The organism is Streptomyces sp. S.PNR 29, from assembly GCF_030386795.1.
In the GTDB taxonomy this organism is placed as follows: domain Bacteria; phylum Actinomycetota; class Actinomycetes; order Streptomycetales; family Streptomycetaceae; genus Streptomyces.
In genome coordinates this window covers 684,273-741,943 of sequence record NZ_JANUQM010000001.1, presented here as the reverse complement: position 1 = coordinate 741,943, position 57,671 = coordinate 684,273, and the positions used below count along the sequence as shown (strand labels likewise).

The following is a 57,671-nucleotide window of genomic DNA, read 5'->3' as shown; positions in this document are numbered from 1 at the left end:
TCCGCCGCCGACGGGGACGAGGGGTTCACGATCAGCGACCCGCGCATCACCGAGTCCAGCGGTCTCGCCGCCTCGCGCCTGCACCCCGGCATCTACTGGACCCACAACGACAGCGACGACGGCCCGTACCTGTACGCCGTGGACAGCTCCACCGGCAAGACCGTCGCCCGGATCACCCTCAGCGGCATCGGTTCCCCGCGCGATGTCGAGGCCATCTCGATCGGGCCGGGCAACCGCATCTTCGTCGGCGACATCGGCGACAACCTCGGCGGCACCTGGCCGTACGTGTGGATCTACGAGCTGCCGGAGCCCAAGCGGCTGACGGACCGGACGATCCGGGCCACGCAGTACGTCGTGAAGTACGCGGACGGCGCCCGGGACGCCGAGTCGCTGGTCGTGCACCCCAAGACCGGGCGCGTCTACATCATCGACAAGAAGGAGGACGGCGGGCATCTGTACGAGGGGCCGGCGACCCTCTCCCCCTCCGGCACGAACGTTTTCAAGCCCATCGCCCCCGTCGACCTCTGGGCCACCGACGCCGCCCTCTCCCCCGACGGTGAACGACTCGCCGTACGCGGCTACTTCGGCGGCATCTGGTACGACTGGAACGGCGGGAAGATCAAGCGGCAAGGGCGGCTCGACGTGCCCCTGCAGGGGCAGGGGGAGTCCGTCAGCTACTCCGCCGACGGGACGAAGCTGATGTACGGCAGCGAGGGCGCGGACAGTTCGGTCGAGGCGGAGGACGCGCCCGGTGCGGATGACGCCAAGTCACCCCCGGCCAGGGGGAGTTCGCAGCAAACGAGCAACGGCGACGGTGGTGACGGCATGAGTGGCCGTGTCAAGGCCGGCGCACTGGCTCTGGCTGCGGGTGCCGCACTGGTCTGGGCGCTGAAACGGCTGCGGCGCCGACCGTCCTAGGTCGTTCCGGGCCCTCTCTGAGTGGTCGGCACCATTTGCTTCCGTGACGGATATCACGGCCCTGTATGACGGGCCTGATGTCCGTCTTTTGCGAGCTTGCCAACATTCCTGCTCTTTAAGTCCCGCTTATCTTCACTTCTACGTCACACAAGTGACGAAGTGAAAGATGAGAAAGACCGAGGGATCATGACGGATCACAGACCCGCTTCCGGCGGGCGCGGGGGTCCTTGGTCTGGGGGAAGCCTTCGCTGGATAGCAGGCAGCCTTGCCCTGGCCATGGCAGTCACACTGATCGACACGGCAAGCGCCGCGGCGGTCCAGCCGGCCCAGACGGTCAACGCACCGAAAGAGAAGAAGACGGCGGCCCAGCAGGCCGCCGACATCCCGTCAGCCCGGGTCGCGGCGCGGCTCTACGGCCACCGCGTGGAGGCGCTCAGCGAGCGCACCGAGACATCGACCACCTGGGTGAACAAGGACGGCAGCCTGACCACGGAGCTGACGGCCGGTCCGGTCCGCTTCAAGCGTGACGGCCAGTGGGTCGACGTCGACGTGGAGCTGCGTGACTCCGGTAGCGGAGTGGAGCCCGTGGCGCACCCGCAGGGCCTGCGCCTGGCGGGCAGGACGGGGAAGCCGGCCACGTCGCTGCGAGCGGCGCAGCGGCAGAAGGCCGTCGACCTGGTCACCCTGGGCGAGGGTGACGAGCAGATCACGCTGCAGTGGAAGGGCGGTCTGCCCGAGCCGAAGCTGGACGGCACACGGGCGGAGTACGTCGACGCCGTGCCCGGTGCCGACGTGGTGGTCGAGGCGACGCGTACCGGCTTCGAGCAGTACGTCGAGATCAAGAAGCAGCCGGCGACGGGCGGCTACTCGTACACGCTGCCGCTGAAGGCCAAGGGCCTGAAGGTCAAGCAGCTGGCCGACGGCAGCGTGCAGTTCACGGACAAGAAGAACAAGAAGCAGGCCGTGATGCCCGCGCCGGTGATGTGGGACGCCACCGTCGACAAACGCTCCGGTGAGCACACCCACAAGGCCAAGGTGGGCCTGAAGGTCGTGCGCAAGGGGTCCTCGGTCGACCTGGTGATCACCCCGGACGCCGAGTTCCTCGCGGACGCGGACACCCGGTACCCGGTGACGGTCGACCCGTCGACCTCGTCGCTGTCCAGCGTCTTCGACACCTACGTGCAGCAGGGCGAGACCGTCGACTGGTCCACCGACGTCGAGCTGGACCTCGGCAACCCGGGCACCAAGAACGCCGACGGCACGCCGCGCATCGCGCGCTCCTTCATCTCCTGGAACACCACCGCGATCCAGGACGCGCTGGTGCTGGACGCCCGCCTGAGCCTGTGGAACTTCCACTCCGGCAACAGCACCGACTGCAAGGCCTACCCGTGGGAGGTCTGGTCGGCCGGCGCGGCCTCCACCTCCTCGCGCTGGACGGCGCAGCCGACCTGGACGGCGAAGAAGGCCACGTCCACCGAGACCCGCGGCAACAGCACGTGCACCTCGGCCCCGGACGGCTGGATCAACGCCGATGTGACGGCACTGACGCAGGAATGGGCGTCGGCCAAGGCCACCCGTGGCCACATGGGCCTGCGCGCCTCGGACGAGAACGCGACCGCTCAGTGGAAGCGGGTCAACTCCGCCAACGCCGCGGCCTACCCGCCGAAGCTCGTGGTGAACTACAACTACCGGCCGCGCACCGGCACCAAGCAGGAGGCCGGCCCGCCGTACTTCTCCTACGGCGGCGCCTACGTCGTCAACACCACCACCCCGACGCTGCGCGACACCTTCGTCGACGCCGACGGTGACAAGGTCGACGGCACCTTCCAGATCTTCGACAGCGCCACCAACACCCAGGTCGGCGACGTCATCGTGTCCAAGTACGTGCCCTCCGGACAGGTCGCCTCGGTGACCGTGCCGTCCGGGGTGCTGACGAACGGCAAGACGTACAAGTTCCGCACCTCGCCGTACGACGGGACGCACTACAACAGCGGCTGGTCGGCGTGGAAGACCTTCACCGTCGACACCAGCGCCCCGTCCGCGCCGGCGAAGATCACGTCCACCGACTATCCCTCGAACGCCTGGGTCAAGGGCGCGGGCCAGGCCGGCACCTTCACCGTCACCCCGCCCGCCACCGACCACAACTGGCTGGAGTGGTCGCTGGACGGTGTGACCTGGACGAAGGTGGGCACCGGCGGCTCCTCCGCCGACAAGGCCATCTCCGTCGTGCCGCCTCGGGACGGCAACCACACCCTGCGGGTCCGGGCCGCCGACAAGGCCGACAACAAGTCCGAGGCGGTCGAGTACGACTTCCACGCCGGTCCTGGCGGGTTCGTGCAGCCCTCCGACGGTGAGCGCACCGCACGCCGTCTTCCGCTGGTCGCGGAGGCCGACGCCGCCAAGTACGACTCCGTGTCCTTCTCCTGGCGCCGCTCCACGGCCGACGCATGGACCAGGATCCCGGCCTCGGACGTGACCAGGGACGGGACCGCGCTGTCGGCCTGGCCGGTCGCGCTGACCAGCGGCAAGAGCCCCGCGCTGACGTGGAACGCCACGGACACGGTCGACCCCGACGGCAGCATCGAGATCAAGGCCGACTTCACCGGACCGAACGGCGCCTCGGGCAGCACCGACCCGCTGGCGGCCGTGGTGGACCGCAACGCCGACGGCGCCGCCACCGAGGCGGTCGGCCCCGGTTCGGTCAACCTCCTCACCGGCGACTTCGCGGTCTCCGAGACCGACGTCTCCCACTTCGGCCTGTCGGTGGAGCGTTCCGCGTCCTCCCGTACGCCCCGTGCCGCGCAGGACGGCCAGGTGCCGATCTTCGGCCAGGAGTGGGCCAGCGGAACCGTCGCGGAGGTCACCGACTCCGACTACCGCTACCTGCGGAGGATCTCCGACACCGCGGTGGACGTGGTGACCGTGGACGACACCTCCCTCCACTTCACCGCCAACGCCGACAAGACCGGCTGGACCCCGGAGCGGGGTTCGGAGGACCTGACGCTCAAGGGCAGCACCGCCGGAAGCTTCACGCTGTCGGACACCGAGGGCACGGTCACGGACTTCACCAAGCCCGCCGGCGCCACGACCTGGCAGGTCACCAGCAGCCGGAACGACGGTCAGACGGAGTCGACCACCACCATCGAGTCCCGGACGGTGACGGTCGACGGCAAGGAACTCGCCCGCCCGGAGCGGGTCTTCGCCCCGACCTCGGCCACCACGGTCGCGGCCTGCAAGGCGGAACCGTCCACGAAGGGCTGCCGGCTCCTGGAGTTCGTCTACGCCACGTCCACCACGGCCACCGACAGCGCCTACGGCGACTACGACGGCCAGGTGAAGGAGATCCGTCTCTGGTCCACCGCCTCCGGGGCCGCCGCGGCCACCGCGAAGACCGTGCAGAGCTACGCGTACGACACCGCGGGCCGGCTGCGGCAGACCTGGGACACCCAGACCTCCCCGGCGCTGAAGACGGAGTACGACTACGACAGCGAGGGCCGGGTCACCAAGGTCACCCCGCCCGGTGAGCTGCCGTGGACCTTCACCTACGGCAAGGTCGGTTCGAGCAGTGCGGCCGGTGACGGCATGCTGCTCAAGGCCACGCGCCCCGCGCTGAAGCAGGGCACGACGGCCACCGTGGAAGGCGAGGCCGTCACGTCCCTGGTGTACGACGTGCCTCTGACCGGGGCCTCCGCCCCGCACCAGATGGGCGCGGCCGACGTGAAGGCCTGGGGCCAGACCGACGCTCCGGCGGACGCGACCGCCGTCTTCCCCGCCGACTCGATTCCCGCCCTCCACACGGGAACGTCGCTCGGCTCGGCGGACTACAAGCGGGCCACGATCCACTACCTGGGCACCTCCGGCCGTACCGTCGACAAGGCGAGCCCCGGCGGTCACATCGCCACCACCGAGTACGACCGGTTCGGCAACGTGGTGCGCGAACTGACGGCGGCCAACAGGCAGGCCGCCATCGGCACCTCCGCCGCGGACGCCGCCACCCGCAACGATCTCGGTATCGCGCAACTGCCCACGGCCGAGCGCGCGGAGCTGCTGTCCAGCCGGACGGTCTTCGACGCCCGGGGCACCCGTGAGCTGGAGGAGTTCGGCCCGCTGCGCCGCGTCGACCTGACCGCGGACCTGAAGTCGGGCACCACGACCCTGGCCGGTGCCGGCACATCGGTGACCGCCCGGTCCTGGACCGTGAACTCCTACGACGAGGGCCGTCCCACCGACGGCACCGCCGTGATCAAGGACCAGATCACCAAGGTCACGACCGGTGCGCAGGTGCGCGAGCACCCGCAGGTCCAGGGCGAGACCCGGGTCGTGCAGACGGTCTACGACTGGGCCAAGGGGCTCCCGGTGAAGACCGTGGAGGACCCCGGGGGCCTGGCCATCACCCGGACCACCGAATACGACGGCCAGGGACGGGAGACCAAGGTCGTCCAGCCGGGCGGCAGCGGAACCGACGCCACCACCCGGATCACCACCTACTGGTCGGCGACCGGCACCGGCGCCTGCTCGGGACGCCCCGAATGGGCCGACATGGTGTGCTCCACCGGCCCGGCCGGGACGATCACCTCAGGCGGCTCCAACCCGTCGCAACTGCCGGTCAAGACGCTCGAGTACGACTGGTGGGGCCTGACCGCCAAGACCACCGAGACCGCGAACGGGTCGACCCGCACCACGACGGTCGGCACCGACGAGGCGGGGCGCGTCAAGTCGGTGAAGATCACCGGCGGTGTCGGTCCGGCCGCGCCGGAGAGCACCACCGAGTACGACGCGGAGTCCGGCCGTGCGACCAAGACCGTGTCGCCCACCGGCGGAACGCTGACCACGGTGTTCGACAAGCTCGGACGCCCCGTCTCCTACACCGACGCCGACGGCGGGACCACCACCACCGAGTACGACCTGCTGGGCAGGAAGGTGAAGACCGGCAACAACATCCCGTCCACGGTGACCTACAGCTACGACCACACGGCGGAGCCGCGCGGTCTGGTCACCAAGGCCGTGGACTCCGTGGCCGGTACCTTCACGGCCTCCTACGACGGCGACGGCGCCGTCGTCGGCGAGAAGCTGCCCGGCGGCTACACCGTCCAGCAGTCCCTGGACCCGGCGGGCACCCCGGTCAACCGCACCTACACGCGCGACAGCGACGGTGCGATCGTGCAGTCCGACAGCACCACCCGGTCCATCCACGGCCAGGTGATCTCGGAGGCGCAGACCTCGGAGCAGGTCTACGGCTATGACGCCGCCGGGCGGCTGACCTCCGTCGAGGACACCGCGGAGACGATCTGCACGAGGCGCACCTACGCCTTCGACCAGCGCGCCAACCGCAAGACCCTGACCAGTGCCACCGGCACGCCCGGCACGGACTGCCCGACCACGGGAGGCACCACCACCAGCTACACCTACGACAGCGCCGACCGCCAGGTCGACACCGGCTACGCCTACGACGCCTTCAGCCGCACCACCGCCAAGCCGGGCGGGGTGACCCTCGGCTACTACAACAACGACCTGCTCTACCAGGAGACCGTGGGCAACCAGCGGCAGACCTGGAAGCTCGACGGCTCCCTGCGCATCCGCTCCTGGACCGTCGAGTCGAACAGCTCGGGCACGTGGGCGGGGACCCAGTCGAAGGTGAACCACTACGACTGCGGTTGCGACAAGCCCAGTTGGGTCACGGAGAACACCAGCACCGGGGCCGTCACCCGCAACGTCGAGGCCCTGGGCGGTGAACTGGCCGCCACCACCAGCAAGACCGGTGACACGGTGCTCCAGCTCAGCGACATCCACGGGGACATCACGCTCCAGCTGCCGCTGGACACCACCAAGGCACCCACCGTGCTCGACACCGACGAGTACGGCAACCTCCGGTCGACCTCCGCGTCCGCGCGGTACGACTGGCTCGGTGCCCAGCAGCGGTCCGGTGAGACCCTCTCCGGGCTGACCCTGATGGGCGCCCGGGTGTACGACTCGGCGACCGGCAGGTTCCTGCAGACCGACCCGGTGGCCGGCGGCGGGACGAACGCCTACGGATACCCCGCGGACCCCATCACCATGTACGACCTGAACGGCAAGTGGTGGTGGTCCAACAGCATGGCCTGGAAGATCTGGAAGTGCGCCTACGCCATCTTCGAAATCGTGATCGGTTTCACGGCGGCCGGCTGGGCACTCAAGATCAGGAAAGCCGTGAGGGTGATCCGGAAGGCCGGAATCAAGCGCACCTACCGGATCCTCAAATCCCTGAGGCACAACCGGAAGCGCGACTGGAAGCGCGTGGGAGGCATGCTGGGCGGAGCCATCGCCAACTTCATGGGGATCTCTTCGGTCCAGGAGGACTGCGGAGACCTCTTCTAGCCTGACCCCCAGCTGCCCCGGAGACTCGTCCGAGTCTCCGGGGCAGCTATCACTACTAGACCAGATCCGAGGAACCCCATGCCCGTCGGCTTTTGGGAAGCCGCTGCCGTCCTTTCGCTCGCTCTCGCGACGATCACCCTGGCGGCCTACTTCGTTCTCAAGTTCCGAGCGCGGCGCGACGCGGGAAAGCGGAAAGCGCTGCGGTTCGAACTCACACTCGCCGTCGTTCTGGCCTCCGTCGCCGGAGTGCTGATCGGCGAACTGGCTACGGGAAGACATCCGCGTGCGGATCTCGATGAGCTGAAGACCCTCATGGTTCCGCTGGTGTTCGGCATGGTCAGCCGCTCGCTGCTCAAGTACGCCGCGAGGGACGGGCAGGGAGCACAGCGCGCGTCGGAGTACCTGCCGGGGTTGCTCTCCCTGCTCGCCGGAATCCTCATAGCGGGCGGTACCACCTACCTCGGTGCCTGAGGTGACGCGCCGGCTGCCGCCTGCCAGGGGCCGTCGTCACTGCTTCCCGCGGCGCCGTGACACGAGCACCTCCAGCCCGTCCAGGATCCGTTGCAGACCGAACTCGAAGTGGTCGAAGTCGGCGCTGAAGGTGTCCTCGGAGAGCGAGGCCATGACGGGATAGCGCCCGCCGGCCAGCACCTTCTCCAGGAACGGGGTCTGCGCCTGCCAGAACTGCGCGTCCGTCAGGCCCGTCGTCCGCTCCGCCTCCTCCTGGTGGACCTGGGTGCGCGCGGCGCCGACGACGTACCCGTCGATCATGATGATCGCCGAGAGCAGCTCGGGGTCGCTCAGGCCCATCGGCTTGATCCGGGAGAGCACCTTCTCCATGCCGTCGAGCGCGCTCGGGCCGAGGAGCGGGCGGGACTGGTTGACCTGGAGCAGCCAGGGGTGGCGGCGGTACAGGGCGAGGTTGGCGCGGGCCAGGGCCTGAAGGGTGGAGCGCCAGTCGCCGTCGCCGAGGCCGGCCGCGTCGTCGGCGGGGCGCTGGACGCGGTCCAGCATCAGGTCGAGCAGCTCGGCCTTGCCGGGGACGTAGCGGTACAGGGACATCGCGCCGGTGCCGAGCTCGCCCGCGACCCGGCGCATCGAGACCGCGCCCAGCCCCTCCCGGTCGGCGACCTCGATGGCGGTCTCCACGATCCGCTCCAGCGTCAGGCCCGGTTTGGGGCCACGGCTGGGGCGCTTGCCGGTGTCCCACAACAGTTCGAGAGTCCGCCCGATGTCGCCGCTGCCGCTGGTCTCCGTACCGCTCGTCATGGGTGCAGCTTAGTTCCGCGCCAAAAAACTGAGTACGGCGTACGCGTAATCGGGTACGGTGTACTCAGTTACCGGAAGGGGGACCCCATGAACGACGGTTACGCGGTCCTGGCCGAAGGCCTGGAGAAGCGGTACGGCGAGAAACGCGCCCTCGACGGCTTCGACCTGGCCGTCCGCGAGGGCACCGTGCACGGGCTGCTCGGACCGAACGGCGCCGGCAAGACCACCGCCGTGCGCATCCTGTCCACGCTCATCCGGCTGGACGGCGGCCGGGCCACCGTGGCCGGCCTGGACGTGGCCCGCCGGCCCCGCGAGGTGCGCGCCCGGATCGGGCTCACCGGGCAGTACGCGGCCGTGGACGAGGTGCTCACCGGCCGGCAGAACCTGGAGATGTTCGGCCGGCTGTTCCACCTGGGCGGCAGGCGCGCCAAGCTGCGGGCCGCCGAGCTGCTGGAGCAGTTCGACCTGACCGACGCCGCGGACCGGGGCGTCGGCAAGTACAGCGGCGGCATGCGGCGCCGCCTCGACCTCGCCGCCTCGATGATCCTCGCCCCCGCCGTCCTCTTCCTCGACGAGCCGACGACGGGACTGGACCCGCGGAGCCGGGGCGAGGTCTGGGAGTCCGTACGGGCGCTGGTGGCCAGCGGCACCACCGTCCTGCTGACCACGCAGTACCTGGACGAGGCCGACAAGCTGGCCTCGCACATCACCGTCATCGACCAGGGCCGGGCCATCGCCGACGACACCCCGGACGGCCTGAAGAACCTGGTGGGCGGCGACCGCATCGAGGTCGTGGTGGCCGAGCGGGCGGAGTTGCCCCGCGCGGTGAAGGTGGTCGCCCGTGTCTCGGACGGCGAACCGCAGACGGACGAGGACGAGTTGCGGGTGCACGCCCCGGTCGCCGACCGGGTGACCGCGCTGACCGAGGTGGCGCGGACCCTGCGGGACGAGGACGTCCGGGTGGAGGACATCGGGCTGCGCAGGCCGAGCCTCGACGACGTGTTCCTGCGCCTGACCGGACACCGCACGGCCGTATCGGACACGAAGGAGCCCGCCGCATGACCGCCGTGGATCTGACCGGCCCGGCCACCCACGGCCGCACGTACTGGCTGCTCGCCGACTGCTGGAACATCGTCCGCCGCGGCCTGACCCACTACCAGCGCCAGCCGGTCAACATCGCCTGGCAGCTGGGCTTCCCGATCCTGTCGGTGCTGCTGTACGGCTATGTCTTCGGCAGCGCGATGAAGGTACCCGGCGGCGGGGACTACAAGGACTTCCTGATGCCGGGCATGTTCGCGATGACGATGGCGTTCGGCTTCGTCAACACGGCGTCGCTCGTGGTCTACGACTCCACCAAGGGTGTCATCGACCGCTTCCGTTCCATGCCGATGGCCTCGTCCGCCGTGGTCGCCGGGCGCGGGGTGACCGACCTCATCGTGGCCTGCGCCGAGTTGACGATCATGGTGCTCACCGCCCTGGCCATGGGCTGGCGGCCGGACGGGGGCTGGAGCTTCCTGGCCGCGTTCGGGCTGCTGCTGTGGCTGCGCTTCGCGCTGATCTGGATCGGCGTGTGGCTGGGCCTCCTGGTGCCCAACCCGGAGGCGGCGGGCGGCCTCTTCGCGGTCGCCTTCCCGTTCACGATGATCTCCAGCATCTTCGTCGCCCCGCAGCTCATGCCCGACTGGCTGGGCTGGGTGGCCGCCTGGAACCCCATCTCCTCGACGGCTGCGGCCACGCGCGACCTGTTCGGGACGCCCGTCGGGGGCGGCGACTCGTGGGTCGAACAGCACGCGCTGCTGATGTCGGTGGTGTGGCCGGTGGCGCTGACGGCGGTGTTTCTGCCGCTGGCGGTACGACGGTTCAAGAAGCTCAGCCGGTGAGCAGGCGCCTCCGCACTTGACGTGCTCATGTGGCGTGCGTTCCATGGGAGGTGCGGGGTGGGAGCGCTCCCACCGTTCCGGCCCGCGCCTCCCGAGAGGAAGCAGCGACATGTTCCGCAGCTTGCGAAGAGCGCTGTGCGCGGTGGCGGCGGCGCTCCTGTTACCACTGGCGGGTGTCCAGACGGCCCATGGCGCGGATGCCGAAGCCGCCGCTGCCGGCGCCGGTTACTGGCACACCAGTGGCCGGCAGATCCTGGACGCGGCCGGGCAGCCGGTGCGCATCGCCGGGATCAACTGGTTCGGCTTCGAGACCGGCAACCACGTCGTCCACGGCCTGTGGGCCCGTGACTACAAGAGCATGATCGACCAGATGAAGTCGCTGGGCTACAACACCCTGCGCATCCCCTACAGCGACGACATCCTCAAGCCCGGCACCATGCCGGACAGCATCAACTACGACGGCAAGAACACCGACCTGCGTGGGCTGACGTCCCTGCAGGTGCTGGACCGGATCGTGGCGTACGCCGGTCAGGCCGGACTCAAGATCGTCCTGGACCGGCACCGCCCGGACGCGGGCGGCCAGTCGGCGCTCTGGTACACGGCGTCGGTCCCCGAGTCGACGTGGATCACCAACCTCAAGTCCCTGGCGACGCGTTACAAGGGCAACTCCACGGTCGTCGGCATCGACCTGCACAACGAGCCCCACGACCCGGCCTGCTGGGGCTGCGGCGACACGACACGGGACTGGCGCCTGGCCGCCCAGCGCGCCGGCAACGCGGTGCTGTCCGTCAACCCCGACCTGCTGATCATGGTCGAGGGCGTGCAGTCGTTCAACGGCGTCTCCGGCTGGTGGGGCGGCAACCTGATGGGCGTCGCCCAGTACCCCGTGCAGCTCGACGTGCCGAACCGGCTGGTGTACTCGGCCCATGACTACGCGACCAGCGTGGCCCAGCAGAGCTGGTTCAGCGACCCGTCGTTCCCGGCCAACATGCCCGGTATCTGGGACAAGTACTGGGGTTACATCTTCAAGCAGAACATCGCCCCGGTCTGGGTCGGCGAGTTCGGTACGACGCTCCAGGCGACGGTGGACCAGAAGTGGCTGTCCGCGCTGGTGACGTACCTGCGGTCGACGTCGACGTACGGCGCCGACAGTTTCCATTGGACCTTCTGGTCCTGGAACCCCAACTCCGGTGACACCGGCGGCATCCTGAAGGACGACTGGTCGACGGTGGACACCGTGAAGGACGGATACCTCGCGAGCATCAAGGCACCGGGATTCCCGGGCGGCGGTTCCGGCGGCGACCCCGGTGGTCCCGGTGACCCCGGCGGAGGTACGGCGACCTGCGGCGCCGCGTACACCGTCAGCAGCGACTGGGGCGGCGGCTTCAACGCCGAGGTGAAGGTGACCAACACGGGCACCGTGCCGCTGAAGTCCTGGAAGGTGACGTGGACCTGGAGCGGTTCGCAGAAGGTCACCAGCATGTGGAACGCCTCGTACACGCAGAGCGGGGCGACCGTCACGGCCTCCAACGCCGCCCACAACGGGGCCGTCCCGGTGGGCGGTTCGGCGAGCTTCGGACTCGGGGGCGCGCCCGGAGGCGGAGGTGTGCCGGCGGTGAGTTGTACGGCGGGGTGACGGGGGCACGAAGGGGCGCCTGGTGTGGTGTGTTCTCCGGGCGCCCCGACGGGCCTCGGCGTGCGAAGAGTCCCCGTGTCACCAGCCCCAACGCTGATCGGTGCTCTCCGAGCACGTCCACTGGATGGCCTCGGTGCCTTGCTGTCTGCTGCTCCTGGGGATGGCCAGGCACAAGCCGCTGTTCCGGTTCTTGAGCCGTTCGAGTGAGTCTCGTACCCAGACCTGGTCGGCACCGCTGCCGCACGTCTTCTGCGTGACGGTGTCTCCCAATGTGCCGCTGACGACCAGGCACTTGTCGGTCGCCGCGTTGCGCACTCGGTGGCCGCCCGACACGGCTTGCAGTGTCCAGAGCTGGCTCTCGCTGTTGCTGCACGGCCATTGGATCATCTCGGCTTCGTCGGCCGTGTCGGACCGGGGGACGGCCAGGCACATCCCGGTCGCCTGATTGTGGAGCCTTCGGGCGGCTGCGGGTTGGCGGTCCGTGGGGGAGGGCTGCTTGCCGCCGTCGCCGTCGCCGTCGCCGTCGCCGTCGCTGGTGTCGGTGTCGGTGTCCGAGGGTGCCGGTTCGTCCGGCGGTCCGGCACCGGGGCCGTGAGGTGCCCTGGTGGGCTCGGTCGCGCGGGGCGGGAAGGCCGGGCCGGCCTTCGGGCCGTCCGGCGTACCCGGAGCAGGAGAAGCCGACGGCCGAGCCGGTCCGGGACCGGCGTCGGACGGACCGTTCGCCGACGGCCCGGGCCGGTCGGGGGCCGCGTCACGCCCCGTACCCCCGGCCAGCGTCAGGGCCGTCCCGGCACAGCCGATTCCCACCGCCACGACGATCGCGGCCAGGTAGACCCGTACGCGGCTCCGCGTCTCCCGTGGTGCCCCGGCGAACTGATTGATCTGAATGCCCTGGTCACCGCTCTGTGCGGCGGCGGAGTCGTGGAAGGTGTTGCCGGACACCCCACCGCCGTGGTCCTGGGACGGGCTCATGCTCCCGACCCGAAGTGGTTGTCCTGCCGGTTGCCGTTTCCGACCTGAACCGCTGTGGGGCCCCGGAAGGTGTTCCCGGAGACGCTTCCTCCACCGTGCTGAGCCCGTCCGCCCTGCTCGTCCACCACGCGGCGCACCTCTGCGGCGACCTGCCCGCGCTCTTCCTCCCCCAGCCCCTCCAGCAGGACCTCGACACGGGTCTGCCAGGACGCGCCCTCCTGGGTCCGCACCCGCTCGTCCTCCGCGGGCCCGGCCGCCTCCAGCGCCGCGGCCGTGCGGTCGAGACGCTCCAGCTCGATCCGCTCCCGCTGCCCGTCCCCCCGGCCGAACAGCCGGGCCACCCGCACCCGGAGCGCGGCCCATCCATCGGTCCCCGCGGCCTGCACGACGGCCGCCCCCAGCGCGGCCGCCAGCTCCGTCAGTGCCTCTCCGAGCATCCCTTTCTCCCCTTACGAGCTGTGAGATGCGCGTAGCGTAGTCGATCGGCGCCGCACAGTGACGAGGATTCCGCGATCTGCGGCCAGGCCGGTGCCACGGGGGGCGGGGAGGGCGTCGCTCAGGCGTCGTCCGCGCCGCGTGGCCAGATCGCGATGGCGACCAGCACGGCCGCCCACACTCCCAGCGGCGCGATCGGCCAGTAGTACGTCAGCTCTTCCTTCCGCACGCAGCGCACGCCCCATATCCCCGACATGATCACCAGTCCGCCGAGCCAGTAGCGCCACTCGTCGAGCCACTCCCTGAGGTCCTTGCGGTCCCGCTCCGCGCGGGTGGGTGCGGGTGCGGGCAAGTCGGCCGTCAGTGCGGCCAGTTCACCGGCCGTACGCGCCTGAAGGGCGCTCTTCGAGCGGTTCGCGTGCTCGTGCGGTTCGAGTCGCCCCTCGGCCAGCGCCGCTGTCAGCGCGCTGAGCACCTGGTCCCTGTCGCGGTCCGAGACCCGCGCGTCAGCTGTGGCACGCTCATGCCGATCGTCCATCGCTGTCCCCCTCTCTGCATGCCCCGCAGCAGGGCGCCGGCAGTGACTTTAGAATACGACTGTATCTAAAAGGTGGGAGCACATCCGATGCCCAGGACCGTAGACCGGGAGGAACAACGCCGGCAGATCGGTACGGCCCTGCTGGAACTGGCCTCCGAGCGCGGCCTCGACGAGGTCAGCGTGCGCACCGTGGCCGCCGCCAGCGGCCGCTCGCCCGGTGCCGTGCAGAAGTACTTCAGCACCAAGGAGGAGATGCTCGCCTTCGCCGCCGAGCTGGCCGGCGAGCGCATCGAGCGGCGGATGGCCGACGTGAACACCACGCTGCCGCTGCGCCAGGCGCTGCGCGAACTGATCCTCACCACCCTCCCCTTGGACGCCGAGCGCCGCGCCGACGCCACCGCACAGCTCGCCTTCGCCGTCCACGCGGCCCACCACCCCCGCCTCGCCGCGATCCGGCGGCAGGTCGACCAGGACGTCCGGCAGGCCCTGGCATCCTGGCTGGAATCAGCAGGCCACAGCGCGGACGCAGGGGTCATCGCCGACGCCGTCATCGCCCTGTCGGACGGCCTGGCGCTGCGGATGCTCTACACCTCGCAGGAGCACGAGCCCCTGCTCAGGGCTCTGGACCAGGGGCTGGACGCCCTGTTGAGGGAGAACTGAAGCGACCCCCGGGCGATGCCCTGTTCGATGATCGGCACGATCACGCTCGGTCGGCGCGACGCAGAGCGTCCGGGCCGCGCTTTGCGATGGACCTGTCGGGGGAGAGCTACGGGATGTTCTCCGGGCGCGGACCGCTCGCCGCGGTGGGCGCGTGGGGCGGCTGGTGAGCGTATCGCGGGCGGACGGGGTTCCCGCCGTCAAGCGCTTAGAGGACGTCGTGACGCCCGAGGGTCAGAGGGGCAGAGGATCAGCCGACCGAAGCCTGACGCGACGGCCTGCGACGACGACAAAGGGGCGCCCGGTCCTCCCGGGGCGCCCCTCGTCGTCGTGCGGACGAACCGCTACAGCTTCTCGATCACATAGTCGACGCACTTCGTCAGCGCCTCGACGTCCGCCGGGTCGACCGACGGGAACATGGCGATGCGCAGCTGGTTGCGGCCGAGCTTGCGGTACGGCTCCGTGTCGACGATGCCGTTGGCGCGCAGGACCTTGGCGACGGCGGCGGCGTCGACCTCGTCCGTGAAGTCGATCGTGCCGATGACCTGGGAGCGCTTGGCCGGGTCGGCGACGAACGGGTTGGCGTACTTGATGTCCTCGGCCCAGCCGTACAGCGTGCGCGCGGAGGTGGCGGTACGGCGGACCGACCAGTCCAGGCCGCCCTGGCCGTTCATCCACTCCAGCTGCTCGTTGAGCAGGAAGAGGGTGGCGAGGGCCGGGGTGTTGTACGTCTGGTTCTTGCGGGAGTTGTCGATCGCCGTGGGGAGCGAGAAGAACTCCGGGATGTGGCGGCCGGACGCGTGGATGCGCTCGGCGCGCTCGATCGCCGCCGGGGAGAAGACGCCGATCCACAGGCCGCCGTCGGAGGCGAAGGACTTCTGCGGGGCGAAGTAGTAGACGTCGGTCTCGGCGATGTCGACCGGCAGACCGCCGGCGCCCGAGGTGGCGTCGACCAGCACCAGCGCGCCCTCGTCGGCACCTTCCACGCGCTTGATGGGCATGGCCACGCCGGTCGAGGTCTCGTTGTGGGTGAAGGCGTAGACGTCCACGCCTGCCTCGGCGGCCGGCTCGGGGTGCGTGCCCGGGTCGGCGGAGATGACGTCCGGCTCGGCCAGCCACGGGGCGAGCTTGGCCGCCTTGGCGAACTTCGAGCTGAACTCGCCGAAGCTGAGGTGCTGCGACCTGTTCTCGATCAGGCCGTGCGTCGCGATGTCCCAGAACGCGGTGGAGCCGCCGTTGCCGAGGATCACCTCGTAGCCGTCGGGGAGCTGGAACAGCTCGCGGATGCCCTCGCGCACCTTGCCGACCAGGTTCTTGACGGGGGCCTGGCGGTGGGAGGTGCCCATGAGGGAGGTGCCGGTGGCGGCCAGCGCGTCCAGCGCTTCCGTCCGCACCTTGGAGGGGCCCGCGCCGAAACGTCCGTCGGCGGGCTTGATGTCAGCGGGAATCTGGATCTCAGCCACGGTGGGAGGGTAGCCGTTTCGGGAAACCTGGGCGAAACGTCGTCCGTCGGATGAGACGCGTTTCGGCTGAGGCCCAGGGGGCGCGGCTCCGCCGGCCACCGCCGGGCGGGACCGTCACTGTCAGTGGCGGGATGCATCCTGGACGCATGACGGATCTGGAGGCGGAGCTGCGGCGGGCCGTCCGGGGCGAGGTCGGGTTCGACGTCACCTCCCGGGCGCTGGTGACCATGGACGCGTCCAACTACCGGCGCGTCCCGGTGGGCGTGGTGGCGCCGCGGGACGCCGACGACGTGGCGGCCGTGCTGGAGGTGTGCCGGGCGCACGGGGTGCCGGTGGTCCCGCGCGGAGGCGGTACGTCGATCGCCGGGCAGGCGACGGGCACGGGCATCGTGCTGGACTTCACCCGGCACATGAACCGTCTCCTCGCCCTGGATCCGGACGCGCGCACCGCCGTCGTCCAGCCCGGCCTCGTCCTCGACCGTCTCCAGGAGGCCGCCGCCCCGCACGGCCTGCGCTTCGGCCCCGACCCCTCCACCCACAGCCGCTGCACGCTCGGCGGCATGATCGGCAACAACGCGTGCGGCTCGCACTCGGTGGCGTGGGGGACGACCGCCGACAGCGTGCGCGAGCTGGACGTGATCACGGCGGGCGGGGAGCGGCTGCGGCTCGGGCCGGGGTGGGCCGGGGCCCCGGCCGGGCTGCGGGAGCTGGTCGGGGGCGAGCTGGCGCGGCTGCGGACCGGCTTCCCCGAGCTGCCCCGCCGTATCTCCGGGTACGCGCTCGACGCGCTGCTGCCCGAGAAGGGGGCCGATGTCGCCCGCTCCTTCTGCGGGAGCGAGGGCACCCTCGGCGTCCTCACCGAGGCGGTCGTAGGGCTCGTGGAGGCGCCCCGCGCGCGTGCGCTGGCCGTGCTGGCGTACGGAGACGAGAGCGCCGCCGCCGAGGCCGCGGCGGGGCTGCTGCCGCACGGGCCGCTGACCGTGGAGGGGATGGCGGTGGATCTCGTGCCCTCCACCGACGGGCTGCCGCGGGGCGGTGCCTGGCTGTTCGTGGAGACCGGCGGGGACACGGCGGGCGAGGCACGCGCGCGTGCGCAGGCCATCGTGCGGGCCGCCGATGTCGTCGACTCCCTGGTCGTGACCGACCCGGCCGAGCAGCGCGCCCTGTGGCGCATCCGGGAGGACGCGTCGGGTACGGCGACCCGGATGCCGGACGGCAGGGAGGCCTGGCCCGGCTGGGAGGACTGCGCGGTGCCGCCGGCCCGGCTCGGCGCGTATCTGCGGGACTTCCGGGCGCTGCTGTCCGCCCACGGCCTGCGCGGCACGCCGTACGGGCACTTCGGGGACGGCTGCATCCACGTCCGCATCGACTTCGACCTGATGAGCGATACGGGCATCGGCCGCTTCCGGCGCTTCTCCGAAGAGCTCGCCGAGCTGGTCGTGGCGCACGGCGGCTCGCTGTCGGGGGAGCACGGGGACGGGCAGGCGCGGGCCGAGCTGCTGCCGAAGATGTACGGCGCCGAGACGGTCGCCCTGTTCGAGCGCGTCAAGGCCCTCTGGGACCCGGAGGACCTGCTCAACCCGGGGATGCTGGTCCGCCCCGCGCCCCTCGACGCCGGCCTCCGCTTCTCCGTCCTGCCCCGCGAGCCCGTGGACGTCGCCTTCGGCTACCCGTCCGACGGCGGCGACTTCTCGGCGGCGGTACGCCGCTGCGTCGGCGTCGCCAAGTGCCGTACGACGTCGGTGCCGGGTTCCGCCGTCATGTGCCCGTCCTTCCGGGCGACGGGGGAGGAGGCACACTCCACGCGCGGGCGTGCCCGGCTGCTGCACGAGATGCTGGCCGGCGAGGTGGTCACCGACGGCTGGCGGTCGCAGGAGGTGCGCGACGCGCTGGACCTGTGTCTGTCCTGCAAGGGGTGCCGGTCGGACTGCCCGGTCGAGGTCGACATGGCCACGTACAAGGCGGAGTTCCTCCACCACCACTACGCGGGGCGCCGCCGCCCCGCCGCGCACTACACGATGGGGTGGCTGCCGGTATGGCTGCGGGCGGTGGCCCGTACGCGTACGGCGCGTGCCGTCAACGCCCTCGCCGGCCTCCGGCCGCTTGCGTGGGCGGCGAAACGGCTGGGCGGGATCGCCCCCGAGCGGGCGATCCCGCGGCTCGCGACGCGGACGTTCAGCCGCTGGTGGGAGCGGCGGCGCGCGGAGACGACCGCCGGGGGCGGCGAGCTGGTCATCCTCTGGCCGGACACCTTCACCGAGCACCTCTCGCCGTCCGTGGGGCAGGCGGCCGTACGCGTGCTGCGGGCAGCCGGGCTGCGCGTGGCGCTCCCGCCGACCGTGCACCTCGGGAAGGCGCCGGTGGGCGACGGTACGACGGTCGCCCTCGACCCGCTGTCCCTCCTCCGGGGCCGCGGCCGGGTCTGCTGCGGGCTGACGTACGTCTCGACGGGTCAGCTCGACCGCGCCCGCGCGGTCATGCGCCGCACACTCGACCTCATGGAACCGGTGCTCGACACCGCCTCCCCGGTCGTGGTCCTGGAGCCCAGCTGCGCCGCCGCCCTCCGCACGGACCTGCCCGAGCTGCTGCACGACGACCCCCGCGCGGCCCGCCTCGCCGCCCGGGTCCTGACCTTCGCGGAGACCCTGGAACGCCACGCTCCCGGCTGGACCCCGCCCCGGGTGGACCGCCCGGTCGCCGGCCAGACCCATTGCCACCAGCACGCGGTGCTGGGGGACGCGGCGGACCGCCGACTGCGTCAAGCCGCTCTGCTCTCGGGCGAACTGAGCGGCGGCTGCTGTGGTCTCGCGGGTAACTTCGGTTTCGAGAAGGGGCACTTCGAGGTGTCGAGCGCCTGCGCGGAGGAACAACTGCTGCCCGCGGTACGGGAGGCGCCCGAGGGGACGGTGATCCTGGCGGACGGGTTCTCCTGCCGTACGCAGCTGGAGCAGCTGGCGGGCGTGCGGGGGCGGCATCTGGCGGAAGTGCTGGCGGAGGCGTTGGAGGGGGAGGACGAAGGTTGAGTACTGAGGTGGGGCGGGTGGCCGTTCTGTCCGACATCCACGGTGTGCTTCCGGCCCTTCAGGCCGTGCTGGCCGAACCGGAGGTGGCCGCCGCCGACCGGATCGTCCTCACCGGCGACATCGCGGCGGGCCCGCAGCCGGTGGAGGTCATCGACGTCCTGCGCGAGCTGGGCGAGAGGGTGCTGTGGGTCGGCGGCAACGCGGACCGTGAACTCGTCGAGTACCGCAGGGGCGAGCGGCAGGAGATCCCCGACCCGATCGGCCCGTACGCGGCGCGGCGACTCACCGACGAGCAGGTCGAGTTCCTCGCGGCCCTGCCCCCGACGCTCACCCTCCCCGTCCGGGGCCACGGCGAGGTCCTGTTCTGCCACGCCACGCCCCGGGACGACGAGGAGACGGTGCTGGTCGACTCGCGTCTCGACCGGTGGGCGGAGGTCTTCGCGGAGGTCCCCGGCACCGTCCGCACGGTGGTCTGCGGCCACACGCACATGCCCTACGCCCGCCTGGCCCACGGCCGTCTGGTGGTGAATCCCGGCAGCGTCGGCATGCCGTACGGCCGTCCCGGCGCCCACTGGTGCCTGCTCGGACCCGGCACCGACCTGCGTGTCACCCCGTACGACATCCCGGCCGCGATCGCCCGCCTCACCGCGGAATCGGCCTACCCGGACATCGAGGCCTGGGCCGACTACTTCCTCCACGCGCGGGCGACGGACGCGGAGGCGCTGAGGGTTTTCTCGGCTTCATGATCCGACGCCCGGGGCCCCTGGACGTACGGGGCGGTTCCAGGACAGCTCCATAACGGGTTCACGCGCCTGACAAAGTCCATTACCCTGGACTCAGCAGTGCACCATGATGAACGAACCTCGATCCCGTGGATGTCCCGTGACCACCCCCAGCACCACCGGCCAGAGCACCCCGACCCCGACGCCCTCCCCCGCACCGCCCGGCGCCCTGGGCCGCCGGGGTTCCCTCGGGCCGGTCGGCCTGGTCCTCGCCGGTGGTGTCTCCGTGCAGTTCGGTGGCGCCCTCGCGGTGACCCTGATGCCCCGCGCCGGTGCCCTGGGCGTCGTCACCCTGCGGCTGCTGGTGGCCGCGATCGTCCTGATCCTGGTGTGCCGGCCCCGGCTGCGCGGCCACTCGCGCACCGACTGGGGCACGGTCGTCGTCTTCGGCATCACCATGGCCGCGATGAACGGCCTCTTCTACCAGGCCGTCGCCCGCATCCCGCTGGGCCCCGCGGTCACCCTGGAGGTCCTCGGCCCCCTCGCCCTCTCCGTCCTGGCCTCCCGCCGCGCGATCAACCTCGTGTGGGCCGGGCTCGGCCTCTGCGGGGTCTTCCTCCTCGGTGGCGGAGGCTTCGGCGGCCTCGACCCCCTGGGCGTCGCCTTCGCGCTGGGCGCGGGCGCCATGTGGGCGGCGTACATCGTCTTCAGCGCCCGTACGGGGCGGCGCTTCCCGCAGGCCGACGGGCTCGCGCTCGCCATGGCGGTCGCGGCCCTGCTGTTCCTGCCGCTGGGGATCGCCGAGTCGGGCGCGAAGCTCACCGACCCGGTGACGATCGGGCTCGGCGCCGCCGTCGCGCTCCTCTCCTCCGTCCTGCCCTACACGCTGGAACTCCTCGCCCTGCGCCGCCTGCCCGCCTCCACCTTCGCCGTCCTGATGAGCCTGGAACCGGCCATCGCCGCGACAGCGGGCTTCCTGCTGCTCGGTCAGACCCTCTCCGCCACGGAGGCAGCCGCCATCGCCCTGGTCATCGCGGCGAGCATGGGTGCGGTGCGGACTCAGGTGGGGCGGTAGCTGTCGCTCACGGGCGGGCCCGTACCCCGGCGACGAAGGCGGCGAAGGTGCCGGGCGTGACGGTGAGGACGCCGACGCCGGGGTTCTTGGAGTCGCGGATGGCGATGTGGGGGGTGAGGTCGGCGACCTCTACGCACTCACCGCCGGTGTCGCCGCTGTGCGAGGACTTACGCCATATCGCGCCCGTCAGGTTCGGGTTCGTTCCCATAACGCTCCTCCATTACGCGGGCGATCAGTGCCGCCGAGTCGTCCACGGAGAGAGCGGCGGCCTGTAGGTGATCGTAACGGACCGAACCTTCCTTGACTGCTTCAGGATTGGCCGTCATGTGGCCCTGCACGAAGTCCTCGGTGTAGACGATGTCCGGGTCTGAATCGAAGCGCAGCAGCGTGAACGAGCCCATCAGCCCCGTGTGTGCCCCCGCCCCGAACGGCAGCACCTGAATCTCCAGCCAGCGGCGCTTTTGCAAGTACAGCAGGTGCGCCAACTGCTCGCGCATGACCTCCCGGCCCCCGACCGCCTGATGCAGCACCGCCTCGCTCAGCACCACCCACGTCACCGGAGGCTGATCCCGCTCCAGGATGCGCTGGCGGTCCAGTCGGGCAGCCACCTTGCCGTCGATGTCTCCGTCGTCCCTCGTGCTGAGCACCGCGCGTGCGTACGCCTCTGTCTGAAGAAGCCCGTGCACCAACTGCGCCTGGTACGTCGAGATATACGCGGCCTTGGCCTCCATGTCAGCGTACGGCTGAAACCAGCTGGGCAACTGACTCCGCAACACCAGCCCGACCAACCGCGAGAACGCCCCGTCCGTCCCCAGCGCCGCGTCCACCCGCTCCGAGAACTCCCGCTGCGGCACCTTCGCCGCCGTCTCGATCTGGCCGATGAGCGACCCCGTGCAGAAGACGATCGAGCCGAGCTGCGCCAGGGTCAGCCCCGCCGCCTCCCGAGCACGCCGGAGTTCGTACCCGTAGTAGTCCAACGGCGATGCGCTCGGGTCCAGTTCACGACTGCGCACACAACCACCTCCCGTCACTGAGAGTAGCTCCCCGTGCGCGTACGGGTATCGAAGTTGTGGAAAACAAATTCATGCAAGCACGCTTGCTTGTTTCTTGGGCCGCTGCCATGCTCGCCCCATGTCTGACCCGACGCTCGTGATCGACGATCTGCGTGCCGAGAGCGAGGAACTCGACTGGCTGGTAGCCGAGTTGCGCCCGGAGGGGTGGGCACTGCCCACCCCGGCCCCCCGCTGGACCGTCGCCCACCAGATCGCCCACCTGGCCTGGACCGACCGCTCGGCCCTGCTCGCCGTCACGGACGCCGACGCCTTCCGCGCGCTGGTCGAGAAGGCGCTCGCGGCCCCGGACTCATTCGTCGACGAGGGGGCCGAGGAGGGTGCTCACCTCCCGCCGTCCGAGCTGCTGGCGCGCTGGCGTGAGGGGCGCGCGGCGCTCGACAAGGCGCTGCGCGCCGCACCACCCGGCGCCCGCTTCCCCTGGTACGGGCCGCCCATGTCGGCCGCCTCCATGGCCACCGCCCGACTCATGGAGACCTGGGCCCATGGCCTGGACGTGGCGGACACGCTCGGTGTGGTCCCCGCACCCACCGACCGGCTGCGGCATGTGGCCCGGCTCGGGGTGCGCACCCGTGACTTCGCGTACGGGGTGCACGGGCTCACCCCGCCCGCCGACCCCTTCCGCGTCGAACTCACCGGACCCGGCGGCGACTTGTGGACGTACGGCCCCGAGGACGCACCCCAGCGCGTCACCGGCCCCGCCCTCGACTTCTGTCTCCTGGTCACCCGGCGCGCCCACCGCACCGACCTCGCGGTCACCGCCGAGGGCCCCGACGCCGACCGCTGGCTGGACATCGCCCAGGCCTTCGCGGGGCCGCCCGGCACCGGCCGCCCCCCGAAAGGGGCCGCGCGGTGACCCTGCGCATCGGCAACGCCTCCGGCTTCTACGGCGACCGCTTCGACGCGATGCGCGAGATGCTCACCGGCGGCGAACTCGACGTCCTCACCGGCGACTACCTCGCCGAGCTGACCATGCTGATCCTGGGCCGCGACCGGCTGAAGGACCCCGGCGCCGGGTACGCGCGCACCTTCCTGCGGCAACTGGAGGAGTGCCTGGGGATCGCCCACGAGCGGGGCGTGAAGATCGTCACCAATGCGGGGGGCCTCAATCCCGGGGGACTGGCCGGGAAAATACGCCAGTTGGCCGACCGGCTCGGCCTCCCCGTACGCGTCGCCCACGTCGAGGGCGACGACCTCACCGCCCGGTATCCGGGCACTCTCGCCGCCCACGCCTACCTCGGCGGCTTCGGCATCGCGGCCTGTCTGAGGGAGGGCGCGGACGTCGTCGTCACCGGGCGGGTGACGGACGCGGCCCTGGTCACCGGGCCGGCCGCCGCCCACTTCGGCTGGCAGCCGGGGGAGTACGACCGGCTCGCGGGTGCCGTCGTCGCCGGGCACGTGCTGGAGTGCGGGACCCAGGCCACCGGCGGCAACTACGCCTTCTTCGGCGAGGGCGACGTCCACCGCCCCGGCTTCCCGCTCGCCGAACTCCACGCCGACGGCAGCAGCGTGATCACCAAGCACGACGGCACCGGCGGCTTCGTCGACGTCGGCACGGTGACGGCCCAGCTGCTGTACGAGACGGGCGGCGCCCGGTACGCGGGACCCGACGTCACCGCCCGGCTGGACACCGTACGCCTCACCCAGGAGGGGCCGGACCGCGTGCGGATCGAGGGCGTGCGCGGGGAGGCCCCGCCCCCGGCCCTCAAGGTCGGCCTCAACCGGCTCGGCGGCTTCCGCAACGAGGTCACCTTCGTCCTCACGGGGCTCGACATCGAGGCGAAAGCGGCTCTCGTGCGGCAGCAGATGAGCAGTGCGTGGGCCAAGTCGCCGCCCGCCGAGGCCCGTTGGGACCTTGTCCGCACCGACCGGCCCGACGCCCCGACCGAGGAGACCGCGAGCGCCCTGCTGCGGCTCGTCGTACGTGACCCGGACCAGGAGACCGTGGGACGGGCACTGAGCGGGGCGGCCGTGGAGCTGGCGCTCGCCAGCTACCCCGGCTTCCACGTCCTGGCACCACCGGGCAAGGGCGCCCCCTACGGGATCTTCGAGGCGGTGTACGTCCCTCAGGACGCCGTCGAGCATGTGGCCGTCCTCCACGACGGGCGCCGGATCCCTGTGGCACCGGCCCACGACACTCGCGTCCTGGACGACGTACCCGAGCCGCCCCTGCCCGAGCCCCTGCCCCCCGGCCCGGCCCGGCGCGCCCCGCTCGGGCTTCTCGCCGGGGCCCGCAGCGGGGACAAGGGGGCGAACGCCAACGTGGGCGTCTGGGTGCGCGACGACGCGGCCTGGCGGTGGCTGGTCCACGAGCTGACGGCCGACCGGTTCCGGGAACTGATCCCCGAGAGCCGGGAGCTGCCCGTCACCCGTCACGTCCTCCCACGACTCCGGGCCCTCAACTTCGTCGTCGAAGGCATCCTCGGCGAGGGCGTCGCCGCCCGGCACCGCTTCGACCCGCAGGCCAAGGCCCTCGGTGAATGGCTGCGCTCCCGCCACCTGGACATCCCGGAGGCCCTGCTGTGACCGTCCTGTCCTCGGCCCTGGACCCCAGCGGCCCCGACCACCGCGCGAACCGCGAGGCCATGCTCGCCAAGCTGGACCAGCTGGCCGCCGAGCACGCGAAGGCTCTCGCGGGTGGCGGTGAGAAGTACGCCGCACGGCACCGCGGGCGCGGCAAACTGCTCGCCCGGGAGCGTGTCGAGCTGCTCCTCGACCCCGACACACCCTTCCTGGAGCTCTCCCCGCTCGCCGCCTGGGGCAGCGACCACACCGTCGGCGCCTCCCTGGTCACCGGCATCGGTGTCGTCGAGGGCGTGGAGTGCCTGATCACCGCCAACGACCCGACCGTGCGCGGCGGCGCCAGCAACCCCTGGAGCCTGAAGAAGGCGCTGAGGGCGCACGAGATCGCGTATGCCAACCGTCTCCCCGTCATCTCCCTCGTCGAGTCCGGCGGCGCCGACCTGCCCTCGCAGAAGGAGATCTTCATCCCGGGCGGGGCCGTCTTCCGGGACCTGACCCGGCTGTCGGCGGCCGGCATCCCCACCGTCGCCGTCGTCTTCGGCAACTCCACGGCCGGGGGCGCCTACGTCCCCGGCATGTCCGACCACGTGATCATGGTCAAGGAGCGGGCGAAGGTGTTCCTGGGCGGCCCGCCCCTGGTGAAGATGGCCACCGGCGAGGAGAGCGACGACGAGTCCCTCGGCGGCGCCGGGATGCACGCGCGCGTGTCGGGCCTCGCCGACCACTTCGCCGTCGACGAGCCCGACGCGCTGCGGCAGGCACGGCGGGTCGTCGCACGGCTCAACCACCGCAAGGCGTACCCCGACCCGGGCCCGGCCCAGCCCCCCGAGTACGACGCGGAGGAACTGCTCGGCATCGTCCCCGGCGACCTGAGAACCCCCTTCGACCCGCGCGAGGTCATCGCCCGGATCGTCGACGCCTCCGACTTCGACGAGTTCAAGCCGCTGTACGGGACGAGCCTCACGACCGGCTGGGCGACCCTGCACGGCTACCCGGTCGGGATCCTGGCGAACGCCAGGGGCGTGCTGTTCAGCGAGGAGTCGCAGAAGGCCGCCCAGTTCATCCAGCTCGCCAACCAGCGCGACATCCCGCTGCTGTTCCTGCACAACACCACCGGCTACATGGTCGGCAGGGAGTACGAGCAGGGCGGCATCATCAAGCACGGCGCGATGATGATCAACGCGGTGAGCAACTCGACGGTCCCGCACCTGTCGGTGCTGATGGGCGCGTCGTACGGAGCCGGCCACTACGGCATGTGCGGCCGCGCCTACGACCCGCGCTTCCTGTTCGCCTGGCCCAGCGCCAAGTCCGCCGTCATGGGCCCCCAGCAGCTCGCCGGGGTCCTCTCCATCGTCGCCCGGCAGTCGGCCGCCGCGAAGGGCCGGCCGTACGACGAGGAGGCCGACGCCGCCCTGCGCGCCATGGTGGAGCAGCAGATCGAGTCCGAGTCACTGCCGATGTTCCTGTCCGGGCGGCTGTACGACGACGGCGTCATCGACCCGCGCGACACCCGCACCGTCCTCGGCCTGTGTCTGTCCGCCATCCACACGGCGCCCTACGAGGGCGCGCGCGGCGGCTTCGGCGTCTTCCGGATGTGAGGGACCTCCAGTGATCACTTCTCTGCTCGTCGCCAACCGGGGCGAGATCGCCTGCCGCGTCTTCCGCACCTGCCGTGAGCTGGGAATCCGGACGGTCGCCGTGCACTCGGACGCCGACGAGAACGCCCTCCACGCGCGCGTGGCCGACGCGGCGGTACGGCTGCCGGGGGCGGCGCCCGCCGACACGTACCTGCGCGGCGACCTGATCGTGAAGGCGGCCGTCGCGGCCGGCGCCGACGCCGTGCACCCCGGCTACGGCTTCCTCTCCGAGAACGCCGGCTTCGCCCGTGCCGTCCTCGACGCGGGCCTGGTCTGGATCGGCCCGCCCCCGGAGGCGATCGAGGCGATGGCGTCCAAGACACGCGCCAGGGAACTCATGGGGATGCCGTCACTGCAGGAGGTCACCGAGGCCGACCTGCCCGTGCTGGTGAAGGCGGCGGCCGGCGGCGGAGGACGCGGCATGCGGGTCGTACGGCGGCTGGCGGACCTGGAGGCGTCGCTGGCCGCCGCACGTGCCGAGGCGGCGAGCGCCTTCGGCGACGGTGAGGTCTTCGTCGAGCCCTACGTCGAGGGCGGCCGGCACGTCGAGGTACAGATCCTCGCCGACACGCACGGCACCGTATGGGTGCTCGGCACCCGGGACTGCTCCCTCCAGCGGCGCCACCAGAAGGTGATCGAGGAGGCCCCGGCGCCCGGACTCCCGGAGACCCTGACGGAGGAACTGCACACGCTGGCGGTACGCGCCGCACGCGCCGTGGACTACGTGGGTGCGGGCACGGTCGAGTTCCTGGTCGCCGGGGACAAGCCCCACTTCCTGGAGATGAACACCCGCCTCCAGGTCGAACACCCCGTCACGGAAGCCGTCTTCGGCATCGACCTCGTAGCCCTCCAGATCCGCGTCGCCGAAGGCCACGCCCTGGAAACCGACCCCCCACGCGCGCGTGGCCACGCCGTGGAGGCCCGCCTGTACGCCGAGGACCCGGCGACCGGCTGGACCCCGCAGACCGGCACCCTGCACCGCCTGTCGGTCCCCTCGGCCGTACGCCTGGACACGGGCCACGAGGACGGCGACGAGATCGGCGTCCACTACGACCCGATGCTCGCCAAGGCCGTCGCCCACGCCCCCACCCGCGCGGAGGCCGTCCGCAAACTCGCCGGCGCCCTGGAACGGGCGGCGATCCACGGCCCGCTCACCAACCGGGACCTCCTCGTCCGCTCCCTGCGCCACGAGGAGTTCGTCACCGCCCGCATGGACACGGGCTTCTACGACCGCCACCTTGCGCACCTGACGGACCCCGCCCCCGACCCGTACGCCCCGCTGGCCGCCGCACTCGCCGACACCCACGCCCGCTCCCGCTTCGGAGGCTGGCGCAACCTGCCCTCACAGCCGCAGGTCAAGCGGTACGCGATGGCGGGGAGGGAGCACGAGGTCCGCTACCGGCACACGCGCACCGGCCTGGAGGCGGACGGGGTGCGGGTGGTGCACGCCGACGCGCGTCTGGTCGTCCTCGAAGTGGACGGCGTACAGCGCAAGTACGAGGTGGAGAGCTACGGCGACCAGGTGTACGTGAACGCCACCGCCCTCACCGCCCTGCCCCGCTTCCCCGACCCGGCCGCGCAGCACGCCCCCGGCACCCTCCTGGCCCCCATGCCGGGCACGGTCGTCAAGGTGGCCGAGGGCCTGACCGCAGGAGCCGCCGTACGGGCCGGAGAGCCCCTGCTGTGGCTGGAGGCGATGAAGATGCAACACAAGATCGCAGCACCGCACACCGGCACACTCACGGCTCTGCACGCCGCGCCCGGGACCCAGGTCGAGGTCGGTGCCCTGCTCGCCGTGGTCGAGGTTTCCCAGGAGGATCAGTGAGCACCACGTCGGACACCGAGGAGCACCAAGCCCTCCGCTCGGCCGTAGCCGCCCTCGGCAACCGCCACGGCCGCAACCACAACCCCACCGAACTGTGGACCGAGGCCGCGAAACTCGGCTACCTCGGCGTCAATCTCCCCGAGGAGTACGGCGGCGGAGGCGGCGGCATCTGCGAACTCTCCATCGTCCTCGAAGAACTCGGCGCCGCAGGCTGCCCCCTGCTGATGATGGTCGTCTCACCTGCGATCTGCGGCACCGTGATCGCCCGCTTCGGCACCGACGCCCAGAAAAGCGAGTGGCTGCCGGGGCTGGCGGCCGGCACCCGCATCATGGCCTTCGGCATCACCGAACCCGACGCCGGCTCCAACAGCCACCGCATCACCACCACCGCCCGCCGCGACGGCGCCGACTGGCTCCTCACCGGCCGCAAGGTCTTCATCTCCGGCGTCGACATCGCCGACGCGACCCTCGTGGTCGGCCGCACCGAAGACGCCCGCACCGGCCGCCTCAAGCCCTGCCTCTTCATCGTCCCGCGCGAGGCCCCCGGCTTCACCCGCCGCCGGATCGACATGGAACTCCAAGCCGCGGAGAAGCAGTTCGAGCTGACCCTCGACGACGTACGGCTGCCCGCCGACGCACTCGTCGGCGACGAGGACGCGGGCCTCCTGCAACTCTTCGCCGGCCTCAACCCCGAACGCATCATGACGGCCGCGTTCGCGATCGGCATGGGCCGCCACGCCCTCGCGCAGGCGATCACGTACGCCCGCGACCGCACCGTCTGGAACACCCCCATCGGCGCCCACCAGGCCATCGCCCACCCCCTGGCCCAGGCGCACATCGAGCTCGAACTCGCCCGCCTGATGATGCAGAAGGCGGCCCGCCTGTACGACGCCGGTGACGACGAGGGCGCCGGGGAGGCCGCCAACATGGCCAAGTACGCGGCCGGGGAGGCCTGTGTGAAGGCCGTCGACCAGGCCGTGCACACCCTCGGCGGAAACGGCCTCACCCGCGAGTTCGGCCTCGCGTCGCTGATCACCGCCGCGCGTGTGTCTCGTATCGCCCCGGTGAGCCGGGAGATGATTCTCAACTACGTCTCCCATCAGACCCTGGGTCTGCCCAAGTCGTACTGACCCGGCACCGTGTGGCGCGAGGAGGAACCATGTTCCGCAGCGAGTACGCAGACGTCCCGCCCGTCGAACTCCCCATCCACGACGCGGTACTGGGCCGGGCCGCCGAGTTCGGCGGGGCACCCGCACTGATCGACGGCACCGACGGCACCACCCTCACCTACGAGCAGGTGGACCGGTTCCACCGGCGCGTCGCCGCCGCGCTCGCCGAGGCCGGTGTGCGCAAGGGCGACGTCCTCGCCCTGCACAGCCCCAACACCATCTCCTTCCCCGTGGCCTTCTACGCCGCCACCCGCGCGGGCGCCTCCGTCACCACCGTGCACCCGCTCGCCACGGCGGAGGAGTTCGCGAAGCAGCTCGGCGACTCGGCGGCCCGCTGGATCGTCACCGTCTCCCCGCTGCTCCAGACCGCCCGCCGGGCCGCCGAACTCGCCGGCGGAGTGCGGGAGATCTTCGTGTGCGACAGCGCCCCCGGCCACCGCTCCCTGATCGACATGCTGGCCTCCGCCGCGCCCGAACCCCAGGTCGGCATCGACCCCGTCGAGGACGTCGCGGCCCTGCCGTACTCCTCCGGCACCACCGGCACGCCCAAGGGCGTGATGCTCACCCACCGGCAGATCGCCACCAACCTCGCCCAGCTCCAGCCGGTGATGTCCGCAGGACCCGGCGACCGCATCCTCGCCGTGCTGCCGTTCTTCCACATCTACGGCCTGACCGCCCTGATGAACGCGCCCCTCAGACTGGGCGCCACCGTCGTCGTCCTGCCCCGCTTCGACCTGGAGCAGTTCCTCGCGGCCATCCAGAACCACCGCATCACCGGCCTCTACGTGGCCCCGCCGATCGTCCTGGCCCTCGCCAAGCACCCCCTGGTCGGGCGGTACGACCTGTCGTCCCTGAAGTACATCCTGAGCGCCGCCGCACCCCTGGACGCGAGGCTGGCAGCCGCCTGCTCCGAGCGGCTCGGCCTGCCCCCCGTCGGCCAGGCCTACGGCATGACCGAACTGTCACCCGGCACCCACGTCGTCCCGGTGGACCGTATGCGCGAGGCGCCCCCCGGAACCGTCGGCAAGCTCATCCCCGGCACCGAGATGCGCATCGTCTCCCTCGACGACCCCGGCAAGGACCTCGGCGTCGGCGAGTCCGGCGAGATCCTCATCCGGGGTCCCCAGGTCATGAAGGGCTACCTCGGACGCCCCGACGCCACCAACGCCATGATCGACACCGACGGCTGGCTGCACACCGGAGACGTCGGCCACGTCGACGCCGACGGATGGCTCTTCGTCGTCGACCGCGTCAAGGAACTCATCAAGTACAAGGGCTTCCAGGTGGCCCCCGCCGAACTCGAAGCCCTCCTGCTCACCCACCCCGGCATCGCCGACGCCGCCGTCATCGGCGTCTACAACGACGACGGCAACGAGGTCCCGCACGCGTACGTGGTGCGCCGGCCGACCGCCACCGGCCTCTCCGAGGGCGAGGTCATGATGTACGTCGCCGAACGCGTCGCCCCCTACAAGCGGATCCGGCAGGTCACCTTCATCGACGGGGTACCGAGGGCCGCGTCCGGCAAGATCCTCCGCCGACAGCTCAGGGAGCAGCCGTGACGTCGCTGATCCGCCGCACGCGCGCGCGTGGCGTCGAAACCCTCACCCTCGACTCACCCCACAACCGCAACGCCCTGTCCTCGGCCCTCGTCGCGGAACTGGCCGACGCCCTGACCGACTGCGCCAAACACGGCGACATACGCGCGGTCGTCCTCACCCACACCGGCACCACCTTCTGCGCGGGCGCCGACCTGCGTCAACCCCCGCCGCCCGACGCCCTGGTCGCCCTCCTGCGCCAGATCGTCGAACTGCGCAAACCGGTCCTCGCCCGGGTCACCGGACACGTACGCGCGGGCGGCCTCGGGCTCCTGGCCGCCTGCGACATCGCGGCAGCCTCGGCGGACGCCACCTTCGCCTTCACGGAGGTCCGCATAGGCGTGGCCCCGGCGGTCATCTCCCTGCCCCTGCTCCCGCGCACGGACCCGCGCGCCCTCGCCCGCCACTACCTCACCGGCGAGCGCTTCGACGCGGCCGAGGCGACCCGCACGGGCCTGCTGACGGCGTGGGGCGACGACGTGGACGACGTACTGGCCCCCGTCCTGGACGGCCTGCGCAGGGCCTGTCCCGAGGCCCTGGCCGAGACGAAACAGCTGCTCACGGTTAAGGTGCTGGAGGCCTTCGACCGGGACGCGGACCAGCTGACCGCGCTCTCGGCCCGGCTGTTCTCCTCCGCGCAGGCCCGCGAGGGCATGACGGCCTTCCTGGAACGACGGGATCCCGCATGGGTGCTGTGAACACGGTCGACTCCCGCCCCGACCGCCTCCCCAAACAGGACCGCAGCCGGGCCACCCGGCAGCGCCTCCTGGAAGCGGCCGTGGCCTGCCTCGCCGAACACGGCTGGGCCGGCTCCACCGTCTCCGTCGTCGCCGAACGCGCCGGCGTCTCCCGCGGCGCCGCCCAGCACCACTTCCCGACCCGCGAGGACCTGTTCACCGCGGCGGTCGAGTACGTCGCCGAGGAACGCTCCACAGCCCTGCGCGCCCTCTTCCCCCAAGGCGCGGCGGGCGACCGCAGGGCCGTCGTCGCCGCCCTGGTCGACCTCTACACCGGACCGCTGTTCCGCGCCGCCCTCCACCTGTGGGTGGCCGCCTCGAACGAGGACCAGCTGCGCCCCCGCGTCACCGAACTCGAAGCCCGCGTCGGCCGCGAGACCCACCGCATCGCCGTCGACCTCCTGCGCGCCGACGAGTCCCGCCCCGGCGTCCGCGAAACCGTCCAGGGCCTCCTCGACATGGCCCGCGGCCTCGGCCTCGCCAACCTCCTCACCGACGACCGGGCCCGCCGGGAACGGGTGGTGGAACAGTGGGCGGCGCTGCTGGAGGGGGCGCTGGACGGCCCCGCCGCTACGGACTGAGCCGCTCCACCCGCCAGCTCCCGTCCGCCTGCGCCACGTACCGCAGCCGGTCGTGCAGCCGGTTCTCCCGGCCCTGCCAGAACTCCACCGACCGCGGCACCACCCGGAAACCGCCCCAGTGCGGCGGCACCGGCACCTGCTCGCCCTCCGGGTAGCGGGCGACCAGCTCGGCGTACGCCGCGTCGAGCTCGGCGCGGGAGGCGATCACCGACGACTGTCCACTGGCCCAGGCCCCGAGCTGGGAGCCGTGCGGACGGGTGCGGAAGTAGGCGGCCGTCTCGTCGCGTCCGGTACGCCGTGCGACGCCCGTGATGATCACCTGCCGGGCCATCGGGTGCCACGGGAACAGCAGCGAGACGTGCGGGTTGTCCGCGAGGTCCCGGGACTTGCGGGAGTCGTAGTTGGTGTAGAAGACGAAACCCTGCTCGTCGAAGTGCTTCAGCAGCACCGTACGAGAGCTGGGGCGGCCCTCGGCGTCCGCCGTGGAGACGACCATGGCGTTCGGCTCGAACATGCCTCCCTCCGTCGCGGCCTGCTTGAACCAGCGCGCGAACTGTTCCACGGGAGAGGCGGCCAGCTCGGTCTCCAGGAGCCCCTCCGCCCGGTACTGCTTGCGCATCGAGGCGAGGTCGAAGGGGACGGCGTCTCGGTCGGTCACGCGGTCATCTTGCCGTATTCACGGACACGGTGGGCGACGGTCCGCTCACGGTGTCCTTCGTCACGGAATGGCACTGAGTGCCGTGACCACTCCCCAACCGTGGCACTCGGGGATATCGTGCTGCTGCCGTCCCGGTTGGGTGACCGCCAGCCGCACGGGGCATCACCGGGGTACACCCAGGACCGCGAGCCGGCGACAGCGACCGCGGATCCACCGGGTGAACGCCGGCTTCCAGCGTCCGGCACATGGTCGTACCACCCCACAAACCCCACATCGCCATCTGTCGTCCCACCTCATGAGGAGCCGCCTGATGTCCGACTTCGTACCCGGGCTCGAAGGAGTCATCGCGTTCGAAACGGAGATCGCCGAACCGGACAAGGAGGGCGGCGCGCTCCGCTACCGGGGCGTCGACATCGAGGACCTGGTCGGCCACGTCTCCTTCGGCAACGTCTGGGGACTGCTCGTCGACGGGGCCTTCAACCCGGGCCTGCCGCCCGCCGAGCCGTTCCCGATCCCCGTGCACTCCGGCGACATCCGCGTGGACGTGCAGTCCGCGCTCGCCATGCTCGCCCCCGTGTGGGGCCTGAAACCCCTCCTGGACATCGACGCCGAGCAGGCCCGCGAGGACCTCGCCCGCGCCGCCGTCATGGCCCTGTCGTACGTCGCCCAGTCCGCCCGCGGCCAGGGCCGGCCCATGGTTCCGCAGCGGGAGATCGACAAGGCGCAGTCCGTCGTCGAGCGCTTCATGATCCGCTGGCGGGGCGAGCCCGACCCCAAGCACGTGGCGGCGGTCGACGCCTACTGGACCTCGGCGGCCGAGCACGGCATGAACGCGTCCACCTTCACGGCCCGGGTCATCGCCTCGACCGGCGCGGACGTCGCCGCCGCCCTGTCCGGCGCCGTGGGGGCCATGTCCGGCCCGCTGCACGGCGGCGCCCCCTCCCGCGTCCTCGGCATGATCGAGGAGATCGAACGCACGGGCGACGCCGAGGCGTACGTCAAGCAGGCCCTCGACCGCGGGGAGCGCCTCATGGGCTTCGGCCACCGCGTCTACCGCGCCGAGGACCCGCGCGCCCGCGTCCTGCGCCGCACGGCCCGCGAACTCGGCGCCCCCCGCTTCGAGGTCGCCGAGGCCCTGGAGAAGGCGGCCCTGGAGGAGCTCCACAACCGCCGTCCGGACCGTGTGCTGGCCACCAACGTCGAGTTCTGGGCGGCGATCGTCCTGGACTTCGCCGAGGTCCCGGCCCACATGTTCACGTCGATGTTCACCTGCGCCCGCACGGCCGGCTGGTCGGCCCACATCCTGGAACAGAAGCGCACCGGCCGCCTCGTCCGCCCCTCCGCCCGCTACGTCGGCCCGGGGCCGCGCGACCCGCGGGAGATCGAGGGATACGAGGGCATCGCCCGCTGAGCGGCCACCGCTGAACGCAGACGACCCGCGAGCCTGGTCCTCGAAGGAGGAGCCGGTCGGACGTACCGGCAGCTCGCGGGTCGGGTGACTGCGTTGGTTTGGGCCGGCCGCGTGTATCGCACACACGCTGGTCCGGCACCGCACTGAGTGTGGTGACGGGCCGCTAGCCCGCAGCCACCTCGCGCGTCCGGGTTTCACTCATGTACCGGATCACCTCCTTTCGTGCGTGGACCACACACTAGGAACCGGTCAGCCGCCGATCAACCGGTTTTTTCCGATCGTTGCGAGCAGGTGCTTCACCAGCGGGTTTCTGTCCCCCCTCCGCCGGCCGACGGCCACGGCCGTGGAGGCCGTACGCGGCTCGACGGGCCGGAAGGCCACGCCCTCCAGGCGGATGCGCCGGATGCCCGCCGGGGCCAGGGAGACGCCGAGGCCGGTTTCGACCAGGGCGCAGACCGTCTGCCACTCGACGGCGTGCTGGGTGACGTGCGGGGTGAAGCCGGCGGTGGCGCACAGGGCGGTGATGCGGTCGTACAGGCCGGGGCCTGCCTCGCGGGGCAGGAGGATGAAGGGATCGTTCGCCAGATCGCCGAGCTCGACGAGGGTGTGCCGGGCGGCCAGGGGGTGGGAGGCGGGGAGTACGGCCACGAAGGGCTCCGCCAGGACCGTGCGGAAGGCCAGGTCCGGGTCGTCGTGCGGGGGCTCGCGCAGCAGGCCGGCGTCGATGGTGCCGTCGCGCAGGGCCGTGAGCTGGGGCGCGGTGGTCATTTCGCGGATGTCGAGGTCGACGTCGGGGAAGCGGTCCCGGTAGGCGCGCAGCAGGCCGGGCAGGACGGTCAGGGCGAGGGACGCGGCGAAGCCGATGCGCAGGCGTCCGGTGCGGCCGCTGCCGGCGGCGCGGGCCGCAGCGAGGCCGTCCGCGAGGTCGGTGAGGGCCCGGCGGGCGGCGGGGAGGAGTTCCCGCCCGGCCGGGGTGAGGGTGACGCGTCCCGGGGCCCGGGTGAACAGGGCGTGGCCGACCTTGTCCTCCAGGCGGCGGATCTGCTGGCTCAGCGGTGGCTGGGCGATGCCGAGGCGGGTGGCCGCGTGGCCGAAGTGGAGTTCCTCGGCGAGGACGACGAAGGCGTGCAGTTGGGGAAGGGGGAGTTCGGGGCGGGGTTCCATATCTCCAGTGATATCGCCTGATCCGCTTCTTCGTATTAGACGTATCGCTGCCGCTCACCTAGCGTTCCGCGCATGACGGAGCGACGGGTGATTCTCAGCGGTTCGACCTTCGAGGAGCGGATCGGGTACGCCCGTGCCGTGGTCGACGGCGACTGGGTGCACGTCTCGGGGACGACCGGGTACGACTACGCCACGATGACGATCTCCGACGACGTGGTCGAGCAGGCCGAGCAGTGCCTGCGCAACGTCGGGGCGGCGCTGGCGGAGGCGGGGTGCACGTTCGCCGATGTCGTACGGGTGCGTTACCTGTTGCCGGAGCGGGCGGACTTCGAGCCGTGCTGGCCGGTGCTGCGCCGGTGTTTCGGGGAGGTGCGGCCGGCGGCGACGATGCTGGTGTGCGGGCTGGCGGACCCGCGGATGAGGTTCGAGATCGAGGTGGACGCGCGGCGGGGCAGCGGCGGCTGTTGACGCCGGTTCTCGGGTACGGTTCGCTGCCGCGGTGACTGATCTTCGTATCGAGCCCGTGGCCGGCGAGGCCATGCTTCAGGAGTGGCGGCACGTCCACAACGCGATCGTGCCGCCCGCGGCGATGGACCTGGACGAGGTACGGGAGCGCGGTGGGCGTTACCGCTTGGAGAACGCCTACGACGGTGAGGTCCTCGTCGGCTGCTCGACCGTGCGTCCGCCGGAGGGCGAGGAGGCGGTGGCCACGGTCATCGCGCGCGTGCTGCCCGAGTACCGGCGGCGGGGGTACGGCACCGCGTTGTACGAGAAGGGGCTGGCCCACGCGCGCGTGCTGGGCGCCCGGGTGATCGAGACCGTCGTTTTGGCCGCCAATGAGGACGGGCTCCGGTTCGCCGAGGCGCGCGGGTTCGTCGAGGCCGAGCGGTATGTGCTGGACGGCGAGAGCGACCTGTGGCTGACACTGCGCAACGATTCCCGCAATCTTGCCGGAACGTGATGTGTGCTGCGTCACGTTCGAGTTGAATGATGGGGAGTGAGCGAACCGACGTGCCGTACGTACGGACGCAGCCTGCAGGGGGTCCAGGTGAGTGCTTCCCGGCGTAAGGGGACCACCGACGAGCTGGGGCCGGACGAACCGGAGCAGCCCGAGCGGGACGGTGGCGATCTGCTGGCCGCGTTGCTGGACGGGATGGACGCGGCCCTGTGCGCCTTCGACGCGGACGGGGTCGTCACCCACTGGAACCGTGAGGCCGAGCGGATACTCGGCTGGACCGCAGCCGAGGCGGTGGGGCGCCGGGGGTTCGCCGGCTGGGCGGTGCGCAGCGCCGACGCCGAGGAGGTGGAGGGGCGGCTGATGTCCGCCATGCGTTCCCCGGGGCGCCAGGTGCACGAGTTCGCGTTGCTCACGAAGGACGGCGGCCGGGTCCTCGTCCGCACCCAGTCGGCCGCCGTACGCGGGCCCGACGGGAAGCCGGTCGGCGTGTACTGCGCCTTCAGCGAGGTGCACACGCAGATCGATCTTGAGCGGTCGATCGCGCTGAGCGAGGCCTTGTTCGACGACGCCAGCTGGGGGGTCGTGCTCGTCGACGCCGATCTGCGCCCCGCCGTGGTCAACGCGCACGCGGCCCGGGCGCTGGGGACCGGGCGTACGTCCCTGCTGGGGCGGCCGCTCGGGGAGTTGCTCTCCCAGGGCGTCGAGGAGCTGGAGAGCGCGCTGACGCACGTCCTGGCGGAGGGTGCGCCGCCCGCGCCCGCCGAGATCTGGGTGAGCGTGCGCACACCGGAGGGCGAGCGGCGGCGGTGCTGGCGCAGTGGCTTCCTGAGGCTGGCGTCGCCCCTCGCGGAGGAGCCGGTGCCGCTGGGCGTCGGCTGGCTGTTCCAGGACGTGACCGAGGCCAAGCAGGGCGAGCAGGAGGCGTCCCTGCTGCGGTTCAGGACGCAGCAGCTGCACCGGGCGGCGCGGGCCGCGGCCGAGTGCGAGGACCCGGCCGAGGCGGCGACCGCCCACCTGGACTTCGCGCTCGCCGGGTTCGCCGACCACGCGCTGATCGACCGCATGGCGGGCGGTGCGCTGACCGACGCCGAGCTGATGGAGACGGCGGGGCCGGTGCGGCTGGTCCGGGTCGCCGCCACGCCCTCGGGGGCGCCGGGGCCGAGCCTGCTGACCGGGGCGGCCGGGCTGCCCGTGCGCTACGACGAGGGGCATCCGGCCTTGCAGTGCGCGGAGCGCGCCGGGTCGGTGCGGGCGAGTGCCGGTGCCGTGCCGGCCGAGCGGGCGCGCGAGTGGGCGCTGGCGCGGCAGTGGCCGCCGGACGCGGTGCACGCGCTGTGCGCGGTGCTGCGCAGCCGGGCACGGACGCTCGGTGTGGTGACGTTTCTGCGGGGGGCCGGACGGAGCGCGTTCGAGCGGACGGACGCGATGTACGCGGAGGACGTGGCGGTGCGGATCGCCACGGCGCTGGACCTGGCGGAGGCATTGCGGCGGGAGTAGGGAGGCGGCGGGGACGGACGGTTTCACTCCCCGCCTGATCGCTGCCCGCCTGATTGCTCCACCGCCTGATCGCTCTACTGCCGGTAGAAGATCCGCTCCCGGTACTGCTCCATGATCCGGCCGTTCCAGTCATGGCCGCCGTCGACGTTGCCGGAGCGCAGGAGGGGCGGCTCGATGCCGCGGTCGGCGAGGGTGGCGGCCGTGGTTGCCATCACGGCCTGGAGGAGCGCCGAGGTGACGACTGTGGAGGCGGGTGCGAAGGGGGCCGGGATGGTGTCGAGGGTGAGTTCCGCGTCGCCGACCGCGATCTTCGAGTCCAGGACGACGTCGCAGTGGTCCTTCAGGTACGTGCCCGAGGCGTGCCGTGACGTCGTCTCCGAGGCGTAGGCCACCGAGGTCACGCCGATGACCTTCACGCCCAGGGCGCGGGCGCTCATGGCCATCTCCACGGGGAGGGCGTTGCGGCCGGAGAGGGAGATGATCACCAGGGCGTCGCCCGCGCGGAGGGGGGAGCTGTCGAGGGCGGCGCTCGCGAGACCGTCCACCCGCTCCAGGGCGGAGCCCAGGGTGGCGGGCATGACGTCGACGCCGACGACGCCGGGGACGGCCAGCAGGTTCATCAGGGCGAGCCCGCCGGCGCGGTAGACGACGTCCTGGGCGGCGAGGGAGGAGTGCCCGGCGCCGAAGGCGAAGAGGCGGCCGCCGTCGGCGACGGTGTCGGCGAGGAGCGTGCCGGCGGCCTCGATGGAACCGGCTTCCTCGTCGCGGACGCGGTGCAGCAGGGCGATCGCCGCGTCGAGGAACTGGTCGGCCGGTCTGCGGTCGCTCATGCGGGGCCCTTCGGGTGGGATGGGGCTGTGTCGCGGATCACGGTGCGGTCTGGACCAGTGCGGTGTCAACAGGCCCGGCGCGGCGTGGCGGGCCACGTCGGCGTGAGCATGGCGGGCCGTAGGCTCCGCACGACCTCCGTACGACCTCCGCACGCCGCCGCGTGACCCCGTGGGCTCAGCGGCACGGCACGGTTGTCGGTGGTATGCGTCAGAATTGGATCCAGGGCCAGCGCACGCGCCGGGGAGCCGTCGAGCCTCCGGCAGATCTCATCGAGGGGCACGTATGTCCGGACTGATCGACACCACGGAGATGTATCTCCGCACCATCCTCGAGCTGGAGGAGGAAGGTGTGGTCCCCATGCGCGCCCGGATCGCCGAGCGGCTCGACCAGAGCGGGCCGACGGTCAGCCAGACGGTGGCGCGGATGGAGCGCGACGGCCTGGTGTCCGTCGCCGCCGACCGGCACCTGGAGCTCACCGACGAGGGCCGCCGCCTCGCCACGCGCGTGATGCGCAAGCACCGGCTCGCGGAGTGCCTGCTCGTCGACGTGATCGGGCTGGAGTGGGAGCAGGTGCACGCCGAGGCGTGCCGCTGGGAGCACGTGATGAGCGAGGCCGTCGAGCGCCGCGTGCTGGAGCTGCTCCGCCACCCCACCGAGTCGCCGTACGGCAACCCCATCCCCGGTCTGGAGGAGCTCGGCGAGAAGGACGGCGCCGACCCGTTCCTGGACGAGGGCATGGTGTCGCTGGCCGATCTCGACCCGGGCACCGACGGCAAGACCGTCGTCGTACGCCGTATCGGCGAGCCGATCCAGACGGACGCGCAGCTGATGTATACGCTGCGCCGGGCGGGTGTACAGCCCGGCTCGGTGGTGAGCGTGACGGAGTCGGCGGGCGGCGTGCTGGTCGGCAGCGGTGGCGAGGCGGCCGAGCTGGAGGCGGACATCGCCTCGCATGTGTTCGTCGCCAAGCCCTGAGCGCGGTCAAAGGTGAGCATCTGTCAACTTCCGTGAAACACGGGTGAGTTGCGGCATCGCTTCGATCTCGTCGAATCCAAGATTCAGTGCGCCGAATGGCAGCGCTCGGCCGCTGCGCGTGCGAGGCTGTCGCGTGAGGCATATGACCTGAGGGCTCTTGGCCGTGGCCCGACAGTGATGTCGTCCGACCGAGGAGGGGCGGGGGATGTGCCGCCGAGACATTGAAGGCCCCGGCGCCGTGTGGCGCCGGGGCCTGTCCTCCCCTGTGCTGACCCGGAGCCCCGAGCTCTCAGGGTCACTCCCCTCGGACCGGTTTCCCCGAGCGGTCCGCCTCCCGCTGAACATCTCCCCTCGGCGGCGGCCCTCAATCCACGAGCAGTGTCACTCGAATGAGGGGTGTTGTTCACCGGGACAGCACTTTCGAATAGGCATTCGATAGTCTGCGGGTGACAGGTCGGTCCGGCCTTGCGCTACAGGGGGTATGCGCCCGGCGACCCACAGCACGCGCGCCCGAGCGGGCGGGCGTGGCAGAACGGCAGAACAGCGGTACGACGACAGGCACGACCGGTACGGCGGACAGAACACGGTTCACAGGACCGACCGGCTCCCGCGGCAGCGGGCGGCGGTCCGAGCGGAGCTTGGGGGGTGCCAGGACCTATGGCGCGGCGCATCGACGTGACCGGGGCGGGTGGCGTACGCCTCGCGGCCTGGGAGTTCGGCGACCCACCCAAGACAGGGCAGGGGGAGAGCCTGCCCGGTGTGCTGTTACTGCACGGTCTGATGGGCCGCGCCTCGCACTGGGCGTCCACCGCCCGCTGGCTCTCCGAGCGGCACCGGGCCGCCGCCCTCGACCAGCGGGGCCACGGCCAGAGCGACAAACCCCCGCGGGCGGCCTTCACCAGGGAGGCGTACGTCGACGACGCCGAGGCCGCCCTCGAACAGCTCGGCCTCGCCCCGGCCGTCCTCATCGGCCACGCCATGGGCGCGCTGACCGCCTGGCAGCTCGCCGCCAAACGCCCCGACCTGGTCCGCGGGCTGATCATCTGTGACATGCGGGCCTCCGCACTCGGCGCCGCCTCGCAGCGCGAGTGGGGTGAGTGGTTCAAGGCCTGGCCCGTCCCCTTCGCCACACTGGCCGACGTACGCAAGTGGTTCGGCGAGGACGACCCGTGGGTGGAACGGCCGAATCCGGCCCGGGGCGAGTTCTACGCCGAGGTGATGGCCGAGTCCCCGGACGGCTGGCGGCCCGTCTTCGAACCGGAGCAGATGCTCAGGTCCCGCGAGACCTGGGTGTACGACGCGCACTGGGAGGAGCTCGCCCAGGTGCAGTGCCCCGCCCTGGTGGTCCGCGGCCTCGACGGCGAGCTCGGCCGCGCCGAGGCTCAGGAGATGGTCCGTGTCCTGCCCCGCGGCCAGTACGCGGAGGTGGCCGACGCCGGCCACCTCGTGCACTACGACCAGCCGGAGGCATGGCGGGCGGCGATCGAACCCTTCCTGGACTCCCTCAGGGACACCTGACGCCCGAAGGAACGCCCGCCGTCACCCCTTGCTGACCGCCGCCAGGATCTCCGGCAGTCGCCGCGCCGTCTGCGGGGCGGCCAGCCGGAGCCCGAGCGCCGTGAGCCCCGCGCCGTACGCCGAGCCGACCGGCAGCAGCAGCCAGGCCCAGTCGTCACCGCCCGCGCTCACGTTCAGCCAGATCGTCAGCGCGATGACGGGAGCGCACAGCAGCGCGGCCCCGATCATCCCGCCGAAGATGGAGATCCAGGCGAGCCCGACCTGGCCCGGAGCGACGTTCTTGTAGCCCTCCTGCGGGATGGAGTACGGGAAGCGGGCGGACGTCCACGCTCCGGACGCCAGCATCGCGCCGAGCAGCGCGAAGGACAGCCCCAGCGCCTCGGGCAGACGCGCCCACTCGCCGAGCATCGCACTCGTCAGCACGGTCACGAACGCCGCGTACGGCAGGGTGATCACCAGCAGAGCCAGCGCCCGGGCGCGCAGCTCCACGTAGGCGTCCCGGGTGGACGAGATGGTCATCGCGACCATCCAGAACGCGGACGTGTCCTGCCCGAACTGGTTGTACATCTGGATGCCGAGCATCCCGGCGGCGAAGCAGGCGAAGTAGACCGTGCCGGTGCCCTGCCAGGCGTTGAACACCGGCACGATCAGCCCGATGGCCAGGGACGTCACCCACGCCGACTTGGTCTTGGGGTCGCGCCACACATACCGCAGGCTGCGCTCCATCACCGTCCCCGTGCGCCCCGCGGGCAGCAGCCGCCCGAGCCCGGTCGAGGCCCGCTCCCGGCCGGCCGTGTCGGCGGCGGGCAGGGTGGACTCGTCGGGCGCGGTCATCAGCCGGGTCAGCTGCCGCGACCACACCCCGACCAGGACGACCAGGACCCCCGCGCTCAGGGCCAGCTGGACGACCGCGACGCCGTACGAGCCCTCGCTCACCGAGTGCGCCGCGTCGATCGCCGAGGCGGGCGGCAGCCACCGCAGCACGTCGGCCACCGGGTCCAGCTCAGCCAGCCCGGACGTCCCCAGCCGCTGCGCCCCGAAGTTGACGACCTGCGCCCCCACCGCGATGACCAGCCCGCTCAGCACCGCCAGGTCCCGCCCCTTGCGGCTGGTCAGCAGCCGTACGTTGGCGGCGGCGACGGCCCGCGCGAAAGCCACGCACACCAGCAGCGCGAGGACGACACCGGCGACGCCGACGACGTACGCCGCCCCGCCGTGCGCGACCGCGATCACGGAACCGGCCAGCAGGCACAGCGTGAACAGCGGCCCGACCCCCACCAGGGACGCCGCGAGCAGCGCCCGCACCAGCGGACGGGGACGCAGCGGCAGCATCACCAGCCGGGTCGGGTCGAGGGTCTCGTCGCCGCTGGGGAAGAACAGCGGCATCACCGCCCAGCCCAGCCCCAGCACCGCCACCAGCAGCACGACCAGCGACTCGACATGCGCGTGCCCGCGCAGCGCGATCAGCCCGATCAGCTGCAGCGCGGCGAACAGCAGGGCGGCGACCGCCGACGCGGCATAGGCGGCCCGCCGGCTCCCGGACTGCCTGAGCCCGTTCCGCAGCAGCGACAGCTTCAGCCGTACGACGACCGCGGTGACCGTCGGCGCGCTCACCGGGCCCCGCCGCCCAGCCAGTCCAGATCCGTCCCGGCGTCCCGGCCGTGCGCGCCGACGAGTTCGAGGAACGCCCGCTGCAGCGAGGGCGCCTCGCCGCGCACCTCGGCCAGCGTCCCGTGCGCGCGAATGGTGCCGGCGGCCATAACGGCCACCCAGCCGCACAGGGACTCCACGAGCTCCATGACGTGGGAGGAGAAGACGACGGTCGCGCCGGAGGCGGTGTAGCGCTCCAGAACGCCCCTGATCGTCTGCGCGGAGACGGGATCGACGCCCTCGAACGGCTCGTCCAGGAAGAGCACTTCGGGATTGTGCAGCAGGGCGGCCGCGAGTCCGATCTTCTTCCGCATCCCGGTCGAGTAGTCGACGACCAGCTTGTGCTGGGACCCGGCCAGGTCGAGGACGTCGAGGAGCTGCGTGGCCCGCTTGTCGACCTCGGCACCGGGCAGCCCGCGCAACCGCCCCATGTACGCCAGCAGTTCCCGCCCCGACAGCCGCTCGAACAGCCGCAGCCCCTCCGGCAGCACCCCGATCCGCGCCTTGACTTCCACCGGATCACGCCAGACGTCATGCCCGACGATCTCCACCGACCCCTGATCGGGCCTGAGCAGCCCGGTCACCATCGACAGCGTGGTGGTCTTCCCGGCCCCGTTCGGTCCCACGAGCCCGATGAACTTCCCCGCAGGCAACTCCAGATCGATCCCGGCAACGGCGATCTGCTGCCCGAATCGCTTCCAGAGCCCCTGTATCCGTACGGCGGCCGTACCCACCGCAGTTCCCTCCGTCATATGAGAACCCTACGGGGGAACAACGCCCCGGAAAGGAGCGCGGGGAGGCAGGACCGTGGGCGTCGGCTACCGATCCCTGCCGCACGCATACGCGAGCGGCGAGATCAACTCCTCCACATCCGGCAACCACCGATTCGCCGGCGTGGGCCGGCAGGCCCATTGCACAGCCCCGCACGACCCGAACCGCGTGGGCGGCGCGGCCACATACGCACCCTCCCCGAGCGCCACGAGGTCGAGCGACGACAGCGACCAGCCGATCTTCCGCACCAGCTCGGGCACCTTCGCGGCGGCCCCCGGCAGCACGAAGAACTGCATCCGCCGGTCCGGCGCCAGGGTCACGGGCCCGAGCGTCAGCTCCATCCGCTCCATGCGGGCCAGCGCGAGAAACCCGGCCGTCTCCGGGACGGAAATCGCGTCGAACGTACGTCCCGTGGGCAGCAGGATCGACGCCGTCGGCTGCTTCTGCCACATCCGGCGGGCAACGGTCGCGCTGCCCGTCGCCTGGGTCGCCCAGTCCGTGCGCGCCGGGTGCGCGCCGGGGGCGGCGCACGCGGCGTCGCCGCAGGAGCAGCGCTGCACGCCGTCGACGGCTTCCAGCCAGGTGCCGGGGAACACGTCCCAGTGGCGTTCCTCGGCGTAGCGAACGGCTGTCTCCAGCAGCGATGACCCGCGCTGCTTCGGAATCTGACCGGCAATCTGTGCGGCTTGGGTGCCCGGGATCGTCTCTTCCACGCTGAACTCAACTCCCGCGCCCACCTGGAGTTACGGCAGTAGCGCGCGCGGGGGAGGAGCATCGCCTGTGGCTCCGGGGCGCATGGGTGCATGTGTGGGGGCGCGCGAGAGGGCTGACGGCGGGAGCTGGGTAGCCACGTGTGGGGTGACTTCAGCAGTTACTCCGGCAAATCCTCGCAAGCCTCGCATTTTCGGCATGTTGGCGGGGCATTGATCTTCACGGCCGGATCTTTTCGCCGCCAGGTGAGGGGGTCCGGTCAGGGACGGCACGTCAACCCGGTGCACGGGCAGGCACCGCAGCCTCAGGAAGGTGAGCCGAAGGGCAGCAAGTGCCCGCAGGCGAACCGCCGGAAAGCAGGGGGTACGCCATGGCCGCAAGGCCTCTCGTCGCGCGGCAGCCGAACGAACGGCTGCAGGCGCTCATTCAGGAAGCGGGTTGCTCCAACGCGGGGCTGGCCCGCCGCGTCAACATGTGCGGCGCCGAACACGGCCTCGACCTGCGGTACGACAAGACGTCGGTGGCGCGCTGGCTGCGCGGACAGCAGCCGCGGGGACGGGCGCCGGCGATCATCGCGGAGGCGCTGGGCCGCAAACTGGGACGTACGGTCACGATCGACGAGATCGGCATGGCCAACGGCAAGAACCTCGCGTCGGGTGTCGGCCTCCAGTTCTCGCCGACGGTACTGGGGGCCATCGAGCAGGTGTGTGAGCTGTGGCGCAGCGACGTGGGCCGCCGGGACTTCCTGTCCGGCTCGTCCGTCGCCGCGTCCGCGCTCGTCGAGCCCAGCCGCGACTGGCTGATCTCCGCGCCGGACGCACAGGTGGCGCGCTCGGCGGGGCCCCGGGTGGGCCAGTCCGACGTGGCGGCCGTGCGCGCGATGACACAGGCGCTGGTGGAGCTGGACCACCAGTACGGCAGCGGGCATGTGCGCCCGGTCGTCGTGCACTACCTCAACAGCGTCGTGTCCGGGCTGCTCGCCGGCTCCTACCGGGAGTCGGTGGGGCGTGAACTCTTCGCCTCAGTGGCCCGGTTGACCGAGCTCGCCGGGTACATGGCCGTGGACACCGGGCAGCCGGGCCTCGCCCAGCGGTACTACATCCAGGCGCTGCGGCTGGCCCAGGCGGCCGGGGACCGGGGGTACGGCGGGTACGTCCTCGCCGCGTCCATGAGCCACCTGGCCGCGCAGCTCGGAAACCCGCGGGAGATCGCGCAGTTGGCGCGCGCGGCGCAGGAGGGGGCGCGGGGGCGCGTCACACCGCGCGCGGAGGCCATGTTCCATGCGGCGGAGGCGCGCGGGCACGCCCTGCTGGGCGACGTACGGGCGGCCCACGCGGCGGCCGGCCGGGCGGTGAGCGCGCTGGAGGCGGCCGACGCGGACTCCGGGGACGACCCGGCGTGGATCGCGCACTTCGACGAGGCCTACCTCGCCGACGAGCTGGCGCACTGCCACCGGGACCTCGGGCAGGCCGAGGCGGCGGCGCGGTACGCGCGGGAGTCGCTGGCCGGGCACCCCGAGACGCGGGCGCGCCGGCGGGCCATCGGCTATGTACTGCTCGCCACCGCGCAGGTGCAGCAGCGCGAGGTCGAACAGGCCTGCAGCACGGGGCTGAAGGCCGTGGAACTGCTGGAGACGCTCCGCTCCAACCGGGGCGCCGAGTACCTGGAGGACTTCCAGCAGCGCCTGGAGCCGTACCAGGAGGAGGCCGTGGTGAGGGAGTTCGGGGCGCGCCTGGAGCTGCAGGCGGCCGCGTGAGGACACCGGCCGTCGCCGGGTGACGCGGGGGCGGCCGGTGCGTGAACCTGCGGGTAACAGCTGCCCGGCGGGAAGGAGGTGGCCTTCGCGGCGCACCGCGACCCGGTTTTGTTACCGCTGTCACAGGGAAGGAGGTCGCGTCCTGTGCAGCGTGGCACCGGGCTCTGGGGACCCGGTAGCGTGAGCCGACGATTCCGAAGTTCCCCCATTAGTAGGAGTCCCGGTGACGCAGAGTGGACAGGGCGAGGAGCCCTCGGCGCGCCCCGCGCGCGAAGGCATCGTGCTGCCCTCCGACGGTGGCGAACCGCTGCTGCCGGGCATGACAGGCGGGTCCGGCGACCGGCCGTCCGGTCAGTACCCGCCGGCACCCCCGGCCCCGGCGCCCCCGGCCGGCGGCCAGGCGTGGGACCGCCCGTGGGGCCCCGACCAGCACCAGGGACCGCCCGCGGGCCAGAGCTGGCCCACCCCGCCCGACCAGCAGTGGGGTTCACCCGAGGCGTCCCCGGCCGCCTGGTCCTCGCAGGGCCAGGCGCAGCCCGCCGACGGGCCCGGCGCGCTGCCCCCCGAGGGCGCGCACCCCCCGGCGTACGGCGCGCAGCCGTCGTACGCGCCGAACGGCCACCCGAGCGCCCCCCAACGGCCGACCACCCCCGACGGATACGGGGCCCCCGCCCCGAGCGCACCCCTGCCGCCCGCGGGCACCGGCGCCTACGGGCCGCCCCCCACCGGGGCACCGAGCGCACCCCTGCCGCCCTCGGGCGCCGAACCGTACGGCCGGCCCACCTCCGGCGCGCCCATGCCCCCCGCCGACGAGGGCGCCACCCAGTACCTGCCGCCGGTCGCCGCGCCCGTGGACGAGGGGGCGACGCAGTACATACCGCCCGTCGGTCCGGGGGCGCTGCCGCCCGAGAGACCCGCCGGGACGCCCTCCGAGGAAACGCGGTTCCTGGGCCGTGTGCCGCAGGGCGGGCCCCGGCCGGGCTCCGCCCCGCAGCCGGGTGCCGGCCCGCTCCCGCCCGCCTCCCACCCCGACGCCGAGGCCACGCAGTACATCGCACCGGTCGCCGGGCAGCCCGCCGGGGCGCCGTACGGGCAGCCGCCCGCCGGGTTCGAGAACCTGTTCCGCAGCGAGGGCGGCGACGGCTCGGCCGGGGCCACGCAGCAGCTGCCCGTCATGGAACATCCGCAGGCCGCGCAGCCCCCGTACGCCCCCCAGGGTCCGGGTGGCGGCGGCCGGGGCGGCCGCGGTGGCCGTACCGGATCGCGCCTGCCGCTGATCGCGGCCGTCGGTGTCGGGATCGCCGTCCTCGGGGTCGGCGCGGGAGCGCTGCTCGCGGGCGGCGGCGGTGACGACCAGGACGCCGGCAACCAGACCGTGTCCGCCACGGCCCCCGCGACCGAGGGCTCGGCGTCGCCGTCCGCCGACCCGGCCCGGCAGCAGGCCGTGGAGCTGGACAAGCTGCTGGCCGACAGCGGCGACAGCCGGAGCACCGTGATCAACGCGGTCGCCGACGTGAAGCGCTGCGACAACCTCGCCCAGGCGGCCAAGGACCTGCGCGACGCGGCCAGGCAGCGCACCGATCTTGTCACCCGCCTCTCCGGCCTCACGGTGGACCGGCTCCCGAACCACGCCGCGCTGACCACCGCCCTCACCAAGGCGTGGCAGGCGTCGGCGTCGGCCGACAACCACTACGCGGCGTGGGCGGACCAGGTCGCGGGCAAGAAGGGCTGCCGGAAGGGTCAGGCCCGCACCACCGCCCAGACCCAGGCCGGCAACCGGGCGAGCGGCACCGCCAGCGTCGAGAAGACCGAGGCCGCGAAGCTCTGGAACGCGATCGCGAAGACATACGGCCTGACCGAGCGCCGGCCGACCCAGCTGTGACAGCAGGGGCGGGCCGGCCCGGTCCGCCCCCCCGGCTCAGCTCACGTCGGCGTTCTGCAGCGTCCTCGTCGTGTCGACGAAGCCCTTGCGCGCCGACACCAGCCGTCCGCCGCGTACCACCTGCAGGGTCACATTGGTGTTGACCAGGCGCGGGAAGCCCACGGACGCCAGCTTGTCCTGGAACCTCCAGTGCAGCGTCGGCGTGAGCCCGCCCGTGGTGACCTTCAGGCCGCTGTCGAGGGCCTTGGTGATGGTGTCGGCGGTCACCTCGCCACCGCCGAGGGACTCGACGATCTCCTTGAACGCGGTGTAGGCGATCCACGTGGTCTGCACTCCGGCGTCCGCGGGATCGATGCGGTTGTCGCCGAAGGCCTCCTGCTGGATCACCTTCTTCATCCGGTCCCAGCGGGCATCGCTCTCCGGCGGGTACCAGCCGGTGACGTACGACCCCTCGTACGGCCCCGACGCCCCGCCCGTCGCGTCGATCGTCGTCTGGTCGACGCTGCCCAGCACGGTCGCGGTCCGCACCGCGGGGTACTCCGCGCGGGCACGCCGGAAGGAGTCCATGAAGGTGTCGGTGCGGTCCCCGAGCGCCGGCACCACACAGCCCTTCTCCAGCGGGTCGGTCGTCGACCCCTCCAGAGCGCGCTCCGCCTGGCTGTCGTACTCGGTGGCGTCCTCCGCAGCCAGCTGGTCGCGGGCCCGCGTGTGTCCGCCCGCCTTCAGACCGGAGTCGAGCAGCGCGGGCAGCTGGTCACCGGCGATGGTGTCGGGCCGGATCAGCGTGACGGGACCGCAGGCGGAGGCGAGCGCGCTGCCGAGGCCGGCGAGCAGCGCGGGCTGGCCCCCGTTGACGGGGTACGACAGGGGGCTGGTGAACTCGGTGTTCGTGATGCCGTAGCCGCCGATGTACGGAATGCCGGCCCCTTCCAGCGGGGGGAAGAACGAGTCGGCGTACTGGCTGTAGGATCCTACGACCGCGACGGCGTTCTCCTTGACCGCGCGGCGGGCACACTTGGCGGCTGCCACGCTGTCGTTGCGGTCGTTGCAGGTCAGGACGTTGAGCTTGCGGCCGTTGATGCCACCCTGGGCGTTGATCCAGCGGGCGTAGGCACGCGCGAAGGCGGGCATGCCGGGCTTGTTGGTGGCGCCCGTGTCCTGGGGCGCCCAGGTCATGACGGTGATCGGGTCGTCCCCGGAACCCCCCGTGGTCCCGGGGACGACCCCGCAGCCGGCGGCGAGGGCCCCGCACGCCACCAGTGCGCCTGCGGTGCGGACGCCGGTGGTTCGCAGAGGCCGGGTGAAGAGGCCGGGCAGGAAGGTGCGGGGGAAACGTCGCCTACCGGTCATGGACCCGCACGATTCCGTCACACAGCTAACCTGGGTGTGCCCGCAGGTCAACAATGGGTGACCCGAGGGTGAATTGGAGGGGGTGGTGGGGCTCCTGTGGAGGGGAACGTACGATCGATGACCGTGCAAGGTTCGGAGAACTCTTCCCGTCGCGGCCGTCGCTCATTCACCATGGGCGGCATGCCACTCAATGACATGCCGTGGTGGCGCTGGCGCTGCAATGTGCGCTCCGCGCTGCACATGCTCTCCGACCCGGTGTTCCAGCGGGACGTCTGGCTGGCCGGCGTCGACGGCTACGGCGACGTCACCGACGCGGTGTACCGGCTGGTCGAGGACACATGGCTGGACCACTGGTCCGCCGAGAAGTACGTCGGCACGATCTTCCGCGACTCGCAGGAGGCGGCGCTCGTCGACACGGCCGTGCTGCGCGTGCTGCGGATCATGCACCAGGTGGGACCGGACGCTCCGGTGCACGCCTACCTCGACCACCACGCCTGGCCGGAGGCGGTACGGGCCGCGCGCGACGCCCATGTGCGGATGGCCGCCGCCGACGAGGAGGACCCCGACGCGCCGCCGCGGACCCTTGAGGTGCTGCGGATCCTGACGCGGTCCGCCTAGCGGGACGATTGCCCGGCGCCCAGCAGCGTGTGGGAACCTGTCCTGCATGAACGAGCAGTCCACCCGGGTCGCGGCTCCGGCCGACCAGTACGTCCTCACGATCTCCTGCCCTGACAAGAAGGGCATCGTGCACGCCGTGTCGAGCTACCTCTTCATGACCGGCTGCAACATCGAGGACAGCCAGCAGTTCGGCGACCACGACACGGGACTGTTCTTCATGCGCGTCCACTTCTCGGCGGAGGCTCCGGTGACGCTGGAGAAGCTGCGGGCCAGCTTCGCGGCCATCGGTGACTCCTTCCAGATGGACTGGCAGATCCACCAGGCCGAGGAGAAGATGCGCATCCTGCTGATGGTCAGCAAGTTCGGGCACTGCCTGAACGACCTGCTCTTCCGTGCCTCGATCGGTGCGCTGCCGGTGGAGATCGCCGCTGTGGTGTCCAATCACACCGATTTCGCCGAACTGGTGTCTTCCTATGACATTCCCTTCCACCACATCCCGGTGACCAAGGACACCAAGCCGGAGGCCGAGGCCCGGCTGCTGGAGATCGTGCGCGAGGAGAACGTCGAGCTGGTGGTCCTCGCCCGCTACATGCAGGTGCTCTCCGACGACCTGTGCAAGCAGCTCGCCGGGCGGATCATCAACATCCACCACTCCTTCCTGCCGAGCTTCAAGGGCGCGAAGCCGTACCACCAGGCGCACGCGCGCGGTGTGAAGCTGATCGGCGCCACCGCGCACTACGTCACCGCCGACCTCGACGAGGGCCCGATCATCGAGCAGGAGGTCGAGCGCGTCCGCCATGACGTCACCCCCGAGGGGCTGGTCGCCATCGGGCGGGACGTCGAGTGCCAGGCGCTGGCGCGGGCCGTGAAGTGGCACGCGGAGCGCAGGATCCTGGTGAACGGGCGGCGGACGGTCGTCTTCGCGTAAGGCCGGCGGCGCCCTCCCCTCGAAGGGGGCCCGTCGCTACATCCGGCTCAGGGACGCCGTCGCGAACAGTACGTCCCTGATCACCTCCCGGTCCCCGACCTGCCCGGCGGCGGCCTCCTCCGGCGGGATGTGGCCCGCGGCCAGGCGGCAGAACTCCACGGCGTCCAGCGCCACATGGGCCACCTCGTGGTCGGCGGAGCCCACCGCGCCGGGGGAGTCCAGCGGGATCAGCCACTCGCCGCCGCCCGAACCCTCGATCTCCAGCCGCAGAGTGCGCCCCGGTTCACCGGCCGGAACGAGGTGCCGGTGGCGGCCGGGCGCGGCCAGTCCGGACCGGCGCCGCTCCGCCAGCACCCGCGGCAGCATGCGGGCCGCGAGGTCGAACATACGGTGCAGATGGCGCGGGGCGGGCGGATCGTACGGGTAGTCCACCGCCTCGGCGATGTCCTCCGCGTGCACCCAGCACTCGAAGGCGCGGTCCAGCATCGCGTCCTGCAGCGGCAGCTCGAAGTCGCCGTACGGGACCGTCGTCCGTTCCGGGCCCGAGCCCGTGAAGGACACCGTCCGGACCAGCGCGTGGCTCTGCTCACGCCACGGCGCCCGCACCGAGCGGGTGGGCGGGAAGTGCGAGGCACGCCAGTACGCCTGGGTGCGGTCCGCGGGGGTCGGCGCCTCGGCCGAGATGTCGCCGAGAGGGTCGTCCAGGCCGAGGGCGACCGCGACCAGCCCGTCGACGCTCAGCAGGTGCGCGATGACGCCGGCGACGGTGGTGCGGCGGCTCGTCGCACGGTCCGTCTCGAACCAGCGCAGCCGCACGGGCGCGTGCCACTCGGCATCTCCGAAGTCCTGCAGCAGCGCGTCCAGGCGCGCGGTCTCGGCGTCGTACGGAGCGGCCCACTCGGGCACCGGGACGCGCGGCGGGCGCCGCTCCAGGCAGCCCTCCAGGACGCGGGTGCGCAGGGCCGGGTTCAGGTCGAGGCTCTCCGGGCGCTGCAGCAGGCCGACCGCGTCGCGCAGCCGCAGCGCCTCCTCCGCGCAGGGGCCGCACTCACCGAGGTGCACCTCGACGGCCGCCGCCTCCTCCGGCGAACAGGCGGCAAGCGCCCACGCCCCGAGCAGCGACTTCAGCACGGGGTGTCCCAGCGCGAGCGGCACCGGCCGGGGCGCCGGCTCCGCGAACTCCGCCAACGTGGGCAGCGGCAGCCCGGTGTCCTCGACGGAGGCACGCGGCATCGGGATACGGGGCGGCGGCCCGGGATCGCGCCCCTCGCGCCCCTCAGGGCCACCGGGACCATCGGACCCACCCCCTCCACCGGACCCGCCCGCTCCACCGGGCCCGCCCGCTCCACCGGGCCCGCCCGGTCCGCCGGGCGTGCCGGGGTTGCCGGTCTCGCCGGAGCCGCCGGTCCTGCCCGGCGGGTCCGGCTCTCCGGAGCGGCGCCGGCCGGACCCGGTCTCCGGCGCGCCTTCGGTGCCCTGGGTCGCCGTGCCGTCCTTCTCGCCGGTCTCGTCCCCGCCGGTGCCGTGGAACCCCTCGTGTCCCTCGTGCCCGTACCCCTCCTGCTGGTCGTACGCCTCGAACCGCCCTGCCCCGGTCACACCGCACCCCCGTGTCCGGGCGGAGCCCCGGGTGTGCCGGCGTCATGGGCGGTGGAGAGGAGCTGGAGGCCCAGGCGGAGGCGGCGGCGGGCCTCGTCCTCGGTGACGCCGAGGTCGGTGGCGGTCTGGTGGTAGTCGCGGCGCTGGAAGTAGGCGAGTTCCAGGGCGGCCCGCAGTGGGGCGGGCATGTTCTGGACGATGTAGTCGGCGCGGGCGGCGACCGAGGCGTGGCGCACCTTGCGCTCCAGTTCCTCGGTGGTGCCGGGGCCGCCCCGGGCGAGGGCGGCCGTCTCCGTGTCCCGCAGCCGCTGTACGGCGAGACGGTGGGTCAGTGCGGCGATCCAGGAGCGCAGGGGTTCCTGTTCGGGGTCGTAGGCGTCCGGGTGCTCCCAGACGTGGGCGAAGACATCGCGGGTGATGCGGTCGGCGGCCCGCTCGTCCCCGAGGACGCGGTGCGCGAGGCCGTGCACGAGCGAGGCGAACCGGTCGTACAGCTCACCGAGGGCGGCCGCCTCTCCGCGCGCGAGCCGCTGCTGCATCATGCGGTCCCGGCGGGGCGGTACGTCCTGCTTCGCCATGCGGCTCCTCCACCCCCCTCGATCGTGTCCAGCCTGTGGCCACCGTCTTCTCGAATGTAGTCGGCACATCTGACAGTGCACGCCCCTTTGTTGCAATGCGCGCCCCCGGCAGGCCGGGGGTGGTAGAGGGGCCGGGCGCCATGAGCCGAGTGCAACTCGGGCCGCGCCTACCCCTCCACCGTCCGATCAGAACCTGCCCGAGACTCGATCGAGACACGATCGAATGGGATCGAATACCGCGTGAATCAGCCTCTTTCGAACAGTTTCCGTTTGCCCTGTGGTGTTTGCGGGAACGGCCGCTGGGCAGCCGCGCTGACAGGAAGCGTAGGGGCTGCTTCCGTTTGGAGTTCGGGCGAGTGAAGGGCTTGGTGGTGGCGTTCAACGTGACCGGCGACGAGCAGGGCGAGTGGGCCGTGCTCCAAGTGTCGGGCGAGCTGGACCTGGTGACGTCGCCGGTGCTGCGTCAACGCGTGCACGACGCGGTGGCCGAGGGTCGCCACAGTCTCGTCCTCGACCTCTCCGAGGTCCTGTTCTGCGATTCCAGCGGCGTCGGCGTCCTCATCGCCGCCCGCCGCCTCATCCGCTCCTGCCAGGGCCGGCTGCGCCTGATCCTGCCCGCGCAGGGCGCGGTCGACGGCTCCCACGTGAACCGGGTGCTGGGCGCCCTGGGCGTCCGCCGGCTGTTCGACGTCCATCCCGATCTCGCGTCGGCCGTGGGCGAGGAGCCGCTGTCGGCCTAGGCCTGAGCATCACGGTTCCGCCACGTCGTTGTCCCAGAATTCCCCCGGTCTTGGCACAAGCGTCACTTTCTCGCGCCCGGACGGCCCCCGTCGTCGTACGCTCCCTGCCAGAGTCACCACCCCCGACGTAAGGCGGCCAGAAAAGAGATGGTCAGCAGCGAGTACGAGCGCAGGATCGCGGCCCGGTTCGCCACCTTCGATCAGGACGGCAACGGCTACATCGACCGCGAGGACTTCAGCAGAGCGGCCAAGGCGCTGCTCGCGGAGTTCGGTACCGCGGCCCGCTCCGACAAGGGCCAGGCCCTGTACATCGGCGCCGAGGCGTTCTGGCAGGGCATGGCGGGGATCGCGGACCGGGACGGCGACCAGCGCATCACCCGCGAGGAGTTCGTGAACGGCGCGGTCAAGCGCCTGCGCGACAACCCGGAACGGTTCGCCGAGATCGCCCGTCCCTTCCTGCACGCGGCCCTGGACGTCGCCGACACCGACGGCGACGCGGCGGCCACCGTCGAGGATGCCGCGCGCGTGCTGAAGGCGCTGGGCGTGCCCGAGGACACCGCGCGGGCGGCCGCCGCCACGCTCGACACGGACGGCGACGGCAAGGTCGGGGAGGCGGAGATCGTGCCGGCCTTCGCCCGCTACTTCACGGTCCCCGAGTAGCGTTCCCTGAGCTTGTACTTGAGCACCTTCCGCAGGGTCTCGCCCCGCGGAAGGGCGTCCACCAGCTCAAGCCGCTCCGGCAGCTTGTGCACCGACAGCCCCGCCGTGCGCAGGTAGGACGTCACGTCCCGCAGCGTCAACGCCTCCGCCCCCGGCGGCTGTTCGACCACCGCGCACACCAGCTCCCCGCGCTCGGCGTCGGGCAGCCCGATGACGGCCACGTCCCCGACCGCCGGGTGCCGGTGCAGCAGGTCCTCGACCTCCTTGGCCGAGATGTTCTCCCCCTTGCGGATGATCACGTCCTTGAGCCGCCCGGTGAGGACCAGGTGCCCGCTGCCGGTGAGACACCCGAGGTCGCCGGTGCGCAGAAACCCTTCCTCGTCGAAAGCCTCCGCCGTCTGCGCCGGATCCAGATAGCCGCGGCACACCGCCTCCCCGCGCAACCGCACCTCCCCGTCCACGATCCGTATCTCCATCCCCTCCGGCGGCCGGCCCTCCGTCGTCGCCAGCATCTCGGCGCTGTCGTCCGGCGACCCCATGGTGATCATCGGCACCTCGGTCATGCCGTACCCGTGCGTGAGCTGCACCCCCATCTCCCTGGTGACGGAGTGGTACAGCTCCGGCGGCTTCGGCGCCCCACCGCCGGCGAGCAGCCGCAGGGTGGGAATCAGCTTCCGGCCGGGCTGCTTGCGCTGCTCCGCCAGGAACATCGAGTAGAACGCCGTCGAGCCGCCCGCCATCGTCACCCCGTGCCTGCGGTACTCCTCCAGCGCCTCCGGCAGCGCGAACTGCTCGAACAGGACCGCCGGGAAGCCGTACAGCAGCAGCATCACCGTGTAGTCGGGGCCGCCGATGTGGGCGTACGGGAAGGCGATCGACCCGACGTCGTGCGCCGAGGGGCGCAGCGCGTGCGCGAGGCACGAGCCGCCCGCGATCAGCGAACGGTCCGTGTGCAGCACGCCCTTGGGGTCGGAGGTGGTGCCGGAGGTCCAGTAGATCCAGCGGACGGCGGTCCCGTCGGCCGGTGGCGGGGGCAGTACGGACGGGTCGCCGTCGGGCAGGCCGTCGTACGCCTCGAAGACGCCCCTGGCGCCCAGCCGCCGTGCCATCCCGGTGTGGTCGATGCCGCGCCACTCGCCCGGCACCGCGAAGAACTCCGCCTTCGACTCCCGCAGCGCGAACCCCACCTCCCGGTCCCGGTGGAAGGGGATGAGCGGTGTCTGTACGGCACCCAGGCGGGCCAGCGCGAACGACAGCAGGGCCGTCTCGACGCGGGTGGGCAGCTGCCAGGCGACGACCGTGCCGGGGCGTACGCCCATGCCGTACAGCCCGGCCGCCACCCGCTCGGCACGCGCGCGCAGGGCCCCGAAAGTGAGCGTGCGGTCCTCCTGGAGGAAGAGCGGGAGGCCGGGGGTGAGGCGGGCGCGGCGGTCGAGCAGCTCCCACAGGGTGCGGGAGGAACTCAGGGAGTGCGGGGTCTCGTTCACGGCTGCCCCCTCCTTGGCTGACGACTCGTCAGATGGGATGCTATCTGACACCCCATCAGATAAGTACCGTCCGGCGGAGGGGACCCATGACCGAACTGCCCCGCATCATCAGCGTCGACGACCACGTGATCGAGCCCGCGCACCTCTTCGAGACCTGGCTGCCGAAGAAGTACCGGGACCGCGGGCCCAAGCCCCTCACCGCCGGCATCGGTGAACTCGCCTACGTCGGCGGCAAGTACCGGATCACGATGGACCCGGACGGCCCGCCCACCGACTGGTGGATCTACGAGGACCTGCAGTTCCCGTATAAACGCAACATCGCCGCCGTCGGCTTCGACCGCGACGAGATGACCCTGGCGGGCATCACCCGCCAGGAGATGCGGCGCGGCTGCTGGGACCCGGTGGAGCGGCTGAAGGACATGGACCTCAACCACGTCGAGGCGTCCCTGTGCTTCCCGACCTTCCCCCGCTTCTGCGGGCAGACCTTCGCCGAGGCGCACGACAAGGAGGTCGCGCTGGCCTGCGTGCGCGCCTACAACGACTGGATGGTCGAGGAGTGGTGCGGCGACAGCGGCGGACGGCTCGTCCCGCTGTGCCTGATCCCGCTGTGGGACGTGGAACTGGCGGTCGGGGAGATCCGGCGGAACGCCGCGCGCGGGGTGCGGGCGGTGACCTTCTCCGAGATCCCCACCCACCTCGGACTGCCCTCCATCCACTCCGGCTACTGGGACCCGTTCTTCGCCGTCTGCGAGGAGACGGGGACCGTGGTGAACATGCACATCGGGTCGTCGTCGCAGATGCCCGCCGCCTCCCCGGACGCCCCTCCGGCCGTCCAGGCCTCGCTGTCCTTCAACAACGCGATGGCCTCGATGATGGACTTCCTGTTCAGCGGGGTGCTCGTGAAGTTCCCGCGGCTCAGACTCGCCTACAGCGAGGGCCAGATGGGGTGGATCCCGTACGCCCTGGAGCGCGCCGACGACGTCTGGGAGGAGCACCGCGCCTGGGGCGGGGTCCGCGACACCGTCCCCGAGCCGCCGTCGACGTACTACTACCGGCAGATCTTCTGCTGCTTCTTCCGCGACAAGCACGGGGTGGCGTCCCTGGACGTGGTGGGCAGGGACAACGCCACCTTCGAGACCGACTACCCGCACGTCGACTCGACCTTCCCGCACACCAAGGAGGTCGCCCTCGACCATGTGAAGGGCCTCGACGACGAGACGGTGTACAAGCTGATGCGGGGCAACGCCATCCGGATGCTGGACCTGGATCTCGACCGCTGATGGACCTCTCCTGCACACCGGAAGAGGAGGAGTTCCGGGCCCGGCTGCGGGAGTGGCTGGCCGAGGTGCTGCCCACCCTGCCCCCGAAGCCGTCCCCCGACGACTGGCCCGCCCGCCGCGCCTACGACCTCGGCTGGCAGCGCAGGCTGTACGACGCCGGGTACGGCGACGTCCACTGGGCGGCCTCCCCCACGGTTCGGCTGATCTTCCTGGAGGAGACGGAGAAGGCGGGCGCCCCCTATGTGGGGGCGGGGTTCGTGGGGCTGCTGCACGCCGGGCCGACGATCGCCGTCGAGGGAACGGCCGAGCAGCGGGCGCGCTGGCTGCCGCCGATCCTGCGCGGCGAGGAGGTCTGGTGCCAGGGCTTCAGCGAACCGGAGGCCGGATCCGACCTGGCGTCCCTGCGCACGCGCGCGCGCAGGGACGGCGACGACTACGTGGTGAGCGGGTCCAAGATCTGGACCTCCCATGCGGAGGTCGCCGACTGGTGCGAGCTGCTCGTGCGGACCGACCCGGCCGCCGCGAAGCACCGGGGCATCACCTGGCTGGCCCTGCCGATGAACGCGCCGG

The 57,671-nt window shown here is 71.8% G+C and carries 49 protein-coding genes (2 of these 49 cut by a window edge); 32 read left to right on the top strand and 17 right to left on the bottom strand.

Translation table 11 applies throughout. The features are described 5' to 3' along the window. The 3 genes from NW895_RS03615 to NW895_RS03605 all read left to right on the top strand — a co-directional run. Positions 1 to 918 carry the 3' portion of a WD40 repeat domain-containing protein gene (locus NW895_RS03615; RefSeq protein ID WP_289933627.1) on the top strand. It extends 63 nt beyond the left edge of the window, so 918 of the gene's 981 nt are visible here — the last part of the coding sequence; its start codon lies off the left edge, out of view; the stop codon is at positions 916 to 918. Between the two features lie 276 nt (positions 919 to 1,194). Beyond that, positions 1,195 to 7,272, top strand: a complete 6,078-nt coding sequence (locus NW895_RS03610; RefSeq protein WP_289933625.1) for a DNRLRE domain-containing protein — start codon at positions 1,195 to 1,197, stop codon at positions 7,270 to 7,272. Positions 7,273 to 7,350: 78 nt separating this feature from the next. Beyond that, on the top strand, positions 7,351 to 7,743 hold the full coding sequence (locus tag NW895_RS03605) for a hypothetical protein (protein ID WP_289933624.1): 393 nt from the start codon (positions 7,351 to 7,353) through the stop codon (positions 7,741 to 7,743). A 36-nt stretch (positions 7,744 to 7,779) separates the two neighbouring features. On the opposite strand, the gene NW895_RS03600 is transcribed toward NW895_RS03605, so the two are convergent. Then, positions 7,780 to 8,541 (bottom strand): TetR/AcrR family transcriptional regulator, encoded by a 762-nt coding sequence (locus NW895_RS03600; RefSeq protein WP_289933622.1) that lies wholly within the window; start codon positions 8,539 to 8,541, stop codon positions 7,780 to 7,782. An 87-nt stretch (positions 8,542 to 8,628) separates the two neighbouring features. Here NW895_RS03600 and NW895_RS03595 point away from each other — a divergent pair, with 87 nt between their 5' ends. The 3 genes from NW895_RS03595 (at position 8,629) to NW895_RS03585 (ending at position 12,057) form a co-directional block, all read left to right on the top strand. Continuing rightward, complete coding sequence (locus NW895_RS03595) at positions 8,629 to 9,603, top strand: ATP-binding cassette domain-containing protein (RefSeq protein WP_289933620.1); 975 nt, start codon at positions 8,629 to 8,631, stop codon at positions 9,601 to 9,603. Beyond that, positions 9,600 to 10,421, top strand: coding sequence for an ABC transporter permease (locus NW895_RS03590; protein WP_289933619.1), 822 nt, complete (start codon positions 9,600 to 9,602; stop codon positions 10,419 to 10,421). The genes NW895_RS03595 and NW895_RS03590 overlap by 4 nt, the downstream gene beginning before the upstream one ends. Positions 10,422 to 10,530: 109 nt before the next feature. Then, on the top strand, positions 10,531 to 12,057 hold the full coding sequence (locus NW895_RS03585; protein WP_289933618.1) for a cellulase family glycosylhydrolase: 1,527 nt from the start codon (positions 10,531 to 10,533) through the stop codon (positions 12,055 to 12,057). Between the two features lie 78 nt (positions 12,058 to 12,135). On the opposite strand, the gene NW895_RS03580 is transcribed toward NW895_RS03585, so the two are convergent. The 3 genes from NW895_RS03580 to NW895_RS03570 form a co-directional block, all read right to left on the bottom strand. Continuing rightward, positions 12,136 to 13,029: a ricin-type beta-trefoil lectin domain protein gene (locus NW895_RS03580; protein WP_289933616.1), complete on the bottom strand. Its 894-nt coding sequence runs from the start codon at positions 13,027 to 13,029 to the stop codon at positions 12,136 to 12,138. After that, a complete protein-coding gene (locus tag NW895_RS03575; protein WP_289933615.1) occupies positions 13,026 to 13,466 on the bottom strand; it encodes a hypothetical protein in 441 nt (146 codons plus the stop codon). Before NW895_RS03575 ends, NW895_RS03580 begins: the two co-directional genes overlap by 4 nt. Positions 13,467 to 13,585: 119 nt before the next feature. After that, positions 13,586 to 14,002 carry a DUF1707 domain-containing protein gene (locus NW895_RS03570; protein ID WP_289933614.1) on the bottom strand — a complete coding sequence of 139 codons (417 nt, stop codon included), beginning with the start codon at positions 14,000 to 14,002 and terminating at the stop codon, positions 13,586 to 13,588. Positions 14,003 to 14,089: 87 nt separating this feature from the next. Between NW895_RS03570 and NW895_RS03565 the strand changes: the two genes are divergently transcribed. After that, positions 14,090 to 14,662, top strand: a complete 573-nt coding sequence (locus NW895_RS03565) for a TetR/AcrR family transcriptional regulator (RefSeq protein ID WP_289933613.1) — start codon at positions 14,090 to 14,092, stop codon at positions 14,660 to 14,662. Between the two features lie 341 nt (positions 14,663 to 15,003). On the opposite strand, the gene serC is transcribed toward NW895_RS03565, so the two are convergent. Beyond that, positions 15,004 to 16,122 carry a phosphoserine transaminase gene (gene serC, locus NW895_RS03560; protein ID WP_289933612.1) on the bottom strand — a complete coding sequence of 373 codons (1,119 nt, stop codon included), beginning with the start codon at positions 16,120 to 16,122 and terminating at the stop codon, positions 15,004 to 15,006. Positions 16,123 to 16,268: 146 nt separating this feature from the next. On the opposite strand from serC, the gene NW895_RS03555 reads away from it, so the two are divergent. The 3 genes from NW895_RS03555 (at position 16,269) to NW895_RS03545 (ending at position 20,942) form a co-directional block, all read left to right on the top strand. Then, on the top strand, positions 16,269 to 19,145 hold the full coding sequence (locus tag NW895_RS03555) for an FAD-binding and (Fe-S)-binding domain-containing protein (protein WP_289933609.1): 2,877 nt from the start codon (positions 16,269 to 16,271) through the stop codon (positions 19,143 to 19,145). A gap of 8 nt (positions 19,146 to 19,153) precedes the next feature. Further along, positions 19,154 to 19,891, top strand: coding sequence for a metallophosphoesterase family protein (locus tag NW895_RS03550; RefSeq protein WP_289933950.1), 738 nt, complete (start codon positions 19,154 to 19,156; stop codon positions 19,889 to 19,891). 136 nt (positions 19,892 to 20,027) lie between these two features. Then, complete coding sequence (locus tag NW895_RS03545; protein WP_289933608.1) at positions 20,028 to 20,942, top strand: EamA family transporter; 915 nt, start codon at positions 20,028 to 20,030, stop codon at positions 20,940 to 20,942. A gap of 7 nt (positions 20,943 to 20,949) precedes the next feature. Here NW895_RS03545 and NW895_RS03540 read toward each other — a convergent pair whose 3' ends face one another. Further along, the gene (locus NW895_RS03540) at positions 20,950 to 21,150 is read right to left on the bottom strand and encodes a DUF397 domain-containing protein (protein WP_289933607.1); all 201 of its coding nucleotides are present in this window, start codon (positions 21,148 to 21,150) and stop codon (positions 20,950 to 20,952) included. Further along, on the bottom strand, positions 21,110 to 21,955 hold the full coding sequence (locus tag NW895_RS03535) for a helix-turn-helix transcriptional regulator (protein ID WP_289933605.1): 846 nt from the start codon (positions 21,953 to 21,955) through the stop codon (positions 21,110 to 21,112). The genes NW895_RS03540 and NW895_RS03535 overlap by 41 nt, the downstream gene beginning before the upstream one ends. Before the next feature lie 118 nt (positions 21,956 to 22,073). Here NW895_RS03535 and NW895_RS03530 point away from each other — a divergent pair, with 118 nt between their 5' ends. The 8 genes from NW895_RS03530 to NW895_RS03495 are packed head-to-tail and all read left to right on the top strand — an operon-like array spanning position 22,074 to position 32,079. Further along, entirely contained in the window at positions 22,074 to 22,868 is a 795-nt protein-coding gene (locus tag NW895_RS03530) for a TIGR03084 family metal-binding protein (protein WP_289933603.1), read from the top strand. Then, entirely contained in the window at positions 22,865 to 24,538 is a 1,674-nt protein-coding gene (locus NW895_RS03525) for an acyclic terpene utilization AtuA family protein (RefSeq protein ID WP_289933602.1), read from the top strand. The genes NW895_RS03530 and NW895_RS03525 overlap by 4 nt, the downstream gene beginning before the upstream one ends. After that, complete coding sequence (locus NW895_RS03520; RefSeq protein WP_289933600.1) at positions 24,535 to 26,133, top strand: carboxyl transferase domain-containing protein; 1,599 nt, start codon at positions 24,535 to 24,537, stop codon at positions 26,131 to 26,133. The genes NW895_RS03525 and NW895_RS03520 overlap by 4 nt, the downstream gene beginning before the upstream one ends. A gap of 10 nt (positions 26,134 to 26,143) precedes the next feature. Further along, the gene (locus tag NW895_RS03515) at positions 26,144 to 27,997 is read left to right on the top strand and encodes a biotin carboxylase N-terminal domain-containing protein (RefSeq protein ID WP_289933599.1); all 1,854 of its coding nucleotides are present in this window, start codon (positions 26,144 to 26,146) and stop codon (positions 27,995 to 27,997) included. Beyond that, positions 27,994 to 29,127, top strand: coding sequence for an acyl-CoA dehydrogenase family protein (locus NW895_RS03510; protein WP_289933597.1), 1,134 nt, complete (start codon positions 27,994 to 27,996; stop codon positions 29,125 to 29,127). Before NW895_RS03515 ends, NW895_RS03510 begins: the two co-directional genes overlap by 4 nt. A 29-nt stretch (positions 29,128 to 29,156) precedes the next feature. Beyond that, the gene (locus tag NW895_RS03505; RefSeq protein WP_289933594.1) at positions 29,157 to 30,725 is read left to right on the top strand and encodes a 4-coumarate--CoA ligase family protein; all 1,569 of its coding nucleotides are present in this window, start codon (positions 29,157 to 29,159) and stop codon (positions 30,723 to 30,725) included. Further along, the gene (locus NW895_RS03500; protein WP_289933593.1) at positions 30,722 to 31,459 is read left to right on the top strand and encodes an enoyl-CoA hydratase family protein; all 738 of its coding nucleotides are present in this window, start codon (positions 30,722 to 30,724) and stop codon (positions 31,457 to 31,459) included. The genes NW895_RS03505 and NW895_RS03500 overlap by 4 nt, the downstream gene beginning before the upstream one ends. Then, complete coding sequence (locus NW895_RS03495) at positions 31,447 to 32,079, top strand: TetR/AcrR family transcriptional regulator (protein ID WP_289933591.1); 633 nt, start codon at positions 31,447 to 31,449, stop codon at positions 32,077 to 32,079. The genes NW895_RS03500 and NW895_RS03495 overlap by 13 nt, the downstream gene beginning before the upstream one ends. Here the strand turns inward: NW895_RS03495 and pdxH are convergent. Continuing rightward, positions 32,069 to 32,737 (bottom strand): pyridoxamine 5'-phosphate oxidase, encoded by a 669-nt coding sequence (gene pdxH, locus NW895_RS03490; RefSeq protein WP_289933589.1) that lies wholly within the window; start codon positions 32,735 to 32,737, stop codon positions 32,069 to 32,071. The genes NW895_RS03495 and pdxH overlap by 11 nt on opposite strands. Before the next feature lie 310 nt (positions 32,738 to 33,047). On the opposite strand from pdxH, the gene NW895_RS03485 reads away from it, so the two are divergent. After that, positions 33,048 to 34,148 (top strand): citrate synthase 2, encoded by a 1,101-nt coding sequence (locus tag NW895_RS03485; protein ID WP_289933588.1) that lies wholly within the window; start codon positions 33,048 to 33,050, stop codon positions 34,146 to 34,148. A gap of 249 nt (positions 34,149 to 34,397) precedes the next feature. Here the strand turns inward: NW895_RS03485 and NW895_RS03480 are convergent, their stop codons facing one another. After that, positions 34,398 to 35,312 (bottom strand): LysR family transcriptional regulator, encoded by a 915-nt coding sequence (locus tag NW895_RS03480; RefSeq protein WP_289933587.1) that lies wholly within the window; start codon positions 35,310 to 35,312, stop codon positions 34,398 to 34,400. Positions 35,313 to 35,384: 72 nt separating this feature from the next. Here NW895_RS03480 and NW895_RS03475 point away from each other — a divergent pair, with 72 nt between their 5' ends. The 3 genes from NW895_RS03475 to NW895_RS03465 all read left to right on the top strand — a co-directional run bounded on the left by NW895_RS03475 (position 35,385) and on the right by NW895_RS03465 (position 37,767). Next, positions 35,385 to 35,780, top strand: coding sequence for a RidA family protein (locus tag NW895_RS03475; RefSeq protein ID WP_289933586.1), 396 nt, complete (start codon positions 35,385 to 35,387; stop codon positions 35,778 to 35,780). A 31-nt stretch (positions 35,781 to 35,811) separates the two neighbouring features. Next, positions 35,812 to 36,273 carry a GNAT family N-acetyltransferase gene (locus NW895_RS03470; RefSeq protein ID WP_289933585.1) on the top strand — a complete coding sequence of 154 codons (462 nt, stop codon included), beginning with the start codon at positions 35,812 to 35,814 and terminating at the stop codon, positions 36,271 to 36,273. Positions 36,274 to 36,360: 87 nt separating this feature from the next. Beyond that, positions 36,361 to 37,767 carry a PAS domain-containing protein gene (locus NW895_RS03465; protein WP_289933584.1) on the top strand — a complete coding sequence of 469 codons (1,407 nt, stop codon included), beginning with the start codon at positions 36,361 to 36,363 and terminating at the stop codon, positions 37,765 to 37,767. Between the two features lie 74 nt (positions 37,768 to 37,841). On the opposite strand, the gene NW895_RS03460 is transcribed toward NW895_RS03465, so the two are convergent. Then, the gene (locus NW895_RS03460) at positions 37,842 to 38,597 is read right to left on the bottom strand and encodes an SIS domain-containing protein (RefSeq protein ID WP_289933583.1); all 756 of its coding nucleotides are present in this window, start codon (positions 38,595 to 38,597) and stop codon (positions 37,842 to 37,844) included. Positions 38,598 to 38,880: 283 nt separating this feature from the next. Here NW895_RS03460 and NW895_RS03455 point away from each other — a divergent pair, with 283 nt between their 5' ends. Next, positions 38,881 to 39,573, top strand: a complete 693-nt coding sequence (locus tag NW895_RS03455; protein ID WP_289933582.1) for a metal-dependent transcriptional regulator — start codon at positions 38,881 to 38,883, stop codon at positions 39,571 to 39,573. A 657-nt stretch (positions 39,574 to 40,230) separates the two neighbouring features. Continuing rightward, on the top strand, positions 40,231 to 41,091 hold the full coding sequence (locus tag NW895_RS03450; protein ID WP_289933581.1) for an alpha/beta hydrolase: 861 nt from the start codon (positions 40,231 to 40,233) through the stop codon (positions 41,089 to 41,091). 21 nt (positions 41,092 to 41,112) lie between these two features. Here the strand turns inward: NW895_RS03450 and NW895_RS03445 are convergent, their stop codons facing one another. From NW895_RS03445 to NW895_RS03435, 3 genes are all read right to left on the bottom strand, one after another. After that, positions 41,113 to 42,705, bottom strand: coding sequence for a transporter (locus tag NW895_RS03445; RefSeq protein WP_289933580.1), 1,593 nt, complete (start codon positions 42,703 to 42,705; stop codon positions 41,113 to 41,115). Beyond that, a complete protein-coding gene (locus NW895_RS03440) occupies positions 42,702 to 43,493 on the bottom strand; it encodes an ABC transporter ATP-binding protein (protein WP_289933579.1) in 792 nt (263 codons plus the stop codon). Before NW895_RS03440 ends, NW895_RS03445 begins: the two co-directional genes overlap by 4 nt. Before the next feature lie 66 nt (positions 43,494 to 43,559). After that, complete coding sequence (locus NW895_RS03435) at positions 43,560 to 44,225, bottom strand: bifunctional DNA primase/polymerase (protein WP_289933578.1); 666 nt, start codon at positions 44,223 to 44,225, stop codon at positions 43,560 to 43,562. A 368-nt stretch (positions 44,226 to 44,593) separates the two neighbouring features. Here NW895_RS03435 and NW895_RS03430 point away from each other — a divergent pair, with 368 nt between their 5' ends. Beyond that, positions 44,594 to 45,979 (top strand): transcriptional regulator, encoded by a 1,386-nt coding sequence (locus NW895_RS03430; protein WP_289933577.1) that lies wholly within the window; start codon positions 44,594 to 44,596, stop codon positions 45,977 to 45,979. 223 nt (positions 45,980 to 46,202) lie between these two features. Beyond that, positions 46,203 to 47,861, top strand: a complete 1,659-nt coding sequence (locus NW895_RS03425) for a hypothetical protein (protein ID WP_289933576.1) — start codon at positions 46,203 to 46,205, stop codon at positions 47,859 to 47,861. 36 nt (positions 47,862 to 47,897) lie between these two features. On the opposite strand, the gene NW895_RS03420 is transcribed toward NW895_RS03425, so the two are convergent. Beyond that, positions 47,898 to 49,211, bottom strand: coding sequence for an ABC transporter substrate-binding protein (locus NW895_RS03420; protein WP_289933575.1), 1,314 nt, complete (start codon positions 49,209 to 49,211; stop codon positions 47,898 to 47,900). A 117-nt stretch (positions 49,212 to 49,328) separates the two neighbouring features. On the opposite strand from NW895_RS03420, the gene NW895_RS03415 reads away from it, so the two are divergent. Further along, positions 49,329 to 49,829: a hypothetical protein gene (locus NW895_RS03415; RefSeq protein WP_289933574.1), complete on the top strand. Its 501-nt coding sequence runs from the start codon at positions 49,329 to 49,331 to the stop codon at positions 49,827 to 49,829. Positions 49,830 to 49,875: 46 nt separating this feature from the next. Next, positions 49,876 to 50,757: a formyltetrahydrofolate deformylase gene (purU, locus tag NW895_RS03410; RefSeq protein WP_289933573.1), complete on the top strand. Its 882-nt coding sequence runs from the start codon at positions 49,876 to 49,878 to the stop codon at positions 50,755 to 50,757. A gap of 36 nt (positions 50,758 to 50,793) precedes the next feature. On the opposite strand, the gene NW895_RS03405 is transcribed toward purU, so the two are convergent. After that, entirely contained in the window at positions 50,794 to 52,356 is a 1,563-nt protein-coding gene (locus NW895_RS03405; protein WP_289933572.1) for a maleylpyruvate isomerase N-terminal domain-containing protein, read from the bottom strand. After that, entirely contained in the window at positions 52,353 to 52,934 is a 582-nt protein-coding gene (locus NW895_RS03400) for a sigma-70 family RNA polymerase sigma factor (protein WP_289933571.1), read from the bottom strand. Before NW895_RS03400 ends, NW895_RS03405 begins: the two co-directional genes overlap by 4 nt. Positions 52,935 to 53,299: 365 nt before the next feature. Between NW895_RS03400 and NW895_RS03395 the strand changes: the two genes are divergently transcribed. Next, on the top strand, positions 53,300 to 53,674 hold the full coding sequence (locus NW895_RS03395) for an STAS domain-containing protein (protein WP_289933949.1): 375 nt from the start codon (positions 53,300 to 53,302) through the stop codon (positions 53,672 to 53,674). A gap of 147 nt (positions 53,675 to 53,821) precedes the next feature. Beyond that, a complete protein-coding gene (locus tag NW895_RS03390) occupies positions 53,822 to 54,334 on the top strand; it encodes an EF-hand domain-containing protein (protein WP_289933570.1) in 513 nt (170 codons plus the stop codon). Here NW895_RS03390 and NW895_RS03385 read toward each other — a convergent pair. Next, positions 54,313 to 55,821: an AMP-binding protein gene (locus NW895_RS03385; protein ID WP_289933569.1), complete on the bottom strand. Its 1,509-nt coding sequence runs from the start codon at positions 55,819 to 55,821 to the stop codon at positions 54,313 to 54,315. The two genes, NW895_RS03390 and NW895_RS03385, sit on opposite strands and share 22 nt — an antisense overlap. Before the next feature lie 86 nt (positions 55,822 to 55,907). Between NW895_RS03385 and NW895_RS03380 the strand changes: the two genes are divergently transcribed. Beyond that, positions 55,908 to 57,101 (top strand): amidohydrolase family protein, encoded by a 1,194-nt coding sequence (locus NW895_RS03380; RefSeq protein ID WP_289933568.1) that lies wholly within the window; start codon positions 55,908 to 55,910, stop codon positions 57,099 to 57,101. Next, positions 57,101 to 57,671 carry the 5' portion of an acyl-CoA dehydrogenase family protein gene (locus NW895_RS03375; protein ID WP_289933567.1) on the top strand. It continues 563 nt past the right edge of the window, so only the first 571 of its 1,134 coding nucleotides appear in the window; it begins with the start codon at positions 57,101 to 57,103; the stop codon falls past the right edge of the window. Before NW895_RS03380 ends, NW895_RS03375 begins: the two co-directional genes overlap by 1 nt.

What these genes read in the sequence shown, in the direction of transcription:
- NW895_RS03610 (WP_289933625.1), top strand. Translation starts at nt 1,195, where the DNA reads ATGGCAGTCACACTGATCGACACGGCAAGCGCCGCGGCGGTCCAGCCG.
- NW895_RS03605 (WP_289933624.1), top strand. Translation starts at nt 7,351, where the DNA reads ATGCCCGTCGGCTTTTGGGAAGCCGCTGCCGTCCTTTCGCTCGCTCTC.
- NW895_RS03600 (WP_289933622.1), bottom strand. Translation starts at nt 8,541, where the DNA reads ATGACGAGCGGTACGGAGACCAGCGGCAGCGGCGACATCGGGCGGACT.
- NW895_RS03595 (WP_289933620.1), top strand. Translation starts at nt 8,629, where the DNA reads ATGAACGACGGTTACGCGGTCCTGGCCGAAGGCCTGGAGAAGCGGTAC.
- NW895_RS03590 (WP_289933619.1), top strand. Translation starts at nt 9,600, where the DNA reads ATGACCGCCGTGGATCTGACCGGCCCGGCCACCCACGGCCGCACGTAC.
- NW895_RS03585 (WP_289933618.1), top strand. Translation starts at nt 10,531, where the DNA reads ATGTTCCGCAGCTTGCGAAGAGCGCTGTGCGCGGTGGCGGCGGCGCTC.
- NW895_RS03580 (WP_289933616.1), bottom strand. Translation starts at nt 13,029, where the DNA reads ATGAGCCCGTCCCAGGACCACGGCGGTGGGGTGTCCGGCAACACCTTC.
- NW895_RS03575 (WP_289933615.1), bottom strand. Translation starts at nt 13,466, where the DNA reads ATGCTCGGAGAGGCACTGACGGAGCTGGCGGCCGCGCTGGGGGCGGCC.
- NW895_RS03570 (WP_289933614.1), bottom strand. Translation starts at nt 14,002, where the DNA reads ATGGACGATCGGCATGAGCGTGCCACAGCTGACGCGCGGGTCTCGGAC.
- NW895_RS03565 (WP_289933613.1), top strand. Translation starts at nt 14,090, where the DNA reads ATGCCCAGGACCGTAGACCGGGAGGAACAACGCCGGCAGATCGGTACG.
- NW895_RS03555 (WP_289933609.1), top strand. Translation starts at nt 16,269, where the DNA reads ATGACGGATCTGGAGGCGGAGCTGCGGCGGGCCGTCCGGGGCGAGGTC.
- NW895_RS03540 (WP_289933607.1), bottom strand. Translation starts at nt 21,150, where the DNA reads ATGGGAACGAACCCGAACCTGACGGGCGCGATATGGCGTAAGTCCTCG.
- NW895_RS03530 (WP_289933603.1), top strand. Translation starts at nt 22,074, where the DNA reads ATGTCTGACCCGACGCTCGTGATCGACGATCTGCGTGCCGAGAGCGAG.
- NW895_RS03505 (WP_289933594.1), top strand. Translation starts at nt 29,157, where the DNA reads ATGTTCCGCAGCGAGTACGCAGACGTCCCGCCCGTCGAACTCCCCATC.
- NW895_RS03495 (WP_289933591.1), top strand. Translation starts at nt 31,447, where the DNA reads ATGGGTGCTGTGAACACGGTCGACTCCCGCCCCGACCGCCTCCCCAAA.
- NW895_RS03485 (WP_289933588.1), top strand. Translation starts at nt 33,048, where the DNA reads ATGTCCGACTTCGTACCCGGGCTCGAAGGAGTCATCGCGTTCGAAACG.
- NW895_RS03480 (WP_289933587.1), bottom strand. Translation starts at nt 35,312, where the DNA reads ATGGAACCCCGCCCCGAACTCCCCCTTCCCCAACTGCACGCCTTCGTC.
- NW895_RS03475 (WP_289933586.1), top strand. Translation starts at nt 35,385, where the DNA reads ATGACGGAGCGACGGGTGATTCTCAGCGGTTCGACCTTCGAGGAGCGG.
- NW895_RS03460 (WP_289933583.1), bottom strand. Translation starts at nt 38,597, where the DNA reads ATGAGCGACCGCAGACCGGCCGACCAGTTCCTCGACGCGGCGATCGCC.
- NW895_RS03455 (WP_289933582.1), top strand. Translation starts at nt 38,881, where the DNA reads ATGTCCGGACTGATCGACACCACGGAGATGTATCTCCGCACCATCCTC.
- NW895_RS03450 (WP_289933581.1), top strand. Translation starts at nt 40,231, where the DNA reads ATGGCGCGGCGCATCGACGTGACCGGGGCGGGTGGCGTACGCCTCGCG.
- NW895_RS03440 (WP_289933579.1), bottom strand. Translation starts at nt 43,493, where the DNA reads ATGACGGAGGGAACTGCGGTGGGTACGGCCGCCGTACGGATACAGGGG.
- NW895_RS03430 (WP_289933577.1), top strand. Translation starts at nt 44,594, where the DNA reads ATGGCCGCAAGGCCTCTCGTCGCGCGGCAGCCGAACGAACGGCTGCAG.
- NW895_RS03420 (WP_289933575.1), bottom strand. Translation starts at nt 49,211, where the DNA reads ATGACCGGTAGGCGACGTTTCCCCCGCACCTTCCTGCCCGGCCTCTTC.
- NW895_RS03415 (WP_289933574.1), top strand. Translation starts at nt 49,329, where the DNA reads ATGACCGTGCAAGGTTCGGAGAACTCTTCCCGTCGCGGCCGTCGCTCA.
- purU (WP_289933573.1), top strand. Translation starts at nt 49,876, where the DNA reads ATGAACGAGCAGTCCACCCGGGTCGCGGCTCCGGCCGACCAGTACGTC.
- NW895_RS03400 (WP_289933571.1), bottom strand. Translation starts at nt 52,934, where the DNA reads ATGGCGAAGCAGGACGTACCGCCCCGCCGGGACCGCATGATGCAGCAG.
- NW895_RS03390 (WP_289933570.1), top strand. Translation starts at nt 53,822, where the DNA reads ATGGTCAGCAGCGAGTACGAGCGCAGGATCGCGGCCCGGTTCGCCACC.
- NW895_RS03380 (WP_289933568.1), top strand. Translation starts at nt 55,908, where the DNA reads ATGACCGAACTGCCCCGCATCATCAGCGTCGACGACCACGTGATCGAG.